52 protein-coding genes, 1 tRNA gene and 7 pseudogenes (1 of these 60 cut by a window edge) are annotated in these 55,184 nt (G+C 68.9%); 33 read left to right on the forward strand and 27 right to left on the reverse strand.

Annotation, left to right across the window (positions count from 1 at the left end):
- The 9 genes from ACZ1HC_RS14820 to ACZ1HC_RS14860 form a co-directional block, all read right to left on the reverse strand.
- On the reverse strand, positions 1-164 hold the beginning of the coding sequence (locus tag ACZ1HC_RS14820; RefSeq protein WP_472700636.1) for an enoyl-CoA hydratase/isomerase family protein. It extends 646 nt beyond the left edge of the window; 164 of the gene's 810 nt are visible here — the first part of the coding sequence; its start codon is at positions 162-164; the stop codon falls past the left edge of the window.
- A 33-nt stretch (positions 165-197) separates the two neighbouring features.
- On the reverse strand, positions 198-1,349 hold the full coding sequence (locus ACZ1HC_RS14825; protein WP_472700637.1) for an acyl-CoA dehydrogenase family protein: 1,152 nt from the start codon (positions 1,347-1,349) through the stop codon (positions 198-200).
- A complete protein-coding gene (locus ACZ1HC_RS14830) occupies positions 1,349-2,461 on the reverse strand; it encodes an acyl-CoA dehydrogenase family protein (protein ID WP_472700638.1) in 1,113 nt (370 codons plus the stop codon). The genes ACZ1HC_RS14825 and ACZ1HC_RS14830 overlap by 1 nt, the downstream gene beginning before the upstream one ends.
- A 10-nt stretch (positions 2,462-2,471) precedes the next feature.
- A complete protein-coding gene (locus ACZ1HC_RS14835; protein WP_472700639.1) occupies positions 2,472-2,924 on the reverse strand; it encodes a MaoC/PaaZ C-terminal domain-containing protein in 453 nt (150 codons plus the stop codon).
- Positions 2,921-3,640, reverse strand: coding sequence for a transglutaminase-like domain-containing protein (locus ACZ1HC_RS14840; protein WP_472700640.1), 720 nt, complete (start codon positions 3,638-3,640; stop codon positions 2,921-2,923). The genes ACZ1HC_RS14835 and ACZ1HC_RS14840 overlap by 4 nt, the downstream gene beginning before the upstream one ends.
- Before the next feature lie 71 nt (positions 3,641-3,711).
- A complete protein-coding gene (locus ACZ1HC_RS14845; protein WP_472700641.1) occupies positions 3,712-4,848 on the reverse strand; it encodes a CaiB/BaiF CoA transferase family protein in 1,137 nt (378 codons plus the stop codon).
- Between the two features lie 10 nt (positions 4,849-4,858).
- Positions 4,859-5,716: a MaoC/PaaZ C-terminal domain-containing protein gene (locus ACZ1HC_RS14850; protein WP_472700642.1), complete on the reverse strand. Its 858-nt coding sequence runs from the start codon at positions 5,714-5,716 to the stop codon at positions 4,859-4,861.
- Between the two features lie 23 nt (positions 5,717-5,739).
- Positions 5,740-6,891, reverse strand: a complete 1,152-nt coding sequence (locus tag ACZ1HC_RS14855) for a thiolase (RefSeq protein WP_472700643.1) — start codon at positions 6,889-6,891, stop codon at positions 5,740-5,742.
- A gap of 3 nt (positions 6,892-6,894) precedes the next feature.
- Complete coding sequence (locus tag ACZ1HC_RS14860) at positions 6,895-7,272, reverse strand: Zn-ribbon domain-containing OB-fold protein (RefSeq protein WP_472700644.1); 378 nt, start codon at positions 7,270-7,272, stop codon at positions 6,895-6,897.
- A gap of 106 nt (positions 7,273-7,378) precedes the next feature.
- On the opposite strand from ACZ1HC_RS14860, the gene ACZ1HC_RS14865 reads away from it, so the two are divergent.
- The 8 genes and pseudogenes from ACZ1HC_RS14865 to ACZ1HC_RS14900 all read left to right on the forward strand — a co-directional run bounded on the left by ACZ1HC_RS14865 (position 7,379) and on the right by ACZ1HC_RS14900 (position 14,504).
- The gene (locus ACZ1HC_RS14865) at positions 7,379-8,524 is read left to right on the forward strand and encodes a CaiB/BaiF CoA transferase family protein (RefSeq protein ID WP_472700645.1); all 1,146 of its coding nucleotides are present in this window, start codon (positions 7,379-7,381) and stop codon (positions 8,522-8,524) included.
- 126 nt (positions 8,525-8,650) lie between these two features.
- Positions 8,651-10,183, forward strand: a complete 1,533-nt coding sequence (locus tag ACZ1HC_RS14870; RefSeq protein WP_472700646.1) for an acyl-CoA carboxylase subunit beta — start codon at positions 8,651-8,653, stop codon at positions 10,181-10,183.
- A 203-nt stretch (positions 10,184-10,386) separates the two neighbouring features.
- Entirely contained in the window at positions 10,387-10,533 is a 147-nt protein-coding gene (locus tag ACZ1HC_RS14875) for a hypothetical protein (protein WP_472700647.1), read from the forward strand.
- Positions 10,534-10,617: 84 nt separating this feature from the next.
- The gene (locus ACZ1HC_RS14880; RefSeq protein ID WP_472700648.1) at positions 10,618-11,070 is read left to right on the forward strand and encodes a hypothetical protein; all 453 of its coding nucleotides are present in this window, start codon (positions 10,618-10,620) and stop codon (positions 11,068-11,070) included.
- Positions 11,071-11,200: 130 nt separating this feature from the next.
- Positions 11,201-11,446, forward strand: coding sequence for a hypothetical protein (locus ACZ1HC_RS14885; RefSeq protein ID WP_472700649.1), 246 nt, complete (start codon positions 11,201-11,203; stop codon positions 11,444-11,446).
- A gap of 75 nt (positions 11,447-11,521) precedes the next feature.
- Entirely contained in the window at positions 11,522-11,734 is a 213-nt protein-coding gene (locus ACZ1HC_RS14890) for a hypothetical protein (RefSeq protein ID WP_472700650.1), read from the forward strand.
- A 99-nt stretch (positions 11,735-11,833) separates the two neighbouring features.
- Positions 11,834-13,830 (forward strand): annotated as a pseudogene (locus tag ACZ1HC_RS14895) (acetyl-CoA carboxylase biotin carboxylase subunit).
- Positions 13,827-14,504, forward strand: coding sequence for a hypothetical protein (locus ACZ1HC_RS14900; RefSeq protein ID WP_472700651.1), 678 nt, complete (start codon positions 13,827-13,829; stop codon positions 14,502-14,504). The pseudogene ACZ1HC_RS14895 and the gene ACZ1HC_RS14900 overlap by 4 nt, the downstream one beginning before the upstream one ends.
- 89 nt (positions 14,505-14,593) lie before the next feature.
- Here the strand turns inward: ACZ1HC_RS14900 and ACZ1HC_RS14905 are convergent, their stop codons facing one another.
- Positions 14,594-15,130: a DUF4174 domain-containing protein gene (locus tag ACZ1HC_RS14905; RefSeq protein ID WP_472700652.1), complete on the reverse strand. Its 537-nt coding sequence runs from the start codon at positions 15,128-15,130 to the stop codon at positions 14,594-14,596.
- A gap of 57 nt (positions 15,131-15,187) precedes the next feature.
- On the opposite strand from ACZ1HC_RS14905, the gene scpA reads away from it, so the two are divergent.
- The 5 genes from scpA (at position 15,188) to ACZ1HC_RS14930 (ending at position 20,620) form a co-directional block, all read left to right on the forward strand.
- On the forward strand, positions 15,188-17,323 hold the full coding sequence (gene scpA / locus ACZ1HC_RS14910; protein ID WP_472700653.1) for a methylmalonyl-CoA mutase: 2,136 nt from the start codon (positions 15,188-15,190) through the stop codon (positions 17,321-17,323).
- A gap of 137 nt (positions 17,324-17,460) precedes the next feature.
- A complete protein-coding gene (locus tag ACZ1HC_RS14915; protein WP_472700654.1) occupies positions 17,461-18,276 on the forward strand; it encodes a glycosyl transferase in 816 nt (271 codons plus the stop codon).
- Between the two features lie 2 nt (positions 18,277-18,278).
- Complete coding sequence (locus ACZ1HC_RS14920) at positions 18,279-18,809, forward strand: hypothetical protein (protein WP_472700655.1); 531 nt, start codon at positions 18,279-18,281, stop codon at positions 18,807-18,809.
- On the forward strand, positions 18,800-19,243 hold the full coding sequence (locus tag ACZ1HC_RS14925; RefSeq protein WP_472700656.1) for a methyltransferase family protein: 444 nt from the start codon (positions 18,800-18,802) through the stop codon (positions 19,241-19,243). Before ACZ1HC_RS14920 ends, ACZ1HC_RS14925 begins: the two co-directional genes overlap by 10 nt.
- Positions 19,244-19,264: 21 nt before the next feature.
- Positions 19,265-20,620, forward strand: coding sequence for a homoserine dehydrogenase (locus tag ACZ1HC_RS14930; protein WP_472700657.1), 1,356 nt, complete (start codon positions 19,265-19,267; stop codon positions 20,618-20,620).
- A 90-nt stretch (positions 20,621-20,710) separates the two neighbouring features.
- On the opposite strand, the pseudogene ACZ1HC_RS14935 reads toward ACZ1HC_RS14930, so the two are convergent.
- Positions 20,711-21,335, reverse strand: a pseudogene (locus tag ACZ1HC_RS14935) (lytic transglycosylase domain-containing protein).
- Between the two features lie 187 nt (positions 21,336-21,522).
- Here ACZ1HC_RS14935 and ssb point away from each other — a divergent pair.
- Positions 21,523-22,035: a single-stranded DNA-binding protein gene (gene ssb / locus ACZ1HC_RS14940; RefSeq protein ID WP_472700658.1), complete on the forward strand. Its 513-nt coding sequence runs from the start codon at positions 21,523-21,525 to the stop codon at positions 22,033-22,035.
- A gap of 49 nt (positions 22,036-22,084) precedes the next feature.
- Here ssb and aroB read toward each other — a convergent pair whose 3' ends face one another.
- Together aroB and ACZ1HC_RS14950 are read right to left on the reverse strand one after the other, a co-directional pair.
- Positions 22,085-23,200 (reverse strand): 3-dehydroquinate synthase, encoded by a 1,116-nt coding sequence (gene aroB, locus ACZ1HC_RS14945; RefSeq protein ID WP_472700659.1) that lies wholly within the window; start codon positions 23,198-23,200, stop codon positions 22,085-22,087.
- Positions 23,197-23,748, reverse strand: a complete 552-nt coding sequence (locus ACZ1HC_RS14950) for a shikimate kinase (protein ID WP_472700660.1) — start codon at positions 23,746-23,748, stop codon at positions 23,197-23,199. The genes aroB and ACZ1HC_RS14950 overlap by 4 nt, the downstream gene beginning before the upstream one ends.
- Positions 23,749-23,872: 124 nt before the next feature.
- On the opposite strand from ACZ1HC_RS14950, the gene ACZ1HC_RS14955 reads away from it, so the two are divergent.
- From ACZ1HC_RS14955 to ACZ1HC_RS14980, 6 genes are all read left to right on the forward strand, one after another.
- On the forward strand, positions 23,873-24,115 hold the full coding sequence (locus tag ACZ1HC_RS14955; RefSeq protein WP_472700661.1) for a hypothetical protein: 243 nt from the start codon (positions 23,873-23,875) through the stop codon (positions 24,113-24,115).
- Positions 24,112-25,569, forward strand: coding sequence for a hypothetical protein (locus ACZ1HC_RS14960; RefSeq protein WP_472700662.1), 1,458 nt, complete (start codon positions 24,112-24,114; stop codon positions 25,567-25,569). Before ACZ1HC_RS14955 ends, ACZ1HC_RS14960 begins: the two co-directional genes overlap by 4 nt.
- Positions 25,566-26,507, forward strand: coding sequence for a tyrosine recombinase (locus ACZ1HC_RS14965; protein ID WP_472700663.1), 942 nt, complete (start codon positions 25,566-25,568; stop codon positions 26,505-26,507). Before ACZ1HC_RS14960 ends, ACZ1HC_RS14965 begins: the two co-directional genes overlap by 4 nt.
- Positions 26,508-26,571: 64 nt before the next feature.
- Positions 26,572-27,462 carry a DMT family transporter gene (locus tag ACZ1HC_RS14970; protein ID WP_472700664.1) on the forward strand — a complete coding sequence of 297 codons (891 nt, stop codon included), beginning with the start codon at positions 26,572-26,574 and terminating at the stop codon, positions 27,460-27,462.
- Complete coding sequence (locus tag ACZ1HC_RS14975; protein ID WP_472700665.1) at positions 27,459-28,373, forward strand: lysophospholipid acyltransferase family protein; 915 nt, start codon at positions 27,459-27,461, stop codon at positions 28,371-28,373. The genes ACZ1HC_RS14970 and ACZ1HC_RS14975 overlap by 4 nt, the downstream gene beginning before the upstream one ends.
- 91 nt (positions 28,374-28,464) lie before the next feature.
- Positions 28,465-29,484 carry an LLM class flavin-dependent oxidoreductase gene (locus ACZ1HC_RS14980; RefSeq protein ID WP_472700666.1) on the forward strand — a complete coding sequence of 340 codons (1,020 nt, stop codon included), beginning with the start codon at positions 28,465-28,467 and terminating at the stop codon, positions 29,482-29,484.
- A 48-nt stretch (positions 29,485-29,532) separates the two neighbouring features.
- On the opposite strand, the gene ACZ1HC_RS14985 is transcribed toward ACZ1HC_RS14980, so the two are convergent.
- Entirely contained in the window at positions 29,533-29,958 is a 426-nt protein-coding gene (locus ACZ1HC_RS14985; RefSeq protein WP_472700667.1) for a Fur family transcriptional regulator, read from the reverse strand.
- A gap of 111 nt (positions 29,959-30,069) precedes the next feature.
- On the opposite strand from ACZ1HC_RS14985, the gene ACZ1HC_RS14990 reads away from it, so the two are divergent.
- From ACZ1HC_RS14990 to ACZ1HC_RS15010, 5 genes and pseudogenes are all read left to right on the forward strand, one after another.
- Positions 30,070-30,945 carry a metal ABC transporter substrate-binding protein gene (locus tag ACZ1HC_RS14990; RefSeq protein ID WP_472700668.1) on the forward strand — a complete coding sequence of 292 codons (876 nt, stop codon included), beginning with the start codon at positions 30,070-30,072 and terminating at the stop codon, positions 30,943-30,945.
- Positions 30,942-31,787 carry a manganese/iron ABC transporter ATP-binding protein gene (locus ACZ1HC_RS14995; protein WP_472700669.1) on the forward strand — a complete coding sequence of 282 codons (846 nt, stop codon included), beginning with the start codon at positions 30,942-30,944 and terminating at the stop codon, positions 31,785-31,787. The genes ACZ1HC_RS14990 and ACZ1HC_RS14995 overlap by 4 nt, the downstream gene beginning before the upstream one ends.
- A 73-nt stretch (positions 31,788-31,860) precedes the next feature.
- Positions 31,861-32,711 (forward strand): annotated as a pseudogene (locus ACZ1HC_RS15000) (metal ABC transporter permease).
- Positions 32,708-33,532 (forward strand): metal ABC transporter permease, encoded by an 825-nt coding sequence (locus ACZ1HC_RS15005; RefSeq protein WP_472700670.1) that lies wholly within the window; start codon positions 32,708-32,710, stop codon positions 33,530-33,532. The pseudogene ACZ1HC_RS15000 and the gene ACZ1HC_RS15005 overlap by 4 nt, the downstream one beginning before the upstream one ends.
- A 38-nt stretch (positions 33,533-33,570) precedes the next feature.
- Positions 33,571-34,890: a GH1 family beta-glucosidase gene (locus tag ACZ1HC_RS15010; RefSeq protein ID WP_472700671.1), complete on the forward strand. Its 1,320-nt coding sequence runs from the start codon at positions 33,571-33,573 to the stop codon at positions 34,888-34,890.
- 6 nt (positions 34,891-34,896) lie between these two features.
- On the opposite strand, the gene ACZ1HC_RS15015 is transcribed toward ACZ1HC_RS15010, so the two are convergent.
- On the reverse strand, positions 34,897-35,055 hold the full coding sequence (locus ACZ1HC_RS15015) for a hypothetical protein (protein ID WP_472700672.1): 159 nt from the start codon (positions 35,053-35,055) through the stop codon (positions 34,897-34,899).
- A gap of 138 nt (positions 35,056-35,193) precedes the next feature.
- Here ACZ1HC_RS15015 and ACZ1HC_RS15020 point away from each other — a divergent pair, with 138 nt between their 5' ends.
- The 6 genes and pseudogenes from ACZ1HC_RS15020 to ACZ1HC_RS15045 all read left to right on the forward strand — a co-directional run bounded on the left by ACZ1HC_RS15020 (position 35,194) and on the right by ACZ1HC_RS15045 (position 39,988).
- Positions 35,194-35,358: a hypothetical protein gene (locus tag ACZ1HC_RS15020; protein WP_472700673.1), complete on the forward strand. Its 165-nt coding sequence runs from the start codon at positions 35,194-35,196 to the stop codon at positions 35,356-35,358.
- Positions 35,358-36,539 carry a vWA domain-containing protein gene (locus ACZ1HC_RS15025; RefSeq protein ID WP_472700674.1) on the forward strand — a complete coding sequence of 394 codons (1,182 nt, stop codon included), beginning with the start codon at positions 35,358-35,360 and terminating at the stop codon, positions 36,537-36,539. The genes ACZ1HC_RS15020 and ACZ1HC_RS15025 overlap by 1 nt, the downstream gene beginning before the upstream one ends.
- 40 nt (positions 36,540-36,579) lie before the next feature.
- The gene (locus ACZ1HC_RS15030) at positions 36,580-37,263 is read left to right on the forward strand and encodes a M48 family metallopeptidase (protein ID WP_472700675.1); all 684 of its coding nucleotides are present in this window, start codon (positions 36,580-36,582) and stop codon (positions 37,261-37,263) included.
- 82 nt (positions 37,264-37,345) lie between these two features.
- Entirely contained in the window at positions 37,346-38,530 is a 1,185-nt protein-coding gene (locus ACZ1HC_RS15035; RefSeq protein ID WP_472700676.1) for a hypothetical protein, read from the forward strand.
- Between the two features lie 110 nt (positions 38,531-38,640).
- Positions 38,641-39,726 (forward strand): annotated as a pseudogene (locus tag ACZ1HC_RS15040) (cytochrome P450); the annotation flags it as partial.
- 186 nt (positions 39,727-39,912) lie between these two features.
- Positions 39,913-39,988 (forward strand) — tRNA-Ala (locus ACZ1HC_RS15045).
- An 834-nt stretch (positions 39,989-40,822) separates the two neighbouring features.
- Here ACZ1HC_RS15045 and ACZ1HC_RS15050 read toward each other — a convergent pair.
- A pseudogene (locus tag ACZ1HC_RS15050) lies at positions 40,823-41,422 on the reverse strand (IS3 family transposase); the annotation flags it as partial.
- Between the two features lie 22 nt (positions 41,423-41,444).
- On the opposite strand from ACZ1HC_RS15050, the pseudogene ACZ1HC_RS15055 reads away from it, so the two are divergent.
- Positions 41,445-41,852 (forward strand): annotated as a pseudogene (locus ACZ1HC_RS15055) (transposase); the annotation flags it as partial.
- Between the two features lie 90 nt (positions 41,853-41,942).
- Positions 41,943-42,083: pseudogene (locus tag ACZ1HC_RS15060) on the forward strand (integrase core domain-containing protein); the annotation flags it as partial.
- Positions 42,084-42,180: 97 nt separating this feature from the next.
- On the opposite strand, the gene iolB reads toward ACZ1HC_RS15060, so the two are convergent.
- The 11 genes from iolB to ACZ1HC_RS15115 form a co-directional block, all read right to left on the reverse strand.
- Positions 42,181-42,987 (reverse strand): 5-deoxy-glucuronate isomerase, encoded by an 807-nt coding sequence (iolB, locus tag ACZ1HC_RS15065; protein ID WP_472700677.1) that lies wholly within the window; start codon positions 42,985-42,987, stop codon positions 42,181-42,183.
- 67 nt (positions 42,988-43,054) lie between these two features.
- Positions 43,055-43,966: a myo-inosose-2 dehydratase gene (gene iolE, locus ACZ1HC_RS15070; RefSeq protein WP_472700678.1), complete on the reverse strand. Its 912-nt coding sequence runs from the start codon at positions 43,964-43,966 to the stop codon at positions 43,055-43,057.
- A gap of 11 nt (positions 43,967-43,977) precedes the next feature.
- Entirely contained in the window at positions 43,978-45,816 is a 1,839-nt protein-coding gene (gene iolD / locus ACZ1HC_RS15075; protein WP_472700679.1) for a 3D-(3,5/4)-trihydroxycyclohexane-1,2-dione acylhydrolase (decyclizing), read from the reverse strand.
- Between the two features lie 62 nt (positions 45,817-45,878).
- Entirely contained in the window at positions 45,879-47,810 is a 1,932-nt protein-coding gene (locus ACZ1HC_RS15080; RefSeq protein ID WP_472700680.1) for a bifunctional 5-dehydro-2-deoxygluconokinase/5-dehydro-2-deoxyphosphogluconate aldolase, read from the reverse strand.
- A gap of 20 nt (positions 47,811-47,830) precedes the next feature.
- On the reverse strand, positions 47,831-48,616 hold the full coding sequence (locus ACZ1HC_RS15085) for a TIM barrel protein (protein ID WP_472700681.1): 786 nt from the start codon (positions 48,614-48,616) through the stop codon (positions 47,831-47,833).
- A gap of 7 nt (positions 48,617-48,623) precedes the next feature.
- Positions 48,624-49,631 (reverse strand): Gfo/Idh/MocA family protein, encoded by a 1,008-nt coding sequence (locus ACZ1HC_RS15090; protein ID WP_472700682.1) that lies wholly within the window; start codon positions 49,629-49,631, stop codon positions 48,624-48,626.
- An 8-nt stretch (positions 49,632-49,639) separates the two neighbouring features.
- Complete coding sequence (locus ACZ1HC_RS15095; RefSeq protein WP_472700683.1) at positions 49,640-50,539, reverse strand: sugar phosphate isomerase/epimerase family protein; 900 nt, start codon at positions 50,537-50,539, stop codon at positions 49,640-49,642.
- Positions 50,540-50,572: 33 nt separating this feature from the next.
- Positions 50,573-51,502: a substrate-binding domain-containing protein gene (locus tag ACZ1HC_RS15100; protein ID WP_472700684.1), complete on the reverse strand. Its 930-nt coding sequence runs from the start codon at positions 51,500-51,502 to the stop codon at positions 50,573-50,575.
- A 67-nt stretch (positions 51,503-51,569) separates the two neighbouring features.
- Positions 51,570-52,589 carry an ABC transporter permease gene (locus ACZ1HC_RS15105; protein ID WP_472700685.1) on the reverse strand — a complete coding sequence of 340 codons (1,020 nt, stop codon included), beginning with the start codon at positions 52,587-52,589 and terminating at the stop codon, positions 51,570-51,572.
- A 12-nt stretch (positions 52,590-52,601) separates the two neighbouring features.
- A complete protein-coding gene (locus tag ACZ1HC_RS15110; protein ID WP_472700686.1) occupies positions 52,602-54,140 on the reverse strand; it encodes a sugar ABC transporter ATP-binding protein in 1,539 nt (512 codons plus the stop codon).
- A gap of 58 nt (positions 54,141-54,198) precedes the next feature.
- Complete coding sequence (locus ACZ1HC_RS15115) at positions 54,199-55,140, reverse strand: sugar ABC transporter substrate-binding protein (protein ID WP_472700687.1); 942 nt, start codon at positions 55,138-55,140, stop codon at positions 54,199-54,201.
- Between the last annotated feature and the right edge of the window lie 44 nt (positions 55,141-55,184).

Consider the following 55,184-nt stretch of genomic DNA (forward strand, 5'->3'; position numbering starts at 1 on the left):
ATGTCGGGGTCGCGGTCGATGTCCAGCCACATGTCGGTCATCTGCGTGTGCGTTTCCGCATCGACCGAGTTGAAGGTCTCGGGCCGGTCGAAGGTGATGCGCAGGACGCGGTCGGCCGGATAGTCGAATTTCAGCTTGTGATACTTTGCATAGCGGTCTGACACGGTCAGGTTTCCTCCCTTTGCGTTGGTGTCGGTTCAGCCGGGCAGTCCCAGGACCGCCTTGGACAGGATGTTGCGCTGGATCTCGTTCGAGCCGCCGTAGATCGTCGTCGGCCGCGCCTTGTAGAAGCTGGACAGCAGGTCCACCCCGACATTGCCGACCTGGATCGGGCCGACGGTGGCGCCGTCGGGACCGGCTGCCTCGATCATCAGTTCGGTGATGCGCTGGAAGCACTCGGTCACCCAGATCTTCAGCATCGAGACATCGGCGCCCAGCGTCTCGCCGCGCTTGAGCTGCTCGGCGAAGCGGGCATAGAGCGCGGCGTGGTCCTCGACGTCCAGCGCGGCCTGGGCGAAGCGGTCGCGGAAGGCCGGGTCGTCGAAGGCGCCGCGGGCGCGGGCGAAGGTTTCCAGCTGCCCCAGGGCGCTCTGGGCCAGGCTGGGCGAGCCGATGAAGATGCGCTCGAAGCTGAGCAGCGCCTTGGCCATCGTCCAGCCCCGGTTCATTTCGCCCACCAGGTTCTCGCGCGGGGCGCGGGCGTTGTCGAAGAACACCTCGCAGAACTCGGTCTCGCCGGACAGGGTGCGGATCGTGCGCACCTCGATCCCCGGCTGATCCATCGGCGCCAGAAGGAAGCTGATCCCCTCCTGCTTCTTGGGCGCCTTGGGATCGGTGCGCACCAGCATGAAGATATGCGTGGAATCATGGGCCATCGTGGTCCAGATCTTCTGGCCGTTGATGACGAAGTCATCGCCGTCGATCTCGGCCCGGGTGCGCAGGTTGGCCAGATCCGATCCCGCGCCGGGTTCGGAATAGCCCTGGCACCAGATGTCCTCGCAGCTGAGGATGCGCGGCAGCCAATAGTCCTTCTGCTTCTGCGTGCCGAACTTGATGATCAGCGGGCCGACCATCTGCACGCCCATGTCGCGGCCGCGGTTGACCCCCCAGCGCTGCTGTTCCTCGTAGAAGATCAGCAGCTTGGCGGCGCCCAGGCCCATGCCGCCGTATTCGGCGGGCCAGGCCGGGGCGACCCAGCCCTTGGCGTGCAGCTTGCGGTGCCAGGGCTCGATCTCGGCGAAGGTCGGGCGATGCGGCAGGTGGCGCAGTTCCTCGGGGTATTCCGTCTCGAAGAACTGCCGGACCTCCTTGCGGAAATCCGCGTCGCTCATGGCGTTCCAGTCGGTCATCACGCGGCCCCCTCTGCTTCGCGCGCCTCGAACCACAGCCGCCGGTGGTGGGCGTCGTCGCCCAGCCAGGCCGACAGCACCAGGGCCCGGTTCAGATACAGCCCGATGTCGTATTCGTCGGTATAGCCCACCGCGCCGTGAAGCTGGATCGCGTCGCGGGTGATCTTGCGGGCGGCGGTGACCGCGCGCGCCTTGGCGCGGCTGGCCAGCCGGGCGCGCGCCGCGGGGTCGGCCTGCGCGTCCATCAGCGCCAGGGCCTCGCGGACGGTGGCCTGGGCGACCTCGCGCATCACGGCCAGATCCACGGCCCGGTGCTGGATGACCTGGAACGAGCCGATGGGCTTGTCGAACTGCTCGCGGGTCTTGATGTAGTCGAGCGCGATCTCGAGCGCGCGGTCGCCAAGGCCGACCAGTTCGGCGGCGGCAAGCGCGGTGGCATCGGCGACTGCCTGGGCCAGCGCCTCGCCCACCGCGGGGCCGCGGGCCAGTTCCTCGGCCGGGGTGGCCGAGAACGTCACCTCGCACAGGGCGCTGCCATCGGCCTGGGTGCGCTGTTCCACCGACACGCCCGGGGCGCGGGCTTCGACCAGGGCCAGAACCGGGCCCCCGTCGCCTTCGGCCAGCACCAGGAAGCCCTGCGCGCGGGCCGCGGCGACGACCCAGGCCTTGCGGCCCGACAGCGCGCCGTCCGCGAAGCGGCAGCCCGCCGGTGCCGCCGAGGGACGGCCGTCGGGCGCGCGCTCCTGCCAGGCCACCGCCAGCACGGCCTCGCCGCCCGCCAGCCGCTCGACCGCGGGATGGTCGGGGCAGAGGCGGCGCAGCAGGCCGAGCGCCAGCCCCACGGTGGGCACCACCGGCTCGGGCGCGATGACGCGGCCGACCTCCTCGGCGATGACGCCGGCGGCGGCAAGGCCCAGGCCCAGGCCGCCGTTCTCCTCGGGCAGGGTCACGGCGAAGACGCCGGCCCGGGCCAGTTCCAGAAGCATGTCGTCGCTCCAGCCGCCGCCGGCGTCGCGCAGCTTGCGGGCCCGGCCGACCCCTCCGGCGCGGTCGAACAGGGTGCGCACGCTTTCGCGCAGCAGGCGGAGATCGTCCTGGTCGCTGACCTGCATGTCAGGCTGCCTATCGGTCTGTGGCATGGCTTTCCCGCTTTATCATCACGGCTGTATCGGCGGTGAACACGACGTCCCCCGCGGGGTTGCGGGCCGTCAGGGTATAGGTCATCACCCCGCGGTCGGGCTTGCTGCGGGACGGGGTGACGGCCGTGACGGCCATCTCGACGTCCAGGGGCTCGTCGGGGCGGACGGGCCTGGTCCATCGCAGGCTGTCGAAGCCGATGCCGCCGATATTGGCGACGTCGGTCATCATCTCGGCCATGACCGGCCTGAACACCTCGAGCATGGTCTGGAACCCCGAGGCGATGAGGCTGCCGTGCATCCGCGTCGCATAGTCGTCGTCGGTGTGCAGCCGCTGCGGGTCCCACTGCCCGGCGAAGGCCTTGATCGATTCGGCGCTGAGGGGCGGGGTGCGGAACCGGAACACCTGCCCGGCCTGGAAATCCTCGAGATGCTTCACGACGCGTCCTCCCGGGAAAACTTGGCGTCATAGCCCGCCGCGTCGCGCGCAATCCGCGTCCGGTTGAATTCCTCGAGCTTCGGATAGGTGGCGCTGAAGGCCTTCAGGAACTCGGTCATCGGCGCATCGACGTAAAGGCCGCGGTCGTTGACGTATTCCATGTGCCGCTGGTCGTTCTCGTCGAATTCGTGGAACAGCGCGTCGTGATGGCCGTCGAACACCAGGGGCTTCACGCCGAAGCGTTCGCACAGCTCGATGTTGAAGGCGGGGGTGACCTTGTAGCTTTCCCCGCCCAGCCACAGCTGGACATAGCCGTGGTAGATGAACAGGTCGGTGCCCATCAGCTCCTGCAGCTTGGGGGTGTTCAGGTGGTTGCGCACATCGGCAAAGCCAAGCGCCGCCGGGATCCCCACCGCCCGCAGGCAGGCCGCCAGCAGGATCGCCTTGGGCACGCAGAAGGCCGCCTCGGCCCCGACGATCCGGCTTGCGCGATAGGAATCCTCGTCCAGGGCGAAGCTGTAGGGATCGTAGCGGATGCCGTCGCGCACCGCGTCGAACAGCCGGATCGCCTTGTCGCGCGGGGTCGCGTCGGCCGGCAGATCCCGCAGCGCCGCGGACACGAACTGCTGCACCTCGAGGCTGTCGCTTTCGACGAAATGCGCGGGCATCACGAACCGCTCGGCCTCGGCCGGCACGGTGTCCTGTCCCTGGGCCATCATCCCCCTCCCCCTGCTGGTTTTCTAACAGTTGTTAGATTAATGGCCGCCCCGACGGGCGTCAACCGGAATCATTCCCCCTGCGGACCGGGGGCGCCGTAGCGGGCGTTGTCCTCGCCCAGGGCGGCTGCCCGGCCCACCGCGTCGGCCGGGGCGCGGAAGGCGGCCGCGATGGGCAGCGGCAGGGCCGGCACCGCCCGGCCGGCGATCGACACGCGGCGGTCGAACACGCCGCGGGCGGCGAAATGCGGGTCCGCCGCTGCCTCGGCCGGCGTCCTGACGACCGAACAGCAGCAATCGGCGGCGGCCAGCAGCGGCCCCCAATGGGTCGAGGGCCGGGCCGCCAGCCGCCGCGCCACCTCGGCGCTGCAGGCGGCGGGGTCGGCGTGATCGTCGCGCAGGTCCGCGGGCAGGCCGATCACGTCGCAGAAGGCCTGCCAGAACTTCTCCTCGATGGCGCCGACGGCGATCTGGCGCCCGTCGGCGGCGGTGTACAGCCGATACCGCGCCAGCCCCCCGCTCAGCCGGCTGCCGCCGTTCGCGATGTCCTGGCCCGCGACGACGCCTTCGGCATGGGCCCAGTAGGCGAAGGCGAAGGCCCCCTCGGCCATGGCGATGTCAAGGCGGGTGCCCTGCCCGGTCTTCTGCCGCGCCATCAGCGCCAGCAGGATGTTCACCACCGCCGGATAGGTCCCGCCGCCGATGTCGGCGACCAGCCCGAAGGGCATGGTCGGGCGGTCGTCGGGGCCGCGGCTCAGCGACAGGATGCCCGCGTCCGAGACATAGTTCAGGTCGTGCCCGGCCAGGGCCGCCTTGGGGCCGGTCTGGCCATAGCCGGTGATCGAGCAGTAGATGATGCCGGGGTTGATCGCGCGCACCGCGTCATAGCCCAGCCCCAGCCGGTCCATCACCCCGGGCCGGAACTGTTCCACGATCACGTCGGCCCGCGCCAGCAGCGGCCGCAGCACCGCCTGGGCCTCGGCCGACTTCAGGTCGATGGCGACCGAACGCTTGCCGTGGTTCAGCACCGCGAAGCCGATGCTTTCGCCGTCCATCTTCGGGTCGGTCAGGCGCGCGTCCTCGCCCGTCCCGGGACGCTCGAACTTGACGACCTCGGCGCCGGCCTCGGCCAGCATCAGCGTCGCCATCGGGCCGGGCAGAAGGGTGCTGAAATCCAGCACCAGGATATCCTTGAGCGGCTGGGTCATTCTTCTTGCCCTATGCCAAGCGCGCGGCGCCGTTGTTCAGGACCACCACCCCGCGCGCCGGGATCGAGGCGCGGAAGCGGGCCTCCCGGCCTTCCTCCCAGATCTCGAAGCGCACGGTTTCGCCGGGATAGACCGGGGCCGAGAAGCGCACGTCCAGCCCGACAAGCCGGGCCGCGTCATAATTCAGCAGCGTCCGCAGGATCGCCCGCGCCGCCAGGCCATAGGTCGCCAGCCCGTGCAGGATCGGCCGGTCGAACCCGGCCGAACGCGCCACATCGGGATCGGCGTGCAGCGGGTTCAGGTCGCCGCTGAGCCGGTAGATCAGCGCCTGGCGCGGCAGCGTGGCGATGTCGCAGACATGATCGGGCGCCCGGTTGGGCAGCGCCGCAGGCGGCGGGCCGGCGCGGTTCTCGCCCCCGAAGCCGCCGTCGCCCCGGCAGAAGGCCGACATCGCCACCCGCGCCAGCCGGTCGCCGCTGTCGGCGTCGATGATGTCGCGGCTTTGATAGACGACCGCGCCCTTGCCCTCGCCCTTGTCCGAGATGAAGTCGATGCGGCTGCGCCCGACGATCCGGCCCTTGACCGGCAGCGGCTTGAAGATGTCCAGCCACTGTTCGCCGTGCAGCACCTTCTGCCAGTTCACCCCGGTGCGGGGATCGCGCAGCCAGAAGCCGGGATAGCCCATCGTCACCGCCATGCTGGGCACCGCCTTCAGGCCGTCCTCATACACATAGGCCAGTTCCCTGCGGTCGGTCGGATCCTCGCCGAAGCCCAGGCCCAGCGCATAGAGGATGGTGTCCCGTTCGGTCAGGGTCTGCTCGATCTCGTCGAACCGCCAGTTCGACAGCGCCTCGATGTCCAGTGGCATGATCTCTCCTCCCTCGATGGCCGTCAGAGCGTGGCCTGTGATCCCAGGATCGCCGTCACCTGGCTGGACAGCACCCCGCCGTTGCCGTGCGCCAGCGCCAGGTCGATGCCGTCAAGCTGCAGGCCGGGGGCGTCGCCGCGGATCTGGCGGGCGGCCTCGATGACGGTGAAGATGCCGTACATGCCCGGATGCACGCAGGAGAGCCCGCCGCCGTTGGTGTTCACGGCCAGCGCCCCGCCCGGCGCGATGCGCCCGCCCTCGACGAAGGCGCCCCCCTCGCCCTTGGCGCAGAAGCCCAGGTCTTCCAGGAACAGGATCGTGTTGATGGTGAAGGCGTCGTAAAGTTCGACCGCCTGGATGTCGGCGGGCGCCACGCCGGCGGCGGCGAAGGCGCGCCTGCCCGATTCGCGCGCGGCGGTGACGGTGAAATCCTTCATCTGCGAAATCTGCCGGTGCGAGCTTTCGGCCGCGCTGCCCAGCACATAGACCGGCGGCTTGGGGAAATCGCGGGCGCGGTCGGCGCGGACCATGACGATGGCGCCGCCGCCATCGGTCACCAGGCAGCAGTCGCGCACGGTCAGCGGATCGCCCACCATGCGCGAGTTCAGCACGTCCTCGCGGCTCAGCGGGCCGCGCTCGAAGGCTTCGGGGTTGTGCTGCGCCCAGGCCCGCGCGGCCACGGCCACGTCGGCCAGTTGTTCGCGGGTGGTGCCGTAGTCGTGCATGTGCCGCGCCGCCGCCATCGCATAGGCCGAGATCGGATAGCGGGGGTTGTAGGGCGCCTCGTATGCGGGCGGGCGCGAGGCCGTCACCAGCTTGCCCGAGGCCGTCCGCTGGTTCGAGCCATAGACGATCAGCGCCACGTCGCACAGCCCCGCATCCAGCGCCATCGTGGCCGAGGTCAGATAGTTCACGAAGGACGATCCGCCCGTCATGGTGCCGTCGATAAAGCGGGGCTGGATGCCCAGGTATTCGGCCGCCATCAGGGCGGGCATGCTGTCCTCCATCATGGTGCAGAACAGCCCGTCCACGTCCGCAAGCCTCAGCCCGGCATCCTTCAGCGCCGCCAGCGCGGACTGCGCCATGACATCATAGGCGGTCAGGCCGCGCGCCTCTCCGAAGCCCGCATGGCCGGTGCCGACGATGGCGGATTTCCCCCTCAGGTCACGGGTCATGGCCTATTCCCCCGCCGGTCGGAACAGCACGGCGGGCGCGCCGTCGGCCTGGCCCACGAAGCCCGTCACGGCCATGTCGATGACGACATCGGCGGGCGCGATCCCCTCGACCCGGCTCATCATCCGCACGCCTTCCTCCAGTTCGACCATGCAGACGTTGTAATCGCCGCCCCGGTCGGGCTTCTGGCGCACCACCATGGTGGTGTGGACCTTTCCCCTGCCGCTGGCGCGATGCCACGAGATCGCCGTGCCGTGGCAATGCGGGCAGAGGATCCGGGGAAAGAAATGGAATTTCCCGCAGTCGTCGCATCGCGGCAGCAGGATCTGCCCCTCGGCAAGTGCGTTGCGGAATGTCGCGTCCGGCGCTGCGGCGTCCGTCATCTGTGCCCCCCTGTCCGAACTCGGCCCCCGGAACCGAGCATGTTGATCTTGTTTCTAACGGATGTTAGATTTTGTCAAGCCCACAGGATCAACCGGTGAGAAAACCATGCCAACCTCCTCGTCAGGCCCGCTTTCGGGAACGCTTGTCATCGCGCTGGAACAGGCGGTCGCGGCGCCGTTCTGCACCTCGCGGCTGGCCGATGCCGGCGCCCGGGTCATCAAGATCGAACGCAAGGGCGAGGGCGATTTCGCGCGCGCCTATGACACCGCCGCGCAGGGGGAAAGCGCCTATTTCACCTGGCTGAACCGCGGCAAGGAATCGATCGCCCTGGACATCAAGGATCCCGAGGACCGCGACATCCTGCTGGCCATGCTGGAGACCGCGGACGTGTTCATCCAGAACCTGCTGCCCGGCGCCCTGACCCGGCTGGGGCTTGATTCGGCCGCGCTGCGGCAAAGGTTCCCGCATCTCGTGACCTGCGACATCACCGGCTATGGCGAGGACGGGCCGATGCGCAACGCCAAGGCCTATGACCTGCTGGTGCAGTGCGAAAGCGGCCTTGCCTCGGTCACCGGCACGCCCGATGCGCCGGGCCGGGTCGGGGTGTCGGTCTGCGACATCGCCACCGGCATGACCGCCCATGCCGCCATCTGCGAGGCCTTGGTCGGGCGCGACCGCACCGGCACCGGCAGCGGCGTGTCGGTGGCGATGTTCGACGTGATGGCCGACTGGATGGCGGTGCCGCTGCTGTATCACGACTATGCGGGCCGGCCGACGCCGCGGGTCGGGCTGAACCACGCGGTCATCTGCCCCTATGGGGCGTTCCGCTGCCGCGATGGCGAGCTGATCGTCATCACCGTCCAGCACGCCGGCGAATGGCAGCGGTTCTGCGACCGGATCCTGGGCGACCCGGCCCTGGCCACGGACCCGCGCTTTCACGACAACAGCGCGCGCATCCGCAACAAGCCGGCGCTGGAAGCCCTGATCAACGCGGTGTTTGCATCCCACGATCGCGCCGAGATGCAGCAGCGGCTGGACGAGGCCGGCATCGCGTCGGGCGCGGTGAACGACGTGGCCGCCCTGTCGGCGCATCCGCAGCTTGACCGCGCCGCCATCGCCACCCCCTCGGGCGAGATCAGCATCCCCGCCCCGCCGATCCGGCGCAGCGGCGAGACCGCGGCGCTGCGCCCCAGCCCGGCGCTGGACGCCGACGGCGCGGCCATCCGGGCGGAATTCAGCCCGCGCCGCTGACGGGGACTTTGCAGGTTTTCATTTTCGCCGGGGTTTTGGATGCTTGCTTTGCAAATATTCTCCTTTTCGCTTCCCCGGCTGGCGGGACATCATTAGGTTCGGGCGAAAAGATCGGGGAAGGCTGCGATGAAGGACATTCTTCAGGAACTGGAAGAACGCCGGGCCCAGGCCCGTCTGGGCGGCGGTCAGCGCCGGATCGACGCCCAGCACGCCCGCGGCAAGCTGACCGCGCGCGAACGCATCGACCTGCTGCTGGACGAGGGCAGCTTCGAGGAGTTCGACATGTTCGTGGCGCACCGGTCCACCGATTTCGGCATGGAGGCCGACCGCCCCTATGGCGACGGCGTGGTGACCGGCTGGGGCACCATCAACGGCCGGCTGGTCTATGTCTTTTCCCAGGACTTCACCGTGTTCGGCGGATCGCTGTCGGAAACCCATGCCCAGAAGATCTGCAAGATCATGGACATGGCGATGCAGAACGGCGCCCCGGTGATCGGGCTGAACGATTCCGGCGGCGCCCGCATCCAGGAAGGCGTGGCTAGCCTTGCGGGCTATGCCGACGTGTTCCAGCGCAACATCATGGCCTCGGGCGTGGTGCCGCAGATCAGCGTCATCATGGGGCCCTGCGCGGGCGGCGCGGTCTATTCGCCGGCGATGACCGACTTCATCTTCATGGTCAAGGACAGCTCCTACATGTTCGTGACCGGCCCCGACGTGGTCAAGACCGTCACCAACGAGGTGGTGACCGCCGAACAGCTTGGCGGCGCCTCCACGCATACGCGCAAGTCCTCGGTCGCGGACGGCGCCTTCGAGGATGATGTCGAGGCGCTGTCGGAAATCCGCCGGCTGTTCGACTTCCTGCCGCTGAACAACCGCGACAAGGCCCCGGTGCGGCCCTTCTTCGACGACCCGGCCCGCATCGACGAAAGCCTGGACACGCTGATCCCCGACAACCCGAACCAGCCCTACGACATGAAGGAGCTGATCGTGAAGGTCGCCGACGAAGGCGACTTCTACGAGATCCAGAAGGATTTCGCCGCCAACATCATCACCGGCTTCATCCGCATCGAGGGCCGCACCGTGGGCGTGGTGGCCAACCAGCCGATGGTGCTGGCGGGCTGCCTCGACATCGACAGCTCGCGCAAGGCGGCGCGCTTCGTGCGCTTCTGCGACGCCTTCGAGATCCCGATCCTGACCTTCGTGGACGTGCCGGGCTTCCTGCCGGGCACCGGGCAGGAATACGGCGGCGTCATCAAGCACGGCGCCAAGCTGCTGTTCGCCTATGGCGAGGCGACGGTGCCGAAGGTCACGGTCATCACCCGCAAGGCCTATGGCGGGGCCTATGACGTGATGGCGTCCAAGCACCTGCGGGGCGATTTCAACTATGCCTGGCCCACGGCGGAAATCGCCGTGATGGGCGCCAAGGGCGCGGTCGAGATCCTCTATCGCAGCGAACTGGGCGACCCCGACAAGATCGCGGCGCGGACCCGCGAATACGAGGACCGCTTCGCCAACCCCTTCGTCGCCGCCGAAAAGGGCTTCATCGACGAGGTGATCCAGCCCCGTTCGACCCGCAAGCGCGTCGCCCGGGCCTTCGCCAGCCTGCGCAGCAAGCGGCTGTCGAATCCGTGGAAAAAGCACGACAACATTCCCCTGTAAGGCGCGGATTTCCATGCTGTTGCACAAACGCGTGAATGATGCAGGCCAGCCACAGGGGCGGGGGCATCTGCGCTTGCCGCAGCGGCCCCGCTGTCTGCGCGCGGGGGCGCGGCTATGATCGCCGCCGGGGCGATGCGCGAAGACATCCCCCTGAACCCGAGCAGACGGGCGCAGCCGCGCCCGCTTTACAGGAGCGTGACGTCATGTCGAAGAAGATCATCCTCAGCCTGGTGCTGGTCTCGGCCTTTGCTGCGTGCCAGCGGCAGGCAGCCCAGCCCGAAGTCTATGTGCCCGCCCCCAACCCCGTCACGACCGAGCCGGTCTATCAGGGCAAGTACGGCGCCAACTGAGCCGAGCCGATCGACCTTGCGTGGGCGGTCCGGCTGCCCGCGCCTTCCCGGCCCTCTCGGCCGCCCCTGCCCGGGCGCGCCGTCATGCTGAAGCACCGCGGCTTTCCCGGCCGCCTTCCGGGCACCGACTTCCAGTTCGTCATCCGCCGCGAGAACCGCAAGAAGGGTCCGACGCCGATCACCCGGCGCGAACGCTTCCGCGACCGCAAGCCCGCCGACCGCCGCGCCGACGCGGCCTTCCTGGCCGCGCTGATCGAGCATTTCGGCGACGAGCCCTTCGTCCGCGGCAACCTTGACGCCGGCCGCCTGGGCTGGCTGATCGGGCGCGAGGTGAAGCCGGTCGGCGCCTTCGATCCGGCCGATTACGACCAGCTTCTGCAGGTTGACATGGCCGCCGCCGAAGCCTCTTTCCCGGAACTGTTCGCGCCCGACAGCCCGCCCGATTTCGGCTGGGACGAGGACGGCTGGGACAGCGACGCGGACGACGATGCGGACGGCGACGGGGACGACCGCGATAGCGGCAGGGCGGGTCGCTGAACATGCGCAATTTGCTGCCCAGCCCCTTGACGTCACGGCCCTGTCAGTTTGACTTGCTCCCGGGCCATGCGATAGTCGTTCACCATCATCCACCGGCCGCCCCTGCGGCCCAGCATACAGGCAATACCCCATGCAGACTTCGCTGTTCACCCGCGTCGCAGCCGGCGCTTTCGTTCTTCTCGGCCTGGCCGCCTGCCAGCAGGGCTACGGCACCGCGACCGGACTTTCCCCCGATGCGCAGCGGGCTGCGGGCGGCGCGGTCGCCGGCGCCGTCATCGCCGAGGCCCTGGACGAGGATCTGGCCACCGGCGCGGCCATCGGTGCCGTCGGCGGCGCGCTGTGCGACGACGCGGGCGTCTGCCAGCGCCGCTACTGATCGCCTCGGCGTTACCGAACCGGACAGGCTGGGGCGGCGTTCCGTCTCAGCCATTCAATCGACAGGAAGACAGACATGTCCAGACTCCTTGCCATTGCCGCGCTTGTCGGCACCACGGCCATCGCCGGCTGCACCCAGGGCATCAACCCCACCGACACCGACCGGGCGCTTATCGGCGCGGGCGTGGGTGCGACCATCGCCAGCGTCGGCGACGAGAACGTGCTCAAGGGCGCGGCTCTGGGCGGCGCGGCGGGCGTGCTGTGCGACGACGTGCGGCTGTGCCAGTGACCATCTGACTGCGGCGCGCCCGGCGCGCCGCGACACCTTCGACGCCGCCCGGGGCCCCGCGCCCCTGGGCGGCTTTTTCATGTCTGGCCGGGGGGGCCCATGTTCAAGAAAATCCTGATCGCCAACCGGGGCGAGATCGCCTGCCGCGTCATCAAGACCGCCCGCAAGATGGGCATCGCCACGGTCGCGGTCTATTCCGACGCCGACCGCAACGCGCTGCATGTCAAGATGGCCGACGAGGCCGTTCATATCGGCCCGCCCCCCGCGAACCAGTCCTACATCGTCATCGACAGGATCATGGATGCCATCCGGCAGACCGGGGCCGAGGCTGTCCATCCCGGCTATGGCTTCCTGTCCGAGAACATGAAGTTCGCCGAAGCCCTGGAACGCGAGGGCGTCACCTTCGTCGGCCCGCCGTCCCCGGCGATCGAGGCGATGGGCGACAAGATCACCTCGAAGAAGATCGCCCAGGAGGCCGGGGTCTCGACCGTGCCCGGCTACATGGGCCTGATCGCCGATGCCGACGAGGCGGTGCGCATCAGCGACCAGATCGGCTATCCGGTGATGATCAAGGCTAGCGCCGGCGGCGGCGGCAAGGGCATGCGCATCGCCTGGAACCCGCAAGAGGCGCGCGAAGGCTTCGAATCCTCGAAGAACGAGGCCGCCAGCAGCTTCGGCGACGACCGCATCTTCATCGAGAAATTCGTCACCCAGCCCCGCCACATCGAGATTCAGGTGCTGGCCGACCAGCACGGCAACGCCGTCTATCTGCACGAACGCGAATGTTCGATCCAGCGCCGCAACCAGAAGGTCATCGAGGAGGCACCCTCGTCCTTCCTGGACCCCGACACCCGCCGCGCGATGGGCGAACAGGCGGTCGCGCTGGCTAGGGCGGTGGGCTATACCAGCGCCGGCACGGTGGAATTCATCGTCGATGGCCAGAAGAACTTCTACTTCCTCGAGATGAACACCCGCCTTCAGGTGGAACATCCGGTCACCGAGCTGATCACCGGCATCGACCTGGTGGAACAGATGATCCGCGTCGCGGCGGGCGAGCCCCTGCCATTCGCGCAATCGGACCTGACCATCAACGGCTGGGCGATGGAAAGCCGCCTTTACGCCGAGGATCCCTATCGCAACTTCCTGCCCTCGATCGGGCGGCTGACGCGTTACCGCCCCCCGCCGAGGGTGCGGACGCATCCCATGTCGTGCGCAACGATACCGGCGTCTATGAGGGCGGCGAGATCAGCATGTTCTATGACCCGATGATCGCCAAGCTCTGCACCTGGGCGCCCACGCGCCAGGGCGCCATCGAGGCGATGCGCGTGGCCCTGGACGAATTCGAGGTGGAAGGCATCGGTCACAACCTGCCCTTCCTGTCGGCGGTGATGGACCATCCCCGGTTCGTCTCGGGCGACATCACCACCGCCTTCATCGCCGAAGAATACCCCGAGGGCTTCCAGGGGGCGGTCCTGCCCGATGACGAGCTGGCCCGCGTGGCCGCCGCCGCCGCCGCCATGCACCGCGTGGCCGAGATCCGCCGCACCCGGATCAGCGGGCGGCTGGACAACCACGAACGCCGCGTGGGCGAGAACTGGATGGTGTTCATCGACCGCCAGGAGATCCCGGTCAGGATCCGGGCCGACCGCGACGGCGCCACGGTGACGGTGGAGGGCCGCGATCTGCGCGTCGAAAGCGACTGGAAGCCCGGCCGGACGCTGGCGCGCCTGACGGTCGAGGGCCGGCCGCTGGTGCTGAAGGTGGACAAGATCCCCGCGGGCTTCCGCCTGCGCACCCGGGGCGCCGACCTGAAGGTGCGCGTCCGGCGCCCCCGCGCCGCGGAACTGGCGCGGCTGATGCCCGAGAAGCTGCCGCCCGACACCTCGAAGTTCCTGCTGTGCCCGATGCCCGGCCTGGTGGTCAGGATCAACGTGGCCCCCGGAGACGAGGTGCAGGAGGGTCAGGCCCTGGCCACCGTCGAGGCCATGAAGATGGAAAACATCCTGCGCGCCGAACGCCGCGGCGTGGTCAAGTCGGTGAATGCCGAGGCTGGCCAGAGCCTCAAGGTCGATGACGTGATCCTGGAATTCGAATGACCCCTGCCGCCGCCCTGTCGGATGCCCGCGTCGTGGCCGCCCTGATCGGCGGCGCGGTGGTGGCGGGTGGCTGGGTGGTGACGCATCTTCTCAGCGCGCGGCGGGACCGGGCGGCGCGCGCCGAACGGGTCCGCGATGTGCAGGGCGCGCTTTATGCGGAAATCCGGGTCCATGTCGCGACGCTGAAAAGCCAGAACCTGCCCCGCTACGGGGCCGAAATCGAGGCGCTGATCCTGAAGGGCGGCGGATTCTTCCCGGTGATCCCCACCGAACACAACGACCGGCTGTTCACCGCCATCGTCGATGACATCCACGTGCTGCCCTTCCGGGTGGTGGATCCGGTGGTGCGCTATTACAGCCAGCTGTCCACCATCGGCGCGATGATCGCCGATCTGCGGGCGCTGCGGATCGGCCGGATGGACGCGGCCCGCGCCGCGCGGATGTATCGCCACTATATCGAGATGAAGATCGAGGCGATCGAGCTGGGCGAGAAGGCGATGACCTTCCTGCTGGCCCACCTGACCGGCGGGAACGAGGCCGTCGCCCGCCTGGTCGATTCGCAACAAGAAGCCCGCCTTGCGCAAACCAAAGCGGGCGTTACGGAATGGATCAGGACCGAGAAGGCGCGCCTCAGCGCAGGGAATAGCCCGGCATCGGGCCGGTCCGGCCAGTGATGGGGGGCGGGTTGTAGGATGTCGTGCTCATGTCGAACCTCCTTGTCCGTTGCAGGGAATATAGACGGGAAGGCCGTGGATTTCAATGCTCATGGCGAAAGCCCCGCCCGGCCGATCTCTTGCCGGCGCAGGGGCAGCTTGTCGATGGCGCGGCTGATCTCGCGCACGTCCCAGGGCAGCGGGCGGCGCTGCTTCACCTGGCCGTCCTTGTCGATGATGACCATCGAGAAGCCGCGCGGATGCAGCTGCTGCCGCCAGACGCTGTTGGCCCCGGGGTCGCTGTCGGCGATCACCACCACGTCGCGTTCGATCAGCGCCTCGGCCCCCGCCTCCAGCGCGCGGATCTGTTCGCGGAACGCGGGATCGTTCGGCGTGTCGGCAAAGACCGCGATGGGCCGGGCGGTCCACAGGAAATCCTCCGGCTCGGCCTCGGTCGGGGACAGGATGCGCCAGGGCGGCCGCGGGGCTTCGGCCGGGGCGTCGGGCGCCGCCGCCTCGGCCGCCACCTCGTCCGCCGGGGCGGTCAGGGGGGCGGCGGGGCGGGCATCGACCACCGGGGGCGGCGCCTCTCGCGCCGGGCCCATGGCGGCGACAAGCATCGCGACACTCAGCAATTTCAACTTCATCGGCACCCCTTCCTGCCCAGGATATAGGGCAGCGCGCGCCGTGCGAAAGGATCAACCATGACGAAACCCACGCTGGACGACTGGAAGACGCTGGCGGCGAAGGAACTGGGCGGCAGGGATCCCGACAGCCTGACCTGGAACACCCTGGAAGGCATTCCCGTGAAGCCGCTTTACACCGAGGCGGATCTGGAGGGGCTGGACCACCTGGGCAGCCTGCCGGGCATCGCCCCCTTCACCCGCGGCCCGCGGGCGACGATGTATGCGGGCCGGCCCTGGACGATCCGCCAATATGCGGGCTTTTCCACGGCCGAGGAATCGAACGCCTTCTATCGCAAGGCGCTTGCGGCAGGCCAGCAGGGCGTGTCGGTGGCCTTCGACTTGGCCACCCACCGGGGCTATGACAGCGACCATCCGCGGGTGGTGGGCGACGTGGGCAAGGCCGGCGTCGCCATCGATTCCGTCGAGGACATGAAGATCCTGTTCGACGGCATCCCGCTGGACCGCGTGTCGGTCAGCATGACCATGAACGGCGCGGTTATCCCGATCCTGGCCAACTTCATCGTCACCGGCGAGGAACAGGGTCATTCCCGCGCCGTGCTGTCGGGGACCATCCAGAACGACATCCTCAAGGAGTTCATGGTCCGCAACACCTATATCTATCCGCCCGAACCCTCGATGCGGATCATCGCGGACATCATCGAATACACCTCGAACGAGATGCCCAGGTTCAACTCGATCTCGATTTCCGGCTATCACATGCAGGAAGCGGGCGCGAACCTGGTGCAGGAACTGGCCTACACGCTGGCCGACGGGCGCGAATACGTGCGCGCGGCGCTGAACGCGGGCATGGACGTGGACAAGTTCGCGGGCCGGCTGTCCTTCTTCTTCGCCATCGGCATGAACTTCTTCATGGAGATCGCCAAGCTGCGCGCGGCGCGGCTGCTGTGGCACCGGATCATGTCGGACTTCAACCCGAAGAAGGCCGGCAGCCTGATGCTGCGGACGCATTGCCAGACCTCGGGCGTGTCGCTGCAGGAACAGGATCCCTACAACAACGTGGTGCGCACCGCCTACGAGGCGATGTCGGCGGCGCTTGGCGGCACGCAGTCGCTGCACACCAATGCCCTGGACGAGGCGATCGCCCTGCCGACCGAGTTCAGCGCCCGGATCGCGCGCAACACCCAACTGATCCTGCAGGAGGAAACCGGCATCACCCATGTCGTCGATCCGCTGGCGGGGTCCTACTACATCGAAAGCCTGACCGCCGAACTGGCCGAGAAGGCCTGGGCGCTGATCGAGGAGGTCGAGGAGATGGGCGGCATGACCAAGGCGGTGGCCTCGGGGATGCCCAAGCTGCGGATCGAGGAGACGGCCGCCCGCCGCCAGGCCCAGATCGACCGTGGCGAGGAGGTGATCGTCGGCGTCAACAAGTACCGCAAGGACAAGGAAGACCCGATCGACATCCTGGACATCGACAACATGAAGGTGCGCGACGCCCAGATCGCGCGCCTGAACCGCATCCGCCAGACCCGCGACGAGGCCGCGTGCCAGGCCGCCCTGGACGAGATCACGCGCCGCGCCCGCGAGGGCGGCAACCTGCTGGAGGCCGCGGTCGAGGCCGCCCGCGCCCGTGCGACCGTGGGGGAAATCAGCATGGCCATGGAACGGGAATGGGGCCGCCACCGCGCCGAGGTGAAGACCCTGGCCGGCGTCTATGGCGCCGCCTACGAGGGCGACGAGGGATTTGCCCAGATCCAGCGCGACGTCGAGGCCTTCGCCGCCGAGGAAGGCCGCAGGCCGCGGATGCTGGTCGTCAAGATGGGCCAGGACGGCCACGACCGCGGCGCCAAGGTCATCGCCACGGCCTTCGCCGACATCGGCTTCGACGTGGATGTGGGGCCGCTGTTCCAGACCCCCGAGGAAGCGGCCCAGGACGCGGTGGACAACGACGTGCACGTGGTGGGCATCAGTTCGCAGGCGGCCGGCCACAAGACCCTGGCGCCCAAGCTGATCGAGGCGCTGAAGGCGCAGGGGGCCGGGGATATCCTGGTGATCTGCGGCGGCGTCATCCCGCAGCAGGACTATGACTATCTCAAGCAGGCGGGGGTCAAGGCGATCTTCGGCCCGGGCACCAACATCCCCGCCGCCGCCGCCGACATCCTGCGCCTGATCCGCGAAAGCCGCGCCGCCTGAGGCCGCGCGCGGCCGCGGGGGCTGCCCGCCCCCTGCGGCCCGCGCCCCTGCGGCCCCCGGGGACCGCCGGGCCGGGGCGAAGGACATTGCCTTGGGCCCCGGCCTGTGAAACCTTCCGCCGAAAAGGGGGCCCGAGGATGGACGCGCCGGCGATCAAGCAGATCATCTGCATCAAGTGGGGCACGAGGTTCGGGCCGGAATACGTCAACCGCCTGCACGGGATGATCCGCCGCAACATCACCCCGCCCTTCCGGCTGTTCTGCTTCACCGACGACGGCGCCGGCCTGCACCCCGAGATCGCCGTCAGGCCGCTTCCCCCGTTCGACTACCAGGCGCCGGTGAACACCCGCGGCAAGTGGCCCAAGTCGCGGCTGTGGGGGGATCTGGGCGACGTGACGGGCGTGGTGCTGTTTCTGGATCTGGACGTCGTCATCACCGGCAATCTGGATCCCTTCTTCACCTATGGCGAACCCGACGACACGATCCTGGGCCGCAACCCCAACACCCCGCTCGAACGGCTGGGGCAGACCTCGGTCTATCGGATGCGGGTGGGCAGGCTGGCGCCGCTGCAGGACATCTTCCGCGCCGATCCGCAAGGCGTGGCCGACCGCTACAAGTACGAGCAGCGCTTCGTCACGCGCAACGCGCCGGGGGGCGTCAGGTTCTGGCCGCGCGGCTGGCTGGCGCATTTCCGGATGCATTCCGTGCCGCCCTTCCCGCTGAACTACATCCGCGAGCCGCGGCTGCCGCGGAACAGCCGGATCGTGATCTTCGCCGGCGACCTGAACCCCCCCGATGCGATCGCGGGCCGCTGGCGGGACGACCAGGAACACCGCCCGCCGCTGGATCACCTGCGCGCGGCCTTCGGCGGCGGGCGCCGCGAAAGCCTGTCGCGCCACCTGCGCCACTATCTGCTGCCCGCGACCTGGGTGAAGGATCTGTGGCGCGAATAGCCATGAGCCGGACCCCTGCCCCCTTGCGCCTTCCCGACGACATGGCCGCGGCCATCGGCCATGCGGTGTCGGGCTTCGGCTTTCTGGAGGAAGCGCTCAAGCGGGCGATCTTTTCGCTGACGCTCAAGGAACTGGGCGCGGGGACGGGCGACAAGGCCCTGCAACGCTGGCTGCGCCGGATGGACGACATCGCCGACGACACGCTGGGCACGCTGATCGACAGCTTCGTGGCCGCCATGAGGGAAGCGGGCATCGCCGGCCATTCCCGGCTGGCCCGCGACCTGGGGGCCATCCGCCTGAACCGCAACCTGCTGTGCCACGCCTCCTGGCGGCCCGGCAGGAAGCCGGGCCACTGGCACCCGACCTTCATCAACACCAAGGGCGAACGCTATCCCGACGAGATGGACGTGGCGGCGGTCATGGCCATTCACGCCGAAACCCTGGAGGCTGCGCGCCAGGTGGTGGCGATCATGCAGGCGACCGGCATCGACGGCGAATGGGCGGGCGACGGAGGAGAGGACGAATGCGGCTGACGGCGGATTATCCCCCGGTCTGGCTGGGGGGCTTCGTGCTGGCCGGTTGGGCCGCGGGACGCGCGGCCCCGCACGGGCCGGACTGGCTGGCCCGCGCGGGCCTGGGCCTGGCCTTGGCCGGGCTGGCACTGATGGCCTGGGCGGGCTTGACGATGGTGCGGGCGCGGACCACGCTGGACCCACACGGCCAGCCCGGCCGGCTGGTCACCGACGGCCCCTTCCGGCTGTCGCGCAACCCGATCTATCTGGCCGATGCGGCGGTGCTGGCGGGGGCCTGCCTGGCCTTCCACGCGCCGCTGGCCGCCCCGCCCCTGGTGGCGGGCTTCGTCGCGGTGATCGGCGCCCGCTTCATCGGCCCCGAGGAGGCGCGGCTTGCCCGCGCCTTTCCCCGGGACTTTGCGGCCTATCGGCAGCGCACCCGCCGCTGGATCTGAACGCGCCCTTTCGCGCGTTGCATGACAGCGCGGCCCGCGCTAACAGCGGACGACCTTAGGACAAGAGGATTTCATGTCGTCCCCCTCCGCCCCGATCCCCTCAGACTGGGCATCGCCGGGCTTGGCACCGTCGGGATCGGTGTCGTCAAGATCGTCCAGAAGCACGCCGATCTGCTGTCGCGGCGCAGCGGGCGCGCGGTGGCGATCACCGCCGTCTGCGCGCGCGACCGGATGAAGAACCGCGACGCCGACCTGTCCGCCTATCGTTGGGAAGACGACGCCATGGCGGTGGCCACCGCCGACGATGTGGATCTGTTCGTGGAACTGGTGGGCGGCGACGGCGGCATCGCCCGGGACAGCATCGAGGCGGCGCTGCGGTCGGGCAAGGACGTGGTGACGGCCAACAAGGCGCTGCTGGCCGTCCACGGGCAGGCGCTTGCCGAACTGGCCGAGGGGCTGGGCCGCACCCTGCGCTTCGAGGCGGCGGTGGCGGGCGGGATCCCGGTCATCAAGGCGATGACCGAATCCCTGGCCGGCAACGAGATCCGCCGGGTCATGGGGGTGATGAACGGCACCTGCAACTATATCCTGACGCGGATGGAAAGCGCGGGCCTGCCCTACGAGGCCGTCTTCGAGGAGGCACGCCAGCTGGGCTATCTCGAGGCCGACCCGACGCTGGACGTGGGCGGCATCGACGCCGGCCACAAGCTGGCGATCCTGTCGGCGATCGCCTTCGGCACGCAGGTCAACTTCGACGCCGTCGAGATCGAGGGGATCGAGCGTGTCAGCATCGCCGACATCCGCCGCGCCGCCGACATGGGCTACAAGATCAAGCTCCTGGGGGTGGCGCAGATGACGCCGCGCGGCCTGGAACAGCGCATGTCGCCCTGCTTGGTGCCCGCCGACAGCCCGCTGGGCCAGCTGGTGGGCGGCACGAACATGGTGGTCGTGGAAGGCGACAGCGTGGGCCAGATCGTCCTGCGCGGCGCCGGCGCCGGCGAGGGGCCGACGGCAAGCGCGGTGCTGTCCGACATCGTCGAGATCGCCCGCGGCGTGCGCCTGCCGGTCTTCGGCCAGCCCGCCGCGGCGCTGAAGGCGGCCCAGCCCGCGCGGACGGCGGTTCCGGCGGCCTATTACATCAGGCTGGAACTGCAGGACAAGCCGGGCGCTCTGGCCAAGGTGGCGACGGTGCTGGGCGATGCGGGGATCTCGATCGACCGGATGCGCCAGTACGGCCAGCACAGCCCCGACAGCGTCCCCGTCCTGGTCGTGACGCACAAGACCACGCCCGAGGCCATCGACTTCGCCATCGAGGCGCTGCCGCGCACCGGGGTGCTGGCGGGCGAGCCGGTCGAACTGCGCATCGAGGAAGTCTGACGAGAAGTCCCACGACGAAGGGGGCGCTCGCGCCCCTCTTGGCCTGCGGCCAATTCACCCCCGAGGATATTTTCGCACAGAAGATGGGGCTCAGCTGCCCGCGATGATCCGGACGTAGTTGCGGGTCTCGCGATAGGGGGATGCCCTTGTATTTCTGCACCGCGCCCGGACCGGCGTTGTAGGCCGCCAGCGCAAGCCGCCAGTTGCCGAACTGGTTGTACATCATCCGCAGGTAGCGCGCCCCGCCGTTCAGGTTCTGCACCGGATCGTTCGGGTTCACGCCCAGCTTGGCCGCCGTTCCCGGCATCAGCTGCGCCAGACCCGTGGCGCCCTTGTGCGACCGGGCCTGGGGATTCCAGCCCGATTCCTGCTGGACCAGGCGCAGGAACAGATCCTCGGGGATGCCATAGCGGCGCGCGGCCTCGCGGGCGTGGGGGATGTAGTCGCTGCGCTTGCCCCGATAGGCGGGGATGTTCGCGGAAAGCTGGATGTCCACGGAATTGCCGCCGCGGCGGGCGTTGGGCTGAAGGCGCGCCGATTGCTGGTACTGCCCTGCCAGGCGCGAATCCATCAGCCGGGTCTGGCGGGCGAACTGTTCGGCGCGCGATTTCGACGAACTGCCCGACAGGCGCAGCCCCTCGGCCGCGGCAGGCAGGGCAAGGCCTGCGATCAGCGTCGCGCACAGACCCGCCTTGATGGTAGGGATGATGTTCATGTCCCTGTCCCTCGTTGTTGTGGGTTTTGACGGGACTATACAGAAAACCCGACGCCTCGCCAGCACCCCTTTTCCGCCAGGATGCGGCATGGCGGCAAAGCGCGCACCGGTGCGACGGTTTTGCTTTTGCATCGGTCCTGACCCTGCGCTAGACCATGCGGTCAAGGACACATTGCAGGAATTCGTCATGGCAGGCAGCGTCAACAAGGTCATCCTGATCGGCAATCTGGGCCGCGATCCCGAAATCCGCACCTTCCAGAACGGCGGCAAGGTCGCCAACCTGCGCATCGCCACATCCGAGCAGTGGAAGGACCGCAACACCGGCGAGCGCAAGGAGCGGACCGAATGGCACAGCGTCGCCATCATGTCCGAGGGCTTGGTCAACGTGGTCGAGCGGTTCCTGAAGAAGGGCAGCAAGGTCTACATCGAGGGCCAGCTGGAGACCCGCAAATGGCAGGACCAGTCCGGCCAGGAACGCTACACGACCGAGGTGGTGCTGCGCGGCTTCAACGGCACGCTGCAGATGCTGGACGGGCGTGACGGCGGTGGCGGCGCGGGCGGTGGCGGCGGCGCAGGCGGCGGCGGCTTCGGCGGCTATGACGATTACGACCGGGGCGGCTCGACCCCGGGCGGTGGCAGCGGCAGCGCGGGCCAGGGCGGCGGCGGCCGCAGCGAATACGACGACGAGATCCCCTTCTGATCCGAACCGGGGCTGATCCGAACGGGGCCGCTCCGTGGCAGGGGCGCGCCTAGCGCGCGTCCCGCAGCACCGCCGCCAGGGTGTCGGCCCGCACCTCGTCGCTGACGAAGGCCTCGCCGATGCCGCGCGCCAGCACGAAGCGCAGCCGGCCGTCGATCACCTTCTTGTCCTGCCCCATCAGCGCGATCAGCGCGGCGTCGTCGGGCAGATCGCCCGGAATGTCGCGCAGCGCCGCGGGCATCCCCATCCGCCGCAGATGCGCCAGCACGCGCGAGGGCGCTTCCTGGCTGCACAGGCCCATGCGGGCCGACAGGTCGAAGGCCAGCGCGCAGCCGATCGCCACCCCTTCGCCGTGCAGCAGCCGGTCCGAATAGCCGGTCGCGGATTCAAGCGCGTGGCCGAAGGTATGGCCCAGGTTCAGCAGCGCGCGTTCGCCCTGTTCGGTCTCGTCGCGGCTGACGATCCCGGCCTTCATTGCGACGGAATGGGCCACCGCGTGCTGCCGCGCCGCCATGTCGTCGCGCAGCCGGGGGGCGTTCTCCTCCAGCCAGGCGAAGAAGCCGGCATCGCCCAGAAGCCCGTATTTCGCCACCTCGCCATAGCCGGCCAGGAAGTCGCGGAGGGCCAGCGTGTCCAGCACCGCGATGTCGGCCAGCACCAGCGAGGGCTGGTGGAAGGCGCCGATCAGGTTCTTGCCCTGCACGCTGTTGATGCCGGTCTTGCCGCCCACGCTGCTGTCCACCTGCGCCAGAAGCGTGGTGGGGATCTGCACGAAGCGCACCCCGCGCCGCAGGATCGCGGCCGCGAAGCCCACCAGATCGCCGATCACGCCGCCGCCGAAGGCCGCCACGACATCGCGCCGTTCGACCCGCTGCTCGAGCAGCCATTCCACGGTGCGGGCCAGATGGGTCCAGTCCTTGGTGGCCTCGCCCGCGGGCAGGACCAGGGCCTCGGAGGCGATGCCCGCGGAGGACAGGGCCTGTCGCAGGCGCGGCAGGTGCAAAGGCGCCACGGTGTCGTCCGTGACGATGGCCAGGCGCGGGCGCGACAGCAAGGGCGCGATCTCGGTCCCGGCGCGGTCGATCAGGGCGGGGCCGATGCGCACGTCGTAGGCGCGGTCGCCCAGGGGAACCCGGACGGTGACGGGGTCGGGATGGCGGGTCATGGCGTCTCGATCACAAGCTGGGGGTCGGCCGCGCGGATCGCGGCCAGCAGTCGGGTTGTGGCCTGGGCAATGCTGTCGCCGCCGCGGGCCTGGAAGGTCAGTTCCGCCGTGGCATAGGTCGGGCCCCGCTCGGCCATGAGGCGGGCCAGCGTGCCGCGGGGGTCGGCCGTCTTCAGCAGCGGCCGGGTGGCGCGCTGCCTGACCCGGTGCCACAGCGTGTCCAGGTCGCAGTCCAGCCAGACCGACAGGGCCGCCTGCCGGATGGCCTCGCGGTTGCGGTCCTGCATCCAGGCGCCGCCGCCGGTCGAGATGACGCGCGGCGAATCCTTCAGGATCCGCGCGATCACCTGCGCCTCGCGGTCGCGGAAGAAGGCTTCCCCGTCGCGGGCGAAGATCTCGGCGATGGACATGGCCGCGGCGGTTTCGATTTCAAGGTCCGAATCGGTGAAGGGGACGTGCAGGCGGCGGGCCAGCTCCGACCCGAGCGCGGTCTTGCCCGCCCCCATCATTCCGATCAGCACGATATGGCGCCGCAGGCGCTGCCGCATGTCCGTTCCCCGCCGTGGTGGCCGACTGAATGGCGTGATCTTTCGGAAAATGCCATATATATTCCGGGCAGGCCGGCGAAAGACCGGGCGTAGGACACGACAACGAAGAAACGAGGCGAATTCGATGCGGCTGCTGAAGGTTCTGGTGGTGCTGCTTGTGGCGGCCCTGATCGGCTTGGCGGGCTATGCCTATTTCGGCGACATGGCGCCGGTCCGGTCCGAGGTGCGCAGCCCCGTCACCGGCGCCCCTGCCCCTGCCCCTGCCCCTGCCCCCGCCCCTGCCCCCGCCGGCGCAGAACCGGCCCAGCCGGCCGGCACCCCGGCCGACGCCGCGGCGCCGGCCGCAACCCAGGCCGAAGCCGAGTGACGGCCCGGCGCCTCCTCCTGCTGGCGGCCGTGCTGGCCTGGGGCCAGGCCGCCCAGGGCCAGCAGCCGTTGTCGGCCAGCGACTGGCTGTCGGGCAGCGTGCGGGGGCCGGACCGCGAAAGCTCGGCCTGGCGGCCCGGCGATCCCCCGCCTCCGGGCGTGCCGGGGGCCGGACCCCGGCCCGTGGCCTCGAGCGGCGCGGTGGGTCCGGTCCAGGTGACGCGGCTGGGCGACGGCAATCCCGACGCGGCGGGGCTGACGACGCCGCGCAAGGCGGGCCTGCCCGCCAGCCTGTGGCAGGGCAGCGATCCCGCGGCGCTGGCCGACCTGATCCTGCGCACGCCCGCGCGGCTGCCGGCGATGAACGCCCTGCTGGACCGCGTCCTGACCACGCAGTTCCGCCCGCCCGCCGGGGGCAGCGCGCCGCAGGGCCGCCTGTTCCTGGCGCGCGCCGACCGGCTTCTGGACGGCGGCGCGGTGGACCGCGCCCAGGCGCTGCTGATCGCCGCGGGTCCCGGCAACCCCGAGATCTTCCGCCGCCTGTTCGACATCGCCCTGCTCGAGGGGGACGAGGGCGGGGCCTGCGACATCATGAACACCACCCCGGGCATCGCCCCCAGCTTCGCCGCGCGCATCTTCTGCCTGGCGCAGACCGGCGACTGGGCCGCCGCGGCGATCAGCCTGCACGGGGCGGAAAGCCTGGGCCTGCTGGACCAGCGCCAGGCGGTGCTGCTGACGCATTTCCTGGACGACGCCTATGTGGACAGCGACCAGATGCTGCCCCCGGCCGACCGCGTGACGCCGCTGGATTTCCGCATCCACGAGGCGATCGGCCAGCCGTTGCCCACGTCCTCGCTGCCCATCGCCTTCGCCCATTCCGACCTGCGCCCCAACAACGGCTGGAAGGCCCGGCTGGAGGCCGCCGAACGGCTGGCGCGCGCGGGCGCCATTCCTGCGGCCACGCTGCGCGCGCTCTACAGCGAACAGAAGCCGGCGGCCTCGGGCGGGGTCTGGGAACGGGCGGGGGCGATGCGCACGCTTGAGGCGGCGCTGGCGGGGGGCGATCCCGCGCCTGCCCTGCCCGCCGCCTTCGACCAGTTCCGCGCCGCCGGGATGGCCGACGTGCTGGCGGCGATGGTCGCGGCCGACCTGCCGCAGGCGGGCGCGGACCGCGCGGCCGAGATCGCGACCTGGCTTCGGCAATGGCAGGGGCTGCCCACGCCCACCCCGCTGGTCCTCGACCCGGCGCTGAAGGCCGAACCCGTCCCGCCCCCCGCGACCCGCCAGGGCGAGGCGCTGCTGACGGCCCTTGCCGACATCGACGCGGGTCTTGACGGCGATCTGGCGCGCGCGGGGCGCGGGCTGGCCATGCTGCGCGCGCTTGGCCTGACGGCCGAGGCCGATCTTGCGGCGGCGCAACTGTCGCTGCTGCCGGTGATGCGGCCCGCGCCATGATGGCCGACCACCGCGCCATCTCGGCCTTCCTGGACGCCAAGGCCGCCGAATCCGGGTCGGCGCGCAACACCGTTCTGGCCTATGGGCGCGACCTGCGCGACCTGTCGGACTGGCTGTCGGCGCGCGGGCTGTCGCTGGCCGGGCTGACGCGCGAACTTGTCGAGGACTATCTGTCCCATTGCGACGCGCAGGGGCTGTCGCGGGCGACGCGCGCGCGGCGGCTGTCCTCGATCCGGCAGTTCACGCGCTTCGCGCTCGAGGAGGGGTGGCGCGACACCGACCCGGCGATCCGCCTCAGCGGGCCGGGGCGGTCCAGGCGCCTGCCCAAGACCCTGGACCGCGCCGAGATCGAGGCGCTTCTGGCCGCCGCCCCCCGCATCGGCCGGACCGAGGCCGAGCGGGCGCGCAACCTGTGCCTGGTGGAACTGCTGTATGCGACCGGGATGCGCGTCAGCGAACTGGTGGCGCTTCCCGCCGCCGCCTGCCGCGGCGACCCGCGGGTGCTGCTGATCCGGGGCAAGGGCGACAAGGAACGCATGGTGCCCCTGACGCCCCCCGCGCGCCGCGCCCTGTCGGCCTGGCTGGCCATCCGCGACGGCGCGCCGCGCGATGGCGCGCTTGGCCGGCTGGTCGCGGGCAAGGGGGCCCGCTGGCTGTTCCCCGCCCCCGGTGCCGCGGGCCACATGCCCCGCCAGAGCTTCGGGCGGCTGCTGAACGACATGGCGGTGGCGGCTGGCGTGTCGCCGTCTCGCGTGACGCCGCATGTCATCCGCCACGCCTTCGCCACGCATCTGCTGGAGGGCGGCGCCGACCTGCGGTCGATCCAGATGCTTCTGGGCCATGCCGACCTCGGCACGACCGAGATCTACACGCATGTCCTGGACGACCGGATGCGCGACCTGGTGCTGACCCATCACCCGCTGGCCCGGAAGGGCTGAGGAAGGCTTGGCCCCGGCCGATCCTGCCACTAGGAGGTGCGGGAACGGAAATGCGGGGAAGCCGATGACCGACCAGACAGCCTTGCGCCGGACGCACCCCGCGCAGACGACCGGCATCCTGCTGATGCTGGCCGCGATCCTGGGCTTCACGATGATGGACGCCACCGCCAAGCACCTGACGCAAGGCTATCACCCGGCGCAGGTGGTCTGGGCGCGCTTCGTGGGAAACCTGGCGATCTTCGCGCTGATCTTCCGGGGCGGGACGCTTGCGCTGCTGCGCACCCGCCGCCCGGGGCTGCAATTCGCGCGGGCGCTGATGCAGCTGGGCTCGGTCGGGCTGTTCTTCAGCGCGCTTCAGGTGATCGGCCTGGCCGAGGCGACGGCGATCATGGACCTGAACCCGGTCCTCATCACCTTGGGCGCGGCACTGTTTCTGGGCGAACCCATCGGCCCGCGGCGGCTGGCCGGGATCGGCGTCGCGCTGATCGGCGCGCTCATCATCATCCGGCCGGGCCTGGGGGTCTTCCAGCCCGCCGCGCTTCTGCCGCTGGCGGGCGCTTTTACCTATGCGGCGGGGGCGCTGCTGACGCGGATGGCGCGCTCGGATTCGGTCGCCACCTCGGTCATGTGGTCGGCGGTGGTGGGGACGGTCCTGACATCGGCGGCGGTGCCGTTCTTCTGGCAGCCCGTCGCGCCCGCCGATCTCTGGGCCTTCGGGCTGCTGGGCGTCTTCGGCACGCTGAGCCAGTACCTGCTGGTGCGCGCCTTCGCCACCGCCGAGGCGGGCGTGCTGGCGCCCTTCGGCTATACCGGGCTGATCTGGGCCGGGCTGTGGGGCTGGCTGCTGTTCGGCCAGCTTCCCGACCGGTTTACCGTGGCGGGCGCGGCGCTTATCGTGGCCGCGGGGCTTTACGTCTGGTCCCGAGAAGCCCGCGCCACGCGAAAGACCCGATGAGCCAGCCCGAGACCCCGCCCCTGTCCGACCGCATCGCCAACGCCGCCTTCCTGTCGGTGATCGGGCTTGCCCGGCTTCTGCCCTATGAACGGCGCATCCCCGCCGTGGGCTGGCTGTTCGCGCATGTGCTGGGGCCGCTGGCCGGCTGGCGCCGCCGCATCCGCGAGAACCTGGCCCTGGCCCGCCCCGACCTGACCCCCGCCGAGGTCAGGGCGCTGACCCGTGCCGTGCCCGACAATGCCGGCCGCTCGGTGGCCGAGATCTATTCGGGCGAGGAGTTCACCGCCCGCATCCGCGACGCCGATCCGCTGGAAGGCCCGGGCCTGCCCGACCTGGAGGCCGCCTTCGATGCCCATCGCCCGGTCATCGTCGCCTGCGCCCATTTCGGCAATTACGACGCCATGCGCACCGCGCTTGCCGCGCGGGGCTGGCCGGTGGGCGCGCTGTACCGCCCGATGAACAACGAGGCGTTCAACCGCCATTACATCCCCGCCATCACCGCCATCGCCGAGCCGCTGTTCCCGCGCGGCCGGTCGGGGCTGACCTCGATGCTGCGCTTCCTGCGCGGCGGCGGCTGGCTGGCGCTGGGCTTCGACCAGTATGACCGGCGCGCGCCCGAACTGCGCTTCTTCGGCCTGCCCAGCCGCACGGTGCTGACGCCGGCGGAACTGGCCCTGCGATACGACGCGCTTCTGGTCCCGGTCCACGGCATCCGCTGCCCCGACGGGCTGCGCTTTCGCGTCCAGGTGGGCCAGCCGGTCCGGCACAGCGATCCCGCCACCATGATGCAGGCGCTGAACGACGACCTCGAGATGCTGGTGCGCCGCCACATGGACCAGTGGTTCTGGGTGCATCGCCGCTGGAAACAGCCCCGCCCGGCGCGCCGGCGCACAGGGCCTGCGCGCGGGTGATCCTTGCCTGAGGGCGCTCCAAGACCCTATCTGGGCTGCAACGCGCGGGGCGACGCAATCCGGCGCGGGCTGGCGCAGCACGGGGTGACTCATGAAGAAGATCGGCTTTCTGTCCTTCGGCCACTGGTCGCCCGAACCGGGATCGCAGGTCCGCACCGCGCGCGACGTGCTGGTGCAGTCCATCGACCTTGCTATCGCGGCCGAGGAGCTGGGCGCGGACGGCGCCTATTTCCGCGTGCATCACTTCGCCCGCCAGCTTGCCTCGCCCTTCCCGCTGCTGGCGGCCATCGGCGCGCGCACCAGCCGCATCGAGATCGGCACCGGCGTCATCGACATGCGCTATGAAAACCCTCTCTACATGGTCGAGGACGCGGGCGCGGCCGACCTGATCTCGGGCGGGCGGCTGCAGCTGGGCATCAGCCGGGGCAGCCCGGAACAGGTGGTCGATGGCTGGCGCCATTTCGGCTATCGCCCGGCCGAGGGCGAGAGCGATCAGGACATGGCGCGCCGCCATGCCGAGGTGTTCCTGCAACAGCTGGAAGGCCGGGGCTTCGCCCGCCCCAACCCGCGGCCGATGTTTCCCAACCCGCCCGGCCTGCTGCGGCTGGAGCCCCATTCCCCCGGCCTGCGCGAGCGCATCTGGTGGGGCTCGGCCTCCGAGGCGACGGCGCGGTGGGCGGCGCGGATGGGCATGAACCTGCAAAGCTCGACGCTGAAGGTGGACGAGACGGGCGAGCCGTTCCACGTCCAGCAGGCCCGCCAGATCCGCATCTTCCGCCAGGAATGGGCGGCGGCGGGCCATGACCGCAGCCCGCGGGTGTCGGTCAGCCGGTCGATCTTCGCGCTGACCTCGGACATGGACCGCCGGTTCTTCGGGCGCGGCGGCAAGGACAGCGACCAGATCGGCACCATCGACAACTACCGCGCCGTGTTCGGGCGCAGCTATGCCGACGAGCCCGACCGCCTGATCGACCAGCTGCGCGAGGACGAGGCGATCGCCGAGGCCGACACCCTGCTGTTGACGGTGCCGAACATGCTGGGGGTCGATTACAACGTCCACGTCCTGGACAACATCCTGCGCCACGTCGCGCCGCCCCTTGGATGGCGCTGATCCGGGCGGCCCGGCAGCCCCTTGCCGGCCCGGCCGGGAAGGACCGCGCTAGGCGCCCCTGCGCCTGCGGCGGACGTAAAGCTCCAGCCGGTGGTGGACGATCTCGTAGCCCCTCTCGGCGGCGATCTCGGCCTGCAGCCGCTCGATCCGGTCGTCGGTGAACTCGACCACGTCGCCGGTCTCGAGGTCGATCATGTGGTCGTGGTGGCGCTGATCGGCGGCCTCCCACCGGGCCGGCTCGCCCTGGAACTCCAGCTTGTCGATCACCCCCTGCGTCCGCAGCGTGGTCAGCGTGCGATAGACGGTCGCCAGCGACACCCCCGCCCCCGCCGCCTCGGCCCGGCGGTGCAACTCGGCGGCGTCCGGGTGATCCTCGCTGCCCGCGATCACGCGCAGCAGCGCCGCGCGCTGCCGCGTCACCCGCACCCCGGCATCGCGCAGGGCCTGTTCCAGTCGTGTCGCGCGCTTTTCCATGAAACCTTCATGCCCCAGGCCGCGTTCAGTTGCAACTAGTTCTCAAGTGTTGACAGATGCGAACGGTTTGCACATAACGTCCCCATGGACCGAGGAGGAAAGCCCATCGCGATGAAACTGCTTGCGGCGGCCGCGCTGGCCGGCCTGCTGTCCCTGCCCGCCCAGGCCGAACCCCTGAAGGTGGCGACCACCTTCACCATCATCGCCGACATGGCCCGCAACGTCGCCGGCGATGCGGCGGTGGTGGAATCCATCGCCCGGCCGGGGGCCGAGATCCACAATTACCAGCCCAGCTCGGGCGACCTGATCCGCGCCAGCGACGCGCAGCTGATCCTTGCCAACGGCCTGAACCTGGAAAGCTGGTTCCAGCAGTTCATCGACCAGCTGGGCGATGTGCCGGTGGCCGTGGTCAGCGACGGCGTGGAACCGCTGCCCATCAGCGGCGGAGAGTATCAGGGCAAGCCGAACCCCCACGCCTGGATGGGGCTGGACAACGCCCTGATCTATGTGGACAACATCGCCGCCGCCCTGGCCGGCGCCGATCCCGCCAACGCCGCGGCCTACAAGGCCAATGCCGAGGCCTACAAGGACCGGATCACCCGCACCATCGCCCCGCTGCGCGACGCCGCCCGCGCCCTGCCCCCGGAACGCCGCTGGCTGGTCACCTCGGAAGGGGCGTTTTCCTATCTCGCCCGCGACTTCGGCCTGAACGAGCTTTACCTCTGGCCGATCAACGCCGATGCGCAGGGCACCCCCCAGCAGGTCCGCCAGGTCATCGACGTGATGCGCGACAACGGCATCGGCGTGATCTTCTCGGAATCCACCGTGTCCGACCGTCCGGCCCGCCGCGTCGCTGCCGAGACCGGCGCGACCTATGGCGGCGTCCTCTATGTGGACAGCCTGAGCGAGGCCGACGGCCCGGTGCCCACCTATCTGGACCTGCTGCGCGTCACCGCGCAGACGATCGTGGACGGGCTGGGGGGATGACCGACGGGATCGACGTCAAGAACCTGACCGTCGCCTACCGCAACGGCGTCACCGCCCTGCGGGACGCCAGCTTCTTCGTGCCCAAGGGATCGGTCACCGCCCTGGTGGGCGTGAACGGGGCGGGGAAATCGACGCTGTTCAAGGCGCTGATGGGGCTGCTGCCCCATGCCGCGGGGCAGGTCCGCATCATGGGCGGCAGCGTGGCCGAGGCGCTTGCCCGCAACCTGGTGGCCTATGTCCCCCAGGCCGAGGAGGTGGACTGGACCTTCCCCGTGCTGGTCGAGGACGTGGTGATGATGGGCCGCTACGGCCACATGGGCTTTTTCCGCCGCGCCCGCGCCGCCGACCGGCAGGCGGTGGACGCGGCCCTGGCCCGCGTCGGCATGACCGATTTCCGCCGCCGCCAGATCGGCGAACTGTCCGGGGGCCAGAAGAAGCGCGTGTTCCTGGCCCGCGCCATCGCCCAGGACGCCCGGGTGGTCCTGCTGGACGAGCCCTTCACCGGCGTGGACGTCAAGACCGAGGAGGCGATCATCGCCCTGCTCAGGGCGATGCGAGAGGAAGGCCGGGTCATGCTGGTCTCGACCCACGACCTGGGCTCGGTGCCGGAATACTGCGACCGGGTGGTGATGGTGAAGGGCACCGTCCTGGCCAGCGGCCCGACCGAGACGACCTTCACCCCCGAAAACCTGCGCATGGCCTTCGGCGGCGTGCTGCGCCACTTCGTGCTGGCGGGCGCGGCGCTGCACGACGACGCCGACCACCGCAGCCTGGACGTCTTCACCGACGACGAACGCCCGGCGGTCTTCTACGACCAGCGCGCCCGCAGGACCGACGGATGACGCGCCCGGCTTCACCTTTGTGCCAATACCCCACGGGGGCGCGGGGGTGTGAAACCCCCGCCTGCGACGGCTGATGCTGGACACCCTGCTGATCCCCTTCACCTACGGTTACATGGCGAACGCCATCTGGGTCTCGGCCCTGGTGGGCGCGGTCTGCGCCTTCCTGTCGGCCTATCTGATGCTGAAGGGCTGGAGCCTGATCGGCGACGCCCTGTCCCATTCCATCGTCCCCGGCGTCGCGGGCGCCTACATGCTGGGCCTGCCCTTCGCGCTGGGCGCCTTCCTGTCGGGGGGCTGGCGGCGCTGACCATGCTGTTCCTGAACAGCCGCACGGGCCTGAAGGAGGACGCCATCATCGGCCTGATCTTCACCGGCTTCTTCGGGATCGGGCTGTTCATGATCTCGCTGAACCCGGTCTCGGTCGATCTGCAGGCGATCACCATGGGCAACATCCTGGCGATCTCGCCGGCTGACACGCTGCAGCTGGCGATCATCGGCGGGGTGTCGCTGGCGATCCTGCTGGCGAAGTGGCGCGACCTGATGGTGGTGTTCTTCGACGAAAGCCATGCCCGCACCATCGGCCTTCATCCCGGCCGGCTGCGGGTGCTGTTCTTCACGCTGCTGGCGGCCTCGACCGTGGCGGCGATGCAGACGGTGGGCGCCTTCCTGGTCATCGCGATGGTCGTCACCCCCGGCGCCACCGCCTATCTGCTGACCGACCGCTTTCCGCGCCTGATCGCGCTGTCGGTGGCGATCGGCAGCCTGACCTCGGCCCTGGGCGCCTATGCCAGCTTCTTCCTGGACGGCGCGACGGGCGGCATCATCGTGGTGCTGCAGACCCTGATCTTCCTGGCGGCCTTCGTCCTGGCCCCGCGCCACGGCCTGCTGGCCAGCCGGCGCCGCCTGCGCGAGGCGGGCGAATGACCTGGCTGACCGCCCCCTTCGCCTTCCCCTTCATGGTCGAGGCGGCGCTGATCGCGGTGATCGTCAGCATCCCCGCCGCGCTTCTCAGCTGCTTTCTCGTGCTGCGCGGATGGGCGCTGATGGGCGACGGGATCAGCCACGCCGTGCTGCCGGGCATCGTGCTGGCCTACCTGGCCGGCATCCCCCTGCTGATCGGGGCCTTCGCGGCGGGCATGGTCTGCGCGCTGTCGGCGGGCTGGCTGGACGCCAACAGCCGCATCAAGCCCGACACGACGCTGGGGGTGGTCATGGCGGGGATGTTCGGGCTGGGGATCGTGATCTACACGCAGTTCCCCACCGACGTGCATCTGGACCACATCCTGTTCGGCAACATCCTGGGGATCGGGCGGGACGACTTCCTGTCGGCGGGGTCGATCTCGGCGGCCGTGGGGCTGGTGCTGATCCTGAAATGGCGCGACTTCGCGCTGCTGGTCTTCGACCCGGTGCAGGCGCGCGTCGCCGGTCTGGCGGTGGGCTGGCTGCATTACGGGATGCTGGCGATGATCTCGGCCGTGGTGGTGGCGATGCTGTCGGCGGTGGGCATCATCCTGTCGGTGGCGCTGCTGATCGCGCCGGGGGCCATCGCCTTCCTGATGACGCGCAGGCTGCAGGCGATGCTGGTCCTGTCGGTGCTGATCGCCACGCTGTCCAGCCTGGCGGGCATCTGGATCAGCTTCTGGCTGGACAGCGCCCCCGCCCCCACCATCGTCGTGGTGATGACGGCGCTGTTCACGCTGGTGTTCTTCTGGCGCCAGTCCCGCGCGCCCCGCCCCGCCCCCTGATCCCCCGCCACCGCAACCCCACCGCCGAAAGGAACCCGATGCTGCCCGACCGCTCTGCCTTCCCGGCCGACTTCATCTTCGGGGTGGCCACCTCGGCCTATCAGATCGAGGGCTCGGCCCAGGGCCATGCCGGGCCGTCGCACTGGGACAGCTTCGCCGCCACGCCCGGCACCATCGCGGATGCCGGCAACGGCAGCCGGGCCTGCGACCACTACCACCGCTGGCCCGAGGATCTGGACCTGATCCGCGAGGCGGGCTTTTCGGCTTACCGCTTCTCGACCTCGTGGGCGCGGGTGATGCCCGACGGGGTGACGGCGGACCCGCGTGGCCTAGCGTTCTACGACCGGCTTGTGGACGGGATGCTGGAGCGCGGGCTGGCGCCGCACCTGACGTTCTATCACTGGGACCTGCCGGCGGCCCTGGCGGACCGGGGCGGCTGGCAGAACCGCGACATCGCCCCCCGCTTCGCCGACTACTGCGGGTGCGTGCAGGCCCGCCTGGGCGATCGGACCGCCAGCGCGGCGACGCTGAACGAACCCTGGTGCATCTCCTGGCTGTCGCATTTCCTGGGCCATCACGCGCCCGGCCTGCGCGACATCCGCGCCGCCGCCCGGGCCATGCACCACGTCCTGCTAGCCCACGGCACCGCCCTGCAGGCGCTGCGCGCCGCAGGTGCCCGCAACCTGGGCATCGTCCTGAACTTCGAGACCGCCCAGCCCGCCGACGACACGCCGGGGGCAGCCCGCGCGGCGCGGCTGCAGGACGCGATCTACAACCAGTGGTTCATCCGCGCCATCATGGGCCAGGGCTATCCGCAGGACGCCCTGGAGGGGCTGGAACCGCATCTGCCGCAGGACTGGCAGGCCGACATGGCCCTGATCGCGCAGCCGATCGACTGGCTGGGCGTGAACTACTATACCCGCCGTCTCTATGGGGCGGGCGCGGGCCTGTGGCCGCAGGGCGAGGCCGTGGACGGACCGCTGCCCAGGACGCAGATGGGGTGGGAGATCCGCCCCGAGGGCCTGACCGAGTTCCTGACCCGGCTTTGCCGCGACCATGTGGGCGGCTTGCCGATCATGGTCACCGAAAACGGCATTGCCGAGGCAGCGGGCCGCGACATTGCCGCCGATCCCCGCCGCATCGCCTTCATCGGCGACCACCTGCGCGCGGCGCGGGCGGCGATGGATCAGGGCGTCAACCTGCGGGGCTTCTTCTACTGGTCGCTGCTGGACAACTTCGAATGGGCTTGGGGATACGGGCCGCGCTTCGGCCTGGTCCATGTGGACTATGACACCATGACCCGCACCCCCAAGGCCAGCTGGCACGCCTTCCGTGCCATGCTGGCCCCGGCGGGCTGACGCGGATCAGGCGCCGCCGATGCCGGTGACGACCTTGCCGGTGCCGCCGCAGTCGGGGCATTCTTCGCCCTCGACCTTGCCGGTGCCTTCGCATTTCCGGCAGATGTTTTCCCCCGCCCCCGGGGTACCCGGCGGAACGGCGTCGGGGTTTTCGGTGTCGCTCATGGCGTCCTCCTGCGCTTGAATGATCGACCTCAACCCGGTGGCCGCGCGCATGTTCCACGCCCGACCGCCCGCCCGTCGGTTGCGCCGTGCCCGGCCAGGGTCTATCTGGACAGGCAGGAACGAACGCCAGGGGCCACCATGATCGTCATCGCCGCCGCCGTCATCGGTGCAATCCTGGGCTGGCGCCGCGCCGCGCGGCTTGGCGGCACCCGGCGCGACCGGGCGCAGTATGCGGCGGGCTTCGCCATCGCCTTCGCCCTGCCGGGGCTGTTCGCCACCGTCATTCTCGACCGGGTGCTGTGATGTTCATTCCCTTCCTCGACAGCCTGCGCCGCCAGGGGGTTCCGGTCTCGCTCAGGGAATGGCTGGACCTGATGGCCGGGATGCAGGCCGGGGTGGCGGGCTGGTCGGCCGATGGCTTCTATCACCTGGCCCGGCTGTCTCTGGTCAAGGACGAACGCCACATCGACCGCTTCGACCGCGCCTTCGCCGAGTCCTTCGCGGGCCTGGAGACGATCCCGATCGAGGCGCTTGTCACCGAACAGGCCATCCCCCGGGACTGGCTGGAGAAGCTGGCCGAGAAGCTGCTGACCGAGGAGGAGAAGGCGCGGATCCGCGGCAGCGGCAGCTTCGAGGATTTGATGAAGACCCTGCGCGAGAGGCTGGCCCAGCAGCAGGGGCGCCACCAGGGCGGCAGCAAGTGGATCGGCACGGCGGGAACCTCGCCCTTCGGGGCCCATGGCTACAACCCCGAAGGCGTGCGCATCGGCCAGGACGAATCGCGCCACCGCCGCGCCGTCAAGGTCTGGGACAAGCGCGAGTTCCGCGACTTCGACGACAACGTGGAACTGGGCACCCGCAACATCAAGGTGGCGCTGAAGCGGCTGCGGCACTGGGCGCGGCACGGCGCGGCCGAAGAACTGGACCTGCCCGCCACCATCCGCGCCACCGCCGACCACGGCTATATCGACGTGCAGACCCGGCCCGAACGGCGCAACGCGGTCAAGGTGCTGCTGTTTCTGGACGTGGGCGGGTCGATGGACGACCACATCCGCGTCGTGGACGAGCTGTTCTCGGCCGCCCGGGCCGAGTTCAAGCACATGGAGCATTTCTATTTCCACAACTGCCTGTACGAAGGCGTGTGGAAGGACAACCGCCGCCGCTGGGCGGAACAGACGCCGACCTGGGACGTGCTGCACCGCTTCGGCCGCGACTACAAATGCATCTTCGTCGGCGACGCCTCGATGTCGCCCTACGAGATCGCGGCCCCGGGCGGGGCCAGCGAACACTGGAACATGGAACCGGGCGAACTGTGGCTGCGCCGCGCCGCCGAAACCTGGCCGGACCACGTCTGGCTGAACCCGGTGCCGCAGGCGCATTGGGGATACACGCCCTCGATCGCGATGATCGGCAGCATCTTCGAAAACCGGATGATGCCCATGACGCTGGACGGGTTGACGCAGGCGATGCGGATCCTCGGCTGATCCTCTGGCGCGGGGGCGGGTGCGGGGCCATATTGGCCCGATGATGAAGTATCTGCCGATCATCCTTCTGATCCTGTACCTGGCGGCGATGTGGTTCATGTCGCTGTACCGGCTGCGTCAGGATCTGGACCGGAACTCGACGCCGCTGACCCATCCGCGCCTGGTGCCCATGCTGGAGCGGCTGGGCCGGGCGATGGACCTGCCGCCGGTCAGCGCCCATGTCTACGAGGTCGATCCCGTGAACGGGCTGGCCGCCCCCGACGGGCGGATCTTCCTGACCCGCGGCTTCATCCGCAAGCTGGACGCGGGCGAGGTCACGCCCGAGGAACTGGCCAGCGTCATCGCCCACGAACTGGGCCATGTGGCCCACGGCCATGCGCGGCGGCGGATGATCGACTTCGCGGGCCAGAACGCGATCCGCATGGCGCTTGCCGGGATCCTGGGCCGCATCATCCCCGGCCTGGGCGTCTGGATCGCGGGCCTTGTCGCCACCGCCGTCGCCGCCCGCCTGTCGCGCGACGACGAATTCGAGGCCGACCGCTTCGCCAGCGCCCTGATGATCCGCGCCGGGCTGGGGACGGCGCCGCAGATTTCGCTGTTCCGCAAGCTGGACCGGCTGACCGGCCATCGCGGCGGCGCCGCGCCCGCCTGGCTGCTGTCCCACCCGCCCGTCGCCCGCCGGATCGCCGCCATCGAGGCGCTGCAGGCCCGCTGGCAACGCTGAAGGCCCGCTGGCACCGCTGAAGGAACAGGCTTGCGGGATCCGCAGGCCGGCCTATTCTGCGCCGGACCATCACGGATTGACCATGACCCGCCCTTTCCGCCGCCTGGTTCTGTATGTTCCGGGCTTCGATCCCATGCCTCCGCGCCGCTACCGGGAGTTGTATCGCCGCGAATCGGGCAAGCAGGCCGCGATCAGCGGCTATGACCTGACGATGCGGGCGGGCGCGGCGGGCCCCGGCTGGACGGTCGAGGCGCGGTTTCCCGAAGGCGAGGCCCGGTCGCGGATCGAGGTCATGGTCTGGTCCGATCTGGTCCGGGCCTCGATGACCGCAGGGATCGCCGGCACCTATGCGCAGATGCTGCGCGTGGCCCGTCTCTATCTGTGGTCGGGGGCGCTACGGCGGCTGATGCGGCTGCGCCGGGGCCCGGTGCTGGCGGCGCTGTATCCCCTGGCGATGCTGGCGGGGCAGCTTCTGGGCGCGCTGCTGGTGGCGGGGCTGGCGGGCTGGGCCGCGGCCGCGCTGACCGGCCGGCCCTGGCTGGCCCCGCCCTGCGCCACGGCGGCCGCCTGGGGGATGCTGGCGGTGCTGCGGTCCCTGGACCACCGCCTGTTCGCCTATTACCTGATGCACGACTATGCCTTCACCGCCAGCCGGGACGGCGCCTATCCCCCGCCGCTCGAGGCGCGGCTGGCGCGGTTCACCGACAGCCTAGCCCAGGCGCTCGCCTCCGGTGCCGACGAGGTTCTGGTGGTCGGCCATTCCTCGGGCGCCGCTCTGGCGGTGTCGATGGTGGCCGATCTGCTGCGCGGCGGGACGCGGCCGCAGGGCGTGGCGCTGTCGCTGTTGACGCTGGGCCATGTCGTGCCGATGGCGGCCTTCCTGCCGCGCGCGGAACGGCTGCGGGCGGATCTGGCCTGCCTGTCGGAACGGCCGGACCTGTTCTGGCTGGACGTTACCGCGCCCGGCGACCCCTGCAGCTTCGCCCTGTGCGACCCGGTCGCCGTGACGGGGGCCGCCGGGCCGGGCCAACGCTGGCCGCTGGTCCTGTCGGCCGCCTTCAGCCGCACGCTGTCCCGGCGCCAGCAGCGCGACCTGCGGTGGCGGTGGTTCCGGCTGCATCTGCAATATCTCTGCGCCTTCGAGCAGCCGGGCGACTATGATTACTTCGCGATCACCGCCGGGCCGCGCGCCCTGGCCGACCGCTTTGCCGGCCGCAGGCATTCGCCGGGCCGCATCGCCACCCCGGCCGGACCGGGGCTGCCGTGATCCCGCCCCGCCCCCGGTCCGCCGAAGGGCGGGGCAGCGTCCTGCGCCTGGCCCGCGCCTTTCGCCGCGACCTGCTGTCCGCCCTGCCCGACCGCCTGTTCGGCGCCTGGATGGCCGAGTTCCGCAGCCCGCTGATCCACAGCTTCCTGTGCAACGACCCGGCCTTGGTCCGCCTGATCCTCAGGGACAGCCCCCGCGACTTCCCCAAGTCCGACCGCCTGCGCGTGGGACTTGCGCCGCTTCTGGGCAATTCGGTCTTCGTGACCAACGGCGCCGAATGGGCCGCGCAGCGCCGCATCATCGACCCGGCCTTCGACGGCGGCAGGCTGCCCGACACGCTTCCCGCCATCTTCGCCGCCGCCGATGCCCTGGTCGCGCGGCTGAAGCCGGGCCTTCAGGACATCGAACCCCAGGCCAGCCATGCCGCCGCCGACGTGATCTTCCGGGCGCTGTTCTCGATGCCCGTCGAACAGGACACGGCGGCGCGCGTGTTCGCCGCCTTCCGCGCCCATCAAGAGGCCCAGCCCATCGTGAACTGGGCGGCGCTGCTGCCCTGGCCCCGCTGGATGCCCCGGCCGGTCTCGCGCCGCACCCGCAGCACCGCGCTGCAGATCCGCAGCCTGATTGCCGATCTGGTAGCCGACCGGAAACAGGCGATCCGCCGGGACCACGCCCCCGACGACTTTGCCACCCGCCTCATGACGACGCCCGACCCCCAGACCGGCCGGTGCTTTTCCCAGCCCGAGGTGGTGGACCAGGTGGCGATCTTCTTCCTGGCCGGCCACGAGACCAGCGCCGCCGCGCTTGGCTGGGCGCTGTGGCTGCTGGCGGCCCATCCCCCCTGGCAGGACGCCGTCGCCGCCGAAGCCGCCGCGCTGACCCCGGACATGGCCGGCGTCAGTGCCCTGCGCGTGACGCGCGCGGTCTTCCGCGAGGCCCTGCGCCTCTATCCCCCTGTCCCGATGATGGTTCGCCAGGCCGCGCGGCCGGAAAGGCTGCGCGGCCGCCCGGTGCCGCGCGGCGCGCAACTGGTGCTGTCGCCCTGGCACCTGCACCGCCACCGCCGCCTGTGGGACGATCCCGACGGCTTCGATCCCGCCCGCTGGTCCCGCCCCGAAAGCCGCCCCGCCATCCGCGACGCCTTCATCCCCTTCTCGGCCGGAGAGCGGAGCTGCCCCGGCGCGGGCTTGGCGATGATCGAGGGCGTGGTGATGCTGGCCCGCGTGATCGGAGCCTTCACCCTGCGCCCCGGCCCCGTGCCGCCCGTCCCGGTGGCCCGCCTGACCCTGCGCGGCCGCGACGGAATCGCCATCCACCTGACCCCCGGCCGGGCGCATCATCCGCTTGACAATCCCCCACCGACGCGGAAAAAGGGCGCCAGTGGGGCCGTAGCTCAGTTGGTAGAGCGCATCGTTCGCAATGATGAGGCCAGGGGTTCGATTCCCCTCGGCTCCACCAGCATCATAGGCTCCGCCAGCATACTGGACTGTTTCTTTTCATCGGTTTAGATGAAATTCACTATCATGTTGCCTGCTGCATTCCACTTGGGTTGACAAGGAACAACTCCGGGCAAATCCTCTGGGTGATTCAGTTCCGCTCGTCTGTCGGCTTCAGTAGCAGGAAAGGGCCGAGGCAAGCTGCCAAGACCTTCTTACCTAGACTGGCTTCACGGGCTTAACATCAGAACATCCTCCATGACCGGAAGCCCTGCAGAGGCGCAGGGAGGGATGCTGCAGACTCGGCCTTCATCTCGGCTAGGCTGCCAGAAATTTCAGCGGACCTGTTGGTGGCCTTCCAGAGTCACTGGGAAGGGCACGCCATGGATAAGGGACAAGGATGGGGTCGGATGATGGCGGCTGCCCACACCAGTCCCGCAGCGCCCATGATCGGGGAAGACCACAAGGCGATGATGGTCGGCGGATCATGGTGGCTGTCATCTCCAGGAACAGCTTCAGGCCGATGGCCGGGCGAGATCAGAGAACGACCCCCCCTCAAGAGGATGAACCTCGAGAGGGGCGAAGGCAGGGCGCAAGACCAAGGGGCTGGGCCGCGATGAAAGAGTCCCGATTGGGCAGAAGGCAGGCCTTCGTGATACGGCTGCGACCCATTGCATCGGTTTCGGGTTCATCCTGCAATGCAGGACGGACAATCACACCCTGTCCAGCAAGGCGCTGGTCCGGGGCTGTCGGAAAGACCACCGGGCAATGATGGCGATCAGCCCACGTGGGCTATCATCGTCAGGTGAAGCTTCAGCCCGGCAATCAGTGAAGATGAATAGCCCCGAGTTTCTTCGACGCCTTTCCGCCTCATCATCTGTTGCCGCTCGAACTCGGCAGGCGACAGCATCCCGTTTCTCGCAGGTTTGCGCTTCGGGTTGTAGAACATCTCGATGTCATCGAACACGTCCTGCCTTGCCTCTTCGCGCGTCCGGTAGGTTCTGCGTCTGATCCTTTCGCGCCTGAGCAGGTTGAAGAAGCTCTCGGCCACCGCATTGTCGTGGCAATTGCCACAGCGGCTCATCGAATGCTCAAGAGCGTGGGCACGCAGGAAGGCGGCCCAGTCCATGCTGGTAAACTGGCTGCCCTGATCTGAATGGATCAGCACCTTGTTCTTCGGCTTTCGTCGCCAGATGGCCATCATCAGGACCTGCAGAACGACATCTGTCGTCTGACGGCTCTGCATGGACCAGCCGACCACGCGCCGGGAGTAAAGATCGATGACCACAGCGAGGTAGGCGAACCCTTCTTGTGTCTGGATATAGGTAATATCGGTCAACCAAACCTTGTCTGGGGCCTCGACGTCGAACTTCCGGTCGAGGGTGTTGTCGACCGCGACCGACGGCTTGCCGCCATAGCTGCCGGGGCGGCGCCTGTAGCCGATCTGTGCCTTGATCCGACTCTGTTGCACAAATGTTATGCTGCCCGAGCTGCTGGACCAGATCCCGCCCGATCGGGAGATCGGCAGCGTCACTGGCGACGGCGCCTTCGACACACGCAAGTGCCACGACCCCATCGCCGCCCGTGGTGCAGCTGCGGTCATTGCGCCCCGCAAGAACGCCAGGCCATGGAAGCCGACACCGCAGGCGCAGTCGCCTGCAACGAGGCCCTGCGCGCATCAGGGCACTTCGGCCGGACCATCTGGCGACGATGGAGCAGCTATCACCGCCGAAGCCGCGTCACGACCAAGATGCATTACGTCAAGCTGCTGGGCCGGCGCCTGACCGCCCGTGACCTCGACTGCCAGGTCGCCGAGTTCCAGCTCCGTCGCCATCCCGAACGGCTTCGCCGCCCTTGGCATCCCCGTAACGGAAGCCGCGGGATAAGTCCGTCCGGGGAAAGGGGATCTCCAGCCGTCACGCGATTTGTGCATCAGAGCCCATTGTCGCTCGGATCAAGAGCGCAACAATGGCGACTTCATGAGCCTAGCGGACGCGCAGGAAAAGCTGGAGAATTGGCGTAGGCACTACAACGCGGACCGACCCCATAGCGCGATCGGATATAACGTCCCGATCGCCCCGCATTATCTCGGCGGCGCAGCCAGCCCGTCGCCATGAAAAAGCCGGAAAGCTCCAGCATCCGGCGGTCCAAGGTTGGGGAGCAACGCAAGGTTGGGCAGACTCTCCATCACAGCAAGGGACTTCCGGGGGCAGGTCACGCATCCCGTTCGATCACGCTCTCCATCTCTGGCGCCGCCACGAAGCGCCATGCCCGTCGAGGCCCTGCCATGACGTTGAGATAGTAAAGCTCGAACCCGTGGGGCGCGCCGCAGGGATGGTGGCCGCGCGGCACCAGCACCACGTCGCCGTCCCTGACCGCCATCACCTCGTCCAAGCTGCCGTCATCGGTATAGACGCGCTGGACGGCCCAGCCATCCTTGGGGTTAAGGCGGTGGTAATAGGTTTCCTCCAGGTAGGTGATACGGGGAAAGTCGTCCTCGTCATGACGATGGCTTGGGTAACTGGACCAGTTGCCTGCGGGCGTGAAGACTTCGGTCACCAGCAGGCTGTCACACCAGGCCTCGCCTTCCATGGCGATGTTGTTGATCCAGCGGGCGTTGGGGCCCTTGCCCCGCTGCGTCAGCGAGATGCCGTCCGGACCGATCCGCCGGGCGGGGTGTCCGCCCCGTCCCGGCGCGCTGCAGACAGCGATGGTGCAATCGGTCGCCGCCTCGGCCTGCCAGTCCCGGCCATTCGGGACATAGAGACAATGCGGCGGGATCTTCTCGAATACGTCCATCCGCTCACCCAGCTCTCCCCAGTCCCGGCTCGCGGCCTGGATACGGGCCTTTCCCTCGACCATGACCAGGATCACCTCATTGTCGCCGGTCGCTTCGCCCGCCGTCTCGCCCGCACGCAGACGGTGAAGCGAGAACCCCACATACCGCCAGCCCGCCGACGCGGGCGTGATCCGATGCACCTCGCCACGGGTGCCGAAGGGTCTGCGAAGAAGATCGGGCATGATCGCTCCTGCTTTGGACGTTAAATATCCCGGGGGGCCGGGGGCTGGTCCCCGGCTTTCGCCGCCGTCAGGCGGCAACCGCGCGGTCCAGCCCCGCCTCGACTGCGGCAGCCTTCAGCGCCTTCAACCCCATGGACTGATATTCCAGCGGACTGCGCAGCGTCGGATCCTGCTCGGCCTCGATCACGAGCCAGCCGTCATAACCCGTCTCGGCCAGGATCCGCAGCAGCGGCACGAAGTCGATGGTGCCGTCGGGATCACCCGGCACGGTGAAGGCCCCGGCCAAAACCCCTTGCAGAAAGGACAGGTTCTCTGCGCGCACCCGTTGCGTGACGGCAGTCCGGATGTTCTTGGCATGGAAATGCGCCACCCGCCTTGCGTGCCGGCGCAGCACCGCCGCCGGGTCGCCGCCGCCGAAGGCGCAATGGCCTGCGTCGAATAGCAGATGCGTCGCGGGGCCCGTCGCGGCCATGAAGGCGTCGATCTCGTCGGGCGATTCGACAACCGTGCCCATATGGTGGTGATAGGCCAAGGTCACGCCCTGGGACGCCAGATAGCCCGCGAAGGCCTCGATCTTCGCACCGAATGCGGCCATCTCGTCCGCCGTCAGGCGCGGGCGGTCGTTCACCGGCACGCAGGGATCGCCATGCACGGTGTTGGAACACTCGCAGACGATGCAGACCTTGCTATCATTGGCCTTGAGCTTCGCCAGATGCGGCTGGACCGCCGCGATCTCGTCCTCGACCGACCCGACCAGCAGGTTCGTCGAATACCAGCCCGAGACAAAGGCCAGGCCGTATCGCCCCAGCAAGTCCTTGAGCGCCTGCGGGTCGTCGGGCCAGCGGTGGCCGTTCTCGATGCCGTCGAAGCCGATGATGCGGCCCGCCTCGCGCAGGATTTGCTCGGTGGGGATATGGGCGCCGATGGTCTGGTCGTCGTCATTGGCCCAGGCGATGGGGTTGGTGCCATAGCGGATCATGGATGCTTTCCTCAGTTCACCAGCCGCGCGCGGGCGGCGTTTTGCAGGTATGTTGTGTAGGCGTCGCGCAGGCTGTCCGTCGCACCCACCTCGGGGACCGCCACGTCCCACCAGTGGCCCGCCTCCTCGGTCAGCCCCTGGGCGGGGCCGTCCTTGGCGGTGGTGTCGATCACGATCACCGTGGGGACGCTTCGCCCCCGCGCGGCGATGATCTGCGCCTCCAGGTCAGCGATGGTTTCCGCCTTGACCGCGTGGGCGCCCATCGACACCGCATGGGCCACATAGTCGATGCGCGGCTGGTCGGCGACGTTGCAGTCCGCATACATGTTGTTGAAGGGCGCGCCGCCGCAGACCTGCTGCAGGCGGTTGATGCAGCCATAGCCCCGGTTGTCGGTCAGCACGACCGTGAAGGGGATGCGCCGCATCACCGCCGTCGCCAGTTCGCTGTTGGCCATCATGTAGCTGCCGTCGCCCACGAAGCAGATGACCTCGCGGTCCGGGCAGGCCAGCTTGATGCCCATGGCACCGGCGATCTCGTAGCCCATGCAGCTGTACCCGTATTCCATGTGGTATCCGCCCTGCGCGGGCTGCCACAACAGCTTCAGCGCACCGGGCATGGTGCCGGCCGCGCACATGGCGATGGCCTCCGGCGCGGCGCGCTGCACGGCGCCGATCACCTGCGCGTCATTGGGCAGGTCGTTGCCGGACGCAGGCGCCGCGCAATGGGCGTTCACGGCGGCCTGCCAAGCGGCGCGGGGGGCAGGATCGAAGGCCGCGCGGTGATCGCCCAGCATCGCCGTCAGCTTCTCCAGGGCGACCCGCGCATCCGCCACCAGCGGCTCGGCGGCATGCTTCATCGCGTCGTAGCCCTGCACGTTGATCGACACCAGCGTCGCATCGGGTGCGAACATCGTCCGCGATCCGGTGGTGAAGTCCTGAAGCCGCGTGCCGACGCCGATCACCAGATCCGCGTCCCGCAGCACCGCATTGGCGGCGGCAGACCCGTCCACGCCGGATGCGCCGAAGTTCATCGGGTCGGCCTGCGCCAGCGCCGACTTGCCCGCCTGCGTTTCCGCGACGGGGATGCCGTGGCGGGCGGCAAAGGCCGACAGCGCGGCCTCGGCGCCGGAATAGATCACGCCGCCGCCCGCGACGATGGCGGGACGTTCGGCCCTTCGGATCAGGTCGGCCACCCGCGCCAGTTCCCCCGCATCGGGTTCGGGTCGCCGGATGCGCCAGGTGCGCGGCTCGAAGAACACCTCGGGCCAGTCCCAGGCTTCGGCCTGCGTGTCCTGGCAGAAGGCCAGGCAGACGGGGCCGCAATCCGCGGGGTCGGTCATCACCCGCAGCGCGCGGGGCAGCGCGGTCAGAAGCTGCTCGGGCCGCTGGATGCGATCGAAGTAGCGCACCACCGGGCGGAAGCAGTCGTTGGCGGACACGGTGCCGTCGTCGAAATCCTCGACCTGCTGCAGCACCGGGTCGGGGCGGCGGCTGGCAAAGACATCGCCCGCGATCAGCAGCACCGGCAGGCGGTTCACATGGGCCAGCGCCGCGGCGGTCACCATGTTGGTGGCCCCCGGCCCGATCGAGGAGGTCACGGCCTGCGCCCGCCTGCGCGCCTTGGCCTTGGCATAGGCGATGGCCGCATGGGACATGGTCTGTTCGTTCTGGCCGCGCCAGGTCGGAAAGGCCTCGCCGATGCCGTGCAGCGCCTCGCCGATTCCCGCCACGTTGCCGTGCCCGAAGATCGCCCAGCAGCCCTCGATGAACCGCTCGCCATCCTCCGTCATCTGCACCGACAGCCAGCGGACCATGGCCTGCGCCGCCGTCAGCCTGATCGTTGCGCTCATCCCTTCACCTCTTGCCTGTTCCGTCGTCGTGAGGGCTGTCCCGCTCCTGCCCAGAGGCCGGTTCATGCCGCCCCCCGCCTGTCCGCGGCGCCTGCGCGCGCCTTGTCCCAGAGACCGCACAGGCGCGCATATCGCCGCGCCATCTCGCCCACCGCCTCGTCGTCGGTCAGGTCGCCGTCCAGCCAGGCCCGCGCGACCGCGCCGAAGATGGTGCGTCCCACCGCGAAACCCTTGACCAGCGGGAAGGCCGAGGCAACCGCAAAGCTGTCGGCCAGCTCCGCCTCGGGCGCGTCAAGGCCGAGGACGACGATGCCGCGAGTGTGGGGGTCGTGCGCCTCGATGGCGGCGATGGCCTTTCGCCAGGCCACGGCCTCGCGCATCGGCTCCAGCTTCCACCAGTCGGGATAGACGCCCGCCGCATAGAACTGCCGGATCAGGGTGGCCGTCGTCTCGTTGTCCACCGGGCCGACCTTCGAGGGGATGATCTCCAGCAGGAACTCCAGGTCGTTGCGGCGCGCGGCTTCCCACAGCCGCTTGACCGTTTCCTCCTGCCCCGCCCGGGTGGCCGGGTCGTCGTCCGGGTGGCAGAAGCACAAGACCTTCACCACGTTCTCGCGCGCCCACCCTTCCAGGCCCCCGCAGTCGAGGCCCAGTTCAGGCTCGAGCGCCAGGGGCCGCGATCCCGGCCATTCCGCGGGCCGCCCGATCCACAACCCCGTCCCTGATGCCGCGTGCAGCGCGTCCCGCCCGATGCGGTTGTCGCACAGGATGCCATAGCCCGGCCGACCCCCCTGCACCTGCAACGCGGCCCGCAGGCAAAGTTCCTTGAAGGCGCTGCCCTTTGTGGGCGTGTATCCCGGCATCTGTTCCAGCTGCATCCGGTGGTCGAAGGCAAAGACCCGCATGGTGGACCAGTCACCCCCGGTGCGGCGGTGCCGGTTGGTGGCCCAGTGGACCTGTTCCAGTTCCGCGTCGTTCCTGAGGTCCGGCCGCACCACCCCGCGCCTGAGGAAGAACTCCAGTTCAGCCAGCGAGGGATAGGCCGGCGTGCAGCCGTGCCGGCTGACCGCCAGCGCGCCGCAGGCGTTGGCGTATTCCAGGGCGCGCGGCCAGGGCTCGCCGTCCAGCCAGCCCTTCATCAGCCCGGAAAAGAAGCCGTCACCCGCGCCCAGGACGTTGAACACCTCGATGGGAAAGCCCGGTCCCGCCTCGCCCTGGTCCAGGCTGTCGGGAATGGCGCCGGTAAAGGCCACAGCACCCGCGGCCCCCCGCTTGCAGACCAGGGTCGCGTCAGTGGCATTGCGCACGGCCCGCAGCGCGGCCACCGTATCGGTGGTGCCGCCGGCGATGTGGAACTCCTCCTCAGTGCCAACAATCAGATCGAACAGGTGCAGCGTCCCTTGCAGCTTGGCCGTAACCGCCGCGCTTTCCACGAAGCGGCTTTCCCCCGCGCCATGCCCCGCCAGCCCCCAGAGGTTCGGACGATAATCGATGTCCAGCGCTGTCCGCGCCCCGTGCTTGCGGGCCAGCCGCAGCGCCTTGATGACGGCAGCTTCGGTTCGGGGATGGGAGAGGTGCGTTCCCGTGGCCAGAACCGCGCGGGTATCAGCGATCAGCCCTTCGTCGATGTCATCCTCGCACAGGGCCATGTCGGCACAGTCGCTGCGATAGAATATCAGCGGAAACTGCTCCTGGTCGCGGATACCCAGGATCACCAGGGCGGTCAGACGGTCGGGATCGGTCCTGACGCCGCGCACGTCCACGCCTTCGCGCACCAGCTGCTCACGGATGAAGCGGCCCATATGTTCGTCGCCCACCCGCGTGATCAGCCCCGACCGCAGCCCCAGCCGCGCCGTCCCGCAGGCGATGTTGGTGGGGCTGCCGCCGATATATTTGCGAAACGACCCCATGTCCTCAAGCCGCCCGCCCACCTGCGCGCCGTAAAGGTCGATGCTGGAACGGCCGATGGTCACAAGGTCGAGGGTCCTGGTCATGGGATCGGTCCTGTCTTGGGTCAAAGCTGCGCGGAAACGAAGGCCATGCTGGCCTTCACCGCACCCTTGGGATCGGCGGCCTGATGAACTTCGGGGGCGAAGGGTTCGAAGCTGAAGGGGCCGTCATAGCCCGCGTCCAGCAGCGCCCGGATCTGGGGAAGGTTTTCCAGCCGATCCGCGCCGTCCACCAGCACGCGGTGGGCGTCCAGCATGTCGGCCACCGACACCGCCGGATCGACCACGCCCGAGATATGGACAAGTCCGGTCCAGTCCGGGAAGAACGCGGTTTCCCCAGCAAGGTGATGGTGGAAGGTGTCGTGCATCAGCTTGTAGGTGCCTTCCCCGCCAGCCGCCTGGATGGCGCGGATCGCCTCGGCCTTGGTCCGCAGCGATGAAATCGGGAAGCCCAGCGGTTCGACCAGCCCGATCAGCCCGCGCGTGTCGAGGATCGTCTTCATCGCCCGCAGCGCGCCCATCAGGCCGTCGAACGCGACCGGCGTGCCGTCGTTCAGCGGGCACATGACCAGCGCCTTGGCCCCGCAGGCGCTCGCGTAATCGGCCATCGCCTCGGCCCGCGCGGGCAGGTCGCCGGACCAGACGTTGAAGGGGTAAAGCGCATTGATCGAGACGATGGTGACGCCCGCCTTCTCGGCCTCGGCCTTCACCTCGGCAGGGTCCCAGGTGCCGACGATATCGGGCAGGTCGTTGCGGATCTCGACTTCGGTGACGCTCAACTCGCGGGCTGCCGCGAAGAAGTCGGGCAGCGGCAGCTTGGGCGCGGCGATGTGGTTCAGGGCAAAGCGCATGAGGGCCTCAGGCGAAAAGGGCGGGGCGGTCGGGATAGGTGATGGCGACGGACTCGCCCTCGGCTTCCTGCGCCTGGACGCAGGCATCAGAGGTGACGGCGGCCATGTAGCCGTCCCAGGAGGTCGGGCCCGAGGCGGTGCCAAGCGCGGCGGCCTTCAGGAAATCCTGCAATTCCACGTCGTAGGAGGCCACGAAGCGGTCCTTCCAGTCGGTCAGGATGGGGTTCTGCAGGGTCGCGTTCAGGCGCATCTGAACGGCCATCGGCTCGGGCAGCTTTGCCGTGCCGTCTTCGCCCACGACCTCGCACTGGATGTCATAGCCGTAGTGGCAGTTCACGAAGATTTCGGTGTCGATGACCACGCCCCTGGCGGTCGTGAGCGTGACGATCTGCGGATCGCGCAGTTTCGCGTGGGTGCGCGCGCAGGACCGGGGGAAGGTCACGCGGGCGGACACGTAGTCGTCGTCCAGCAGCCAGCGGAACACGTCGATCTCGTGGATCAGCGTGTCGTGGATCGCCATGGGGGTGGTGTAGGCTTCGGGCACCGAAGGGTTGCGGTGGGCGGCGTGGACCATGAGCGGTGCGCCGGTCCGCGCCAGCGCGGCCTTCAGCGCGACGTAGCCTTCGTCGTAACGGCGCATGAAGCCCACCTGGACCAGGCGGCGTCCCAGGGCCACCTCGGCATCGACGATGCGCTTGGCGCCCTCGGCAGTCGTGGCCAGCGGCTTTTCGCAGAAACAGGGCTTGCCGGCGGCGATGGCGGCCAACACGTATTGCTCATGCGTCGCGCCCCAGGACGTGACCAGCACGGCATCCACCTGATCCGAGGCAATCAGCTCCTCGCCCGTGGCGAAGACGGTGGCCTCGGGGGCGATGTCGGTGCGGACCGCCTCGGCCGAGGCGCGGTTCACGTCCGACAGCGCGGTGATGGTGCCGCCCTGCAGCACCTGGTTGATGCGGCGGGCGTGGTCGCGGCCGATGGCTCCGGTGCCGATGACACCAATTCTGACGGTCATGTGGGGTCTCACTTCCAATATTGATCGATGTATTTCTGCATCTCCGCCCGCATGAAGCGCCCGGAGTGGTCGGCCCTGTCTTCCCAGGCGAAGACGCAGGCGGTCATGATGCCGTCGAAGCCGATTTCCGCCAGCGTGCCGAAGAAGTCGTCCCAAGGCACCTCGCCCTGGCCGATGTCGAGGTGCTGGTGGACGCGCGCCTGCGTGCCCGGCGGGTTCAGGATATAGCGCAGGCCGCTTGATGCCTTGTGGTTGAAGGTGTCGCCCACATGGACATGGGCCAGCACGTCGGCTGCCTCGCGCAGCATCGCCACGGTGTCGTCGCCGAAATAGAAGGTGTGCGGCGCGCAATACAGGAACTTCACCGCCTTCGAGTTCACCGTGCGGATGATGTCCAGCGCGGGCTGGATCGTCTCGCACCAGTCCTCGGGATGGGGTTCGACGTTGAGCTGGATCCCCTCGCGTTCCAGGATCGGGACCAGCTCCTCGATGCTGCGCCACCAGGCGTCCTCGCAGGCCTCGATCATCGACCCGGTGTGGCAGCAATAGCAGCTGCCCTTGTCCGGATGGGGTCCGCGGCCGAATTCGCTGTTCATGGTGTCCACGCCCAGTTCCACCGCGATCTCGATGGCGCGCTTCCAGTGACGCACGGCGGCCTGGCGTTCGACCTCATCGCTGGAAGCCCAGCGATACATCGGCAGCAGCGACGCGATGCCCACTTCCGCGTCCTTCAGCGCCTGTTTCAGCACCTTGATGCGGTCGGGGAACACGCGCGGCGCCTTGAACCATTCCAGGAAATCGCCCCGGGGGGACAGTTCGATCCAGTCATAACCAAGCTCCTTGACCTTGGCGGGGATCGCCTCGAGCGGCAGGTGGCGGTGCATGAACGGGTCGATGGCAATGCGCATGATGGCGGTCCTGTGTCCTGTCCGAAGGGCCGGTTAGTTCCGGTAGTCGGCCATGTTCCGGGGCGTGACCGGCTCGAAGGGGATCCAGTGCTCGGACTCGATCCTCTCGCCGTTCGCGGCAGCAACCGCAGCCTTGACGGCCTGCTCGCCCTGGCCGGTGGCGTTCTGATAGACGGTCACGTCCATCTGCCCGGCCTCCATCGCGGCCAGCCCGTCGGCGGTGGCGTCGATGCCTGCGATGACGATGTCGCCCTTGCCGGTGGTCGCGGCCAGGGCCTGCGCCGCGCCGATGGCCATCTCGTCGTTGTTGGCGACGATGGCGTCGAACTCCAGGCCCGCCGTCATCCAGGACGTGACCAGATCCTGGGCCTGAACGCGGTTCCAGTTGGCGACCTGCTTTTCGATGATCTCCACGCGGCAGTCGGGCTTGGCAAAGGCTTCCTCGACCATCCTGGTGCGCACCAGGGCGGCGTGGTTTTCCAGCGGGCCCATCAGGATCACGGCTTTGGGATCCTCGCGGTCCTTCAGCGCCGCGCAGACGGCGGCGGCTTCCAGACGGCCCGCATCCGTTTCCCGGGAGCCCACATAGGCGGTGCCGGCGGGCATCCCGCTTTCCAGTTCGGCGGGCGGGTGGTTCACGTAGATCAGCGGGATGCCCGCCGCCGTTGCCGTGGCGGTGATGGCCGTCGTCGAATCGCCATCGACGGCGTTCACGATGATCGCGTCCACGCCGTTGGCCACGAAGTTCTGGACCTGGTTCAGTTGCCTGGCCACGTCCAGCTGGGCATCCTCGACCGACAGGGTGACGCCTTCGGTGCGTTCCGCCTCGACCCGGATGCCGTTCAGCAGGATCGTCAGGAAGGGGTTGTCGAACGAGGTCATGGTGACGCCGATCCGCGTCTCGGCAGGCGCCGGAACGGCAAGCGACAGGCAGAGGGCGGTGGTGGCGATCAATCTGGTCATGGCTGTTGTCCTTGGGCGTATTCGGGCAGGTGCCGGGGCGGTCCGGTCGGCCGGGCCGCGCGCTGTTTCAGCTGGTCTTGCGGCGCTTGCGCTGACGATGCACATCGGCCACCACGGCAGCCACGACGATCGCCCCCTTGATCATTTCCTGGTAGTAGGCGTCCAGCCGCAGGAACGTGAAGCCCGAGATGATGACCCCGAAGATCACCATGCCGATGGCCGTGCCCAGGATCGACCCGCGCCCGCCGTTGAGCGACACGCCCCCGATCACCGCCATGGCGATGGCGTCGAGTTCATAGGCCAGGCCCATCCCCGCCTGCGCCGTCTGGCCGCGGGCCGCCACCACCATCCCGGCAAGCGCCGCCAGCATCGCGGCGATCACATAGACCTTGACCAGATGGCGCTCCACGTCGATGCCCGATACGCGGGCGGCCTGGGCATTGGCGCCGATGGCATAGGTGAACTTGCCGTAGCGGGTGTATTTCATCGCCACGTGGAAGATCGCGGCGACCAGGATGAAGATCACCACCGGCATCATGCCCGATCCGATCCAGGCGAAGCCTTCGGTGGGAAAGCTGATGGGCTGGCCCTTGGTGTACCACTTGGCGAAGCCGCGCACGGTGACCATCGTGCCCAGGGTGGCGATGAAGGGCGGGATCTTGGTATAGGCGATCAGCCAGCCGTTGATCAGCCCCACGACGGCCCCGCAGCCAAGCCCGATCAGCAAGGGCACGATCATCGGCAGGTCGGTCAGCGACGGATAGACCGCGCGGGCATAGGTCGAGACCTGGGCGAAGGACATGGCGACCATCGCCACCGCCCCCACCACGGAGCCCGACGACAGGTCGATCCCGCCCGAGATGATGACCTGCGTCACCCCCACGGCGATGATGCCGATCACCGACACCTGCAGGATCATGATCTTCAGCCGGTTCCACGAGAACAGGAACGACTGGCCCTGGAAGATCCAGCCCAGGATCTCGAAGACCAGCGCGATGCCGATCAGGACCAGCAGGATGTTGACCTCGGCCGGAAGCTTGCGGTGGACGCGCGGGGCGCTGCGGGCGGTGATGTCTTGGCTGCTCATGAGGATGTTCCCTTACTTCGCCGCAAGCGACATGATCTTGACCTGATCGGCCTCGGCCCGGTCCAGGAAGCCCGAGACATGGCCCTCGTGCATGACCATGATGCGGTCGGACATGCCCAGCACCTCGGGCAGTTCCGACGAGATCATCAGCACCGCCACGCCCTGCGCGGCCAGTTCCGTGATCAGGCGGTGGATTTCGGATTTCGCGCCCACGTCGATGCCGCGCGTGGGTTCGTCAAGGATCAGGATCCGGGGCCTGGTCAGAAGCCAGCGCGCGATCAGCAGCTTCTGCTGGTTGCCGCCCGACAGGTTTTCCACCGTTTCCTGAAGGTCCGGTGTCTTGACGCGCAGCGTGCGGGCCATGTCCTCGGCCAAGGCGTTGACCTCGCGCTGCTGGACGAAGCCGTGTTTCACATGGCTGCGGGTGATCAGCGCGGACTGGATGTTCTCCAGGCAATCGAGCGTCAGGAAGCAGCCGGTTTCCTTGCGGTCCTCGGTCAGGAAGGCCATGCCGTGGGCCATGGCCTGCGCCGGCGTGGCGATGGTGACGGGCGCGCCGTCGATCAGGATCTCGCCCGACGCGGCGGGTGTCACGCCGAACAGCGCCTCGGCCACGTTCGATCTCTTCGATCCGACCAGGCCGGCCACGCCCAGGATCTCGCCCCGCCGCAGGGAAAAGGACACGTCGTGGAAGACGCCGGGCAGGGTCAGGTTCCTGACCTCCAGGATCGTCTCGCCGATGGGGCAATCGACCTTGGGGAACATGTTGGTGATCTCGCGGCCGACCATCATGCGGATGATGTCGTCGCGGGTCACGTCCCTGGCGTTATGGGTGCCCACATACTTGCCGTCCCGGAAGACGGTGAACTCGTCGGCGATCTCGAACAGCTCGTTCATCTTGTGGGTGATGTAGACGATGCCGATGCCGCGTTGGCGCAGGTCGCGGATGATGGCGAACAGGTGGTCCACCTCGCGTTCGGTCAGGGCCGAGGTGGGTTCGTCCATGATGAGGACGTCGGAATTGTGGGACACCGCCTTGGCGATCTCGACCATCTGCTTTTGCGCGACCGTCAACTCGCTGACCTGCGCGCGGGGGTCGAGGGCGATGTTCAGACGCGCGAACAGCTCGGCCGTCATCTGCGCCATCTTCGCGTGGTCGATCAGACCGAAACGGTTCTTCGGTTCACGCCGGATCCAGATGTTCTCGGCCACCGTCATCCAGTTCATCAGCGCCAGTTCCTGGTGGATCATCGAGATCCCCTGGTCCAGTGCGTCCAGGGGCGACCGCAACGACACGACCTGCCCGCGGAGCCGGATCTCGCCCGCGTCGGGCTGATAAACGCCAGCGATGATCTTCATCAGCGTGGACTTGCCCGCCCCGTTCTCTCCCATCAGGGCATGGACGGTGCCCCGGCGAATGCGCAGCTGCACGTCGTCCAGCGCCAGGACGCCCGGAAATTCCTTGCGGATGCCGCTGATCGACAACACGCCCTCGCGCTCGATGGCGGCATGGACGCGGTCGATGGCGGCGGCTGTCCTTGGACTGACCATCGTCTGTCCTCCGGTTGGGGAAAGGATGCCGGGACGGAAAGCCGCCCCGGCCGCGATTTCAGTTCCGGGCCTGGTAGTCGGCCAGGTTCTCGGGCGTCACCAGTTCGAAGGGGACATAGACCTTGGTCTCGGTCTCCTCGCCGCGCGCGAGTTTCAGAGCCGTGTCCACCGCCCCCTGCCCCTGGCCGGCGGCGTTCTGGAAGACGGTCACGTCCAGGTCGCCCGCCTCCATCGCCGCCAGCGCGTCCTGGGTCGCGTCCACGCCGCCGATGATGATGTCGTCCATGGACATGCCCGCGGATTTCAGCGCCTGGATCGCGCCGATGGCCATTTCGTCGTTGTTGGAAATCACCGCGTCGAATTCCAGGCCCGAGGTGATCCAGTTCGTCATCAGGTCGGCCGCCTGGGTTCGCGACCAGTTCGCCGTCTGCTCCTCGACGATCTGGATGAAGCTGCATTCGGGCGTGGCGATCACGTCCTTGATGTCCTGGGTGCGCATCCGGGCGGCCTGGTTCGACAGCTCTCCCATCAGGACGACGGCCTTGGCCTCGGTCTTTCCGGCCTCTTTCAGAAGGCGGCAGATCTCCTGGGTTTCCAGCGTGCCGGATTCCCTTTCGTCGGAGGCCACGAAGGCCTGGTTTTCCGGAAGGCTGTCCACGTTCACGGGCTCGCGGTTGACATAGACCAGCGGGATGCCCGCATCGGCTGCGGCCTGAGACATGGCGACGGTGGCATCGGTATCGACCGGGTTCACGATGATCGCGTCCACGCCCGAGGCCACGAAGTTCTGGATCTGGTTCAACTGCTTGCCGACGTCGTTCTGCGCATCTTCGATCTGCAGGGTCACGTCATCCAGGCTGGCCGCGTGGTCCTGCATCCCGTTGCGCAGCACGGTCAGGAAGTTGTCGTCGAACAGCGCCATCGACACCCCGATGTTCTCGGCCTGGGCCGCCGTCCCCATCACCGCGCAGATCGCGGTCGCCGTCAGCAGTCGCTTCATGGTCTTCCCTCCACTGGTGGCGCCCGTCGCGCCTTCATTCGTTA

The organism is Paracoccus sp. BR5-17, assembly GCF_055693925.1.

Bases quoted from the DNA above. Each gene is read 5' to 3' on its own strand.
- ACZ1HC_RS14840 (WP_472700640.1), bottom strand. From the start codon at position 3,640: ATGGCCCAGGGACAGGACACCGTGCCGGCCGAGGCCGAGCGGTTCGTG.
- ACZ1HC_RS14995 (WP_472700669.1), top strand. From the start codon at position 30,942: ATGACCGACGGGATCGACGTCAAGAACCTGACCGTCGCCTACCGCAAC.
- scpA (WP_472700653.1), top strand. From the start codon at position 15,188: ATGACGAAACCCACGCTGGACGACTGGAAGACGCTGGCGGCGAAGGAA.
- ACZ1HC_RS15025 (WP_472700674.1), top strand. From the start codon at position 35,358: ATGTTCATTCCCTTCCTCGACAGCCTGCGCCGCCAGGGGGTTCCGGTC.
- ACZ1HC_RS15100 (WP_472700684.1), bottom strand. From the start codon at position 51,502: ATGACCAGATTGATCGCCACCACCGCCCTCTGCCTGTCGCTTGCCGTT.
- ACZ1HC_RS15020 (WP_472700673.1), top strand. From the start codon at position 35,194: ATGATCGTCATCGCCGCCGCCGTCATCGGTGCAATCCTGGGCTGGCGC.
- ACZ1HC_RS14980 (WP_472700666.1), top strand. From the start codon at position 28,465: ATGAAGAAGATCGGCTTTCTGTCCTTCGGCCACTGGTCGCCCGAACCG.
- ACZ1HC_RS15110 (WP_472700686.1), bottom strand. From the start codon at position 54,140: ATGGTCAGTCCAAGGACAGCCGCCGCCATCGACCGCGTCCATGCCGCC.
- ACZ1HC_RS14825 (WP_472700637.1), bottom strand. From the start codon at position 1,349: ATGACCGACTGGAACGCCATGAGCGACGCGGATTTCCGCAAGGAGGTC.
- ACZ1HC_RS15010 (WP_472700671.1), top strand. From the start codon at position 33,571: ATGCTGCCCGACCGCTCTGCCTTCCCGGCCGACTTCATCTTCGGGGTG.
- iolD (WP_472700679.1), bottom strand. From the start codon at position 45,816: ATGAGCGCAACGATCAGGCTGACGGCGGCGCAGGCCATGGTCCGCTGG.
- ACZ1HC_RS14965 (WP_472700663.1), top strand. From the start codon at position 25,566: ATGATGGCCGACCACCGCGCCATCTCGGCCTTCCTGGACGCCAAGGCC.
- ACZ1HC_RS14855 (WP_472700643.1), bottom strand. From the start codon at position 6,891: ATGACCCGTGACCTGAGGGGGAAATCCGCCATCGTCGGCACCGGCCAT.
- ACZ1HC_RS14900 (WP_472700651.1), top strand. From the start codon at position 13,827: ATGACCCCTGCCGCCGCCCTGTCGGATGCCCGCGTCGTGGCCGCCCTG.
- ACZ1HC_RS14875 (WP_472700647.1), top strand. From the start codon at position 10,387: ATGTCGAAGAAGATCATCCTCAGCCTGGTGCTGGTCTCGGCCTTTGCT.
- ACZ1HC_RS14830 (WP_472700638.1), bottom strand. From the start codon at position 2,461: ATGCAGGTCAGCGACCAGGACGATCTCCGCCTGCTGCGCGAAAGCGTG.
- ACZ1HC_RS14880 (WP_472700648.1), top strand. From the start codon at position 10,618: ATGCTGAAGCACCGCGGCTTTCCCGGCCGCCTTCCGGGCACCGACTTC.
- ACZ1HC_RS14975 (WP_472700665.1), top strand. From the start codon at position 27,459: ATGAGCCAGCCCGAGACCCCGCCCCTGTCCGACCGCATCGCCAACGCC.
- ACZ1HC_RS14850 (WP_472700642.1), bottom strand. From the start codon at position 5,716: ATGCCACTGGACATCGAGGCGCTGTCGAACTGGCGGTTCGACGAGATC.
- ACZ1HC_RS14930 (WP_472700657.1), top strand. From the start codon at position 19,265: ATGACAGCGCGGCCCGCGCTAACAGCGGACGACCTTAGGACAAGAGGA.
- ACZ1HC_RS14950 (WP_472700660.1), bottom strand. From the start codon at position 23,748: ATGCGGCAGCGCCTGCGGCGCCATATCGTGCTGATCGGAATGATGGGG.
- iolB (WP_472700677.1), bottom strand. From the start codon at position 42,987: ATGCCCGATCTTCTTCGCAGACCCTTCGGCACCCGTGGCGAGGTGCAT.
- ACZ1HC_RS14885 (WP_472700649.1), top strand. From the start codon at position 11,201: ATGCAGACTTCGCTGTTCACCCGCGTCGCAGCCGGCGCTTTCGTTCTT.
- ACZ1HC_RS14860 (WP_472700644.1), bottom strand. From the start codon at position 7,272: ATGACGGACGCCGCAGCGCCGGACGCGACATTCCGCAACGCACTTGCC.
- ACZ1HC_RS14905 (WP_472700652.1), bottom strand. From the start codon at position 15,130: ATGAAGTTGAAATTGCTGAGTGTCGCGATGCTTGTCGCCGCCATGGGC.
- ACZ1HC_RS15005 (WP_472700670.1), top strand. From the start codon at position 32,708: ATGACCTGGCTGACCGCCCCCTTCGCCTTCCCCTTCATGGTCGAGGCG.
- iolE (WP_472700678.1), bottom strand. From the start codon at position 43,966: ATGATCCGCTATGGCACCAACCCCATCGCCTGGGCCAATGACGACGAC.
- aroB (WP_472700659.1), bottom strand. From the start codon at position 23,200: ATGACCCGCCATCCCGACCCCGTCACCGTCCGGGTTCCCCTGGGCGAC.
- ACZ1HC_RS14870 (WP_472700646.1), top strand. From the start codon at position 8,651: ATGAAGGACATTCTTCAGGAACTGGAAGAACGCCGGGCCCAGGCCCGT.
- ACZ1HC_RS15095 (WP_472700683.1), bottom strand. From the start codon at position 50,539: ATGCGCATTGCCATCGACCCGTTCATGCACCGCCACCTGCCGCTCGAG.
- ACZ1HC_RS14915 (WP_472700654.1), top strand. From the start codon at position 17,461: ATGGACGCGCCGGCGATCAAGCAGATCATCTGCATCAAGTGGGGCACG.
- ACZ1HC_RS14865 (WP_472700645.1), top strand. From the start codon at position 7,379: ATGCCAACCTCCTCGTCAGGCCCGCTTTCGGGAACGCTTGTCATCGCG.
- ssb (WP_472700658.1), top strand. From the start codon at position 21,523: ATGGCAGGCAGCGTCAACAAGGTCATCCTGATCGGCAATCTGGGCCGC.
- ACZ1HC_RS15030 (WP_472700675.1), top strand. From the start codon at position 36,580: ATGATGAAGTATCTGCCGATCATCCTTCTGATCCTGTACCTGGCGGCG.
- ACZ1HC_RS14925 (WP_472700656.1), top strand. From the start codon at position 18,800: ATGCGGCTGACGGCGGATTATCCCCCGGTCTGGCTGGGGGGCTTCGTG.
- ACZ1HC_RS14970 (WP_472700664.1), top strand. From the start codon at position 26,572: ATGACCGACCAGACAGCCTTGCGCCGGACGCACCCCGCGCAGACGACC.
- ACZ1HC_RS15085 (WP_472700681.1), bottom strand. From the start codon at position 48,616: ATGCGCTTTGCCCTGAACCACATCGCCGCGCCCAAGCTGCCGCTGCCC.
- ACZ1HC_RS15080 (WP_472700680.1), bottom strand. From the start codon at position 47,810: ATGACCAGGACCCTCGACCTTGTGACCATCGGCCGTTCCAGCATCGAC.
- ACZ1HC_RS14920 (WP_472700655.1), top strand. From the start codon at position 18,279: ATGAGCCGGACCCCTGCCCCCTTGCGCCTTCCCGACGACATGGCCGCG.
- ACZ1HC_RS14985 (WP_472700667.1), bottom strand. From the start codon at position 29,958: ATGGAAAAGCGCGCGACACGACTGGAACAGGCCCTGCGCGATGCCGGG.
- ACZ1HC_RS15115 (WP_472700687.1), bottom strand. From the start codon at position 55,140: ATGAAGCGACTGCTGACGGCGACCGCGATCTGCGCGGTGATGGGGACG.
- ACZ1HC_RS14990 (WP_472700668.1), top strand. From the start codon at position 30,070: ATGAAACTGCTTGCGGCGGCCGCGCTGGCCGGCCTGCTGTCCCTGCCC.
- ACZ1HC_RS15090 (WP_472700682.1), bottom strand. From the start codon at position 49,631: ATGACCGTCAGAATTGGTGTCATCGGCACCGGAGCCATCGGCCGCGAC.
- ACZ1HC_RS15035 (WP_472700676.1), top strand. From the start codon at position 37,346: ATGACCCGCCCTTTCCGCCGCCTGGTTCTGTATGTTCCGGGCTTCGAT.
- ACZ1HC_RS14955 (WP_472700661.1), top strand. From the start codon at position 23,873: ATGCGGCTGCTGAAGGTTCTGGTGGTGCTGCTTGTGGCGGCCCTGATC.
- ACZ1HC_RS14845 (WP_472700641.1), bottom strand. From the start codon at position 4,848: ATGACCCAGCCGCTCAAGGATATCCTGGTGCTGGATTTCAGCACCCTT.
- ACZ1HC_RS15105 (WP_472700685.1), bottom strand. From the start codon at position 52,589: ATGAGCAGCCAAGACATCACCGCCCGCAGCGCCCCGCGCGTCCACCGC.
- ACZ1HC_RS14890 (WP_472700650.1), top strand. From the start codon at position 11,522: ATGTCCAGACTCCTTGCCATTGCCGCGCTTGTCGGCACCACGGCCATC.
- ACZ1HC_RS15015 (WP_472700672.1), bottom strand. From the start codon at position 35,055: ATGAGCGACACCGAAAACCCCGACGCCGTTCCGCCGGGTACCCCGGGG.